This is a genomic window from Sphingomonas sp. PL-96 (assembly GCF_020707215.1).
Taxonomy (GTDB): Bacteria; Pseudomonadota; Alphaproteobacteria; order Sphingomonadales; family Sphingomonadaceae; genus Sphingomonas.
This window is the reverse complement of the sequence record NZ_JAJFET010000008.1, coordinates 115,344-168,369: the sequence shown is the minus strand read 5'-3', so window position 1 is coordinate 168,369 and position 53,026 is coordinate 115,344. Positions and strand designations below refer to the sequence as shown.

The 53,026-nt window shown below is 67.8% G+C and carries 41 protein-coding genes (1 of these 41 running past the window's edge); 21 read left to right on the top strand and 20 right to left on the bottom strand.

Annotated features, from left to right (window positions below; genetic code table 11):
* Positions 1-574 precede the first annotated feature (574 nt).
* From LK533_RS14575 to LK533_RS14540, 8 genes are read right to left on the bottom strand one after another with little or no spacing between them, the layout of a single operon-like run.
* Positions 575-2,428, bottom strand: coding sequence for a glycoside hydrolase family 9 protein (locus LK533_RS14575; RefSeq protein WP_229363801.1), 1,854 nt, complete (start codon positions 2,426-2,428; stop codon positions 575-577).
* Positions 2,425-3,906, bottom strand: coding sequence for a carboxylesterase/lipase family protein (locus LK533_RS14570; protein ID WP_229363800.1), 1,482 nt, complete (start codon positions 3,904-3,906; stop codon positions 2,425-2,427). The genes LK533_RS14575 and LK533_RS14570 overlap by 4 nt, the downstream gene beginning before the upstream one ends.
* Positions 3,903-4,670 (bottom strand): SGNH/GDSL hydrolase family protein, encoded by a 768-nt coding sequence (locus LK533_RS14565; RefSeq protein WP_229363799.1) that lies wholly within the window; start codon positions 4,668-4,670, stop codon positions 3,903-3,905. The genes LK533_RS14570 and LK533_RS14565 overlap by 4 nt, the downstream gene beginning before the upstream one ends.
* A complete protein-coding gene (locus tag LK533_RS14560) occupies positions 4,667-6,673 on the bottom strand; it encodes a glycoside hydrolase family 97 protein (protein WP_229363798.1) in 2,007 nt (668 codons plus the stop codon). Before LK533_RS14560 ends, LK533_RS14565 begins: the two co-directional genes overlap by 4 nt.
* Entirely contained in the window at positions 6,673-8,031 is a 1,359-nt protein-coding gene (locus tag LK533_RS14555; RefSeq protein ID WP_229363797.1) for a glycoside hydrolase 5 family protein, read from the bottom strand. The genes LK533_RS14560 and LK533_RS14555 overlap by 1 nt, the downstream gene beginning before the upstream one ends.
* 46 nt (positions 8,032-8,077) lie before the next feature.
* Positions 8,078-9,553, bottom strand: coding sequence for a tryptophan halogenase family protein (locus LK533_RS14550; protein WP_229363796.1), 1,476 nt, complete (start codon positions 9,551-9,553; stop codon positions 8,078-8,080).
* A complete protein-coding gene (locus LK533_RS14545) occupies positions 9,550-11,022 on the bottom strand; it encodes a tryptophan 7-halogenase (protein WP_229363795.1) in 1,473 nt (490 codons plus the stop codon). Before LK533_RS14545 ends, LK533_RS14550 begins: the two co-directional genes overlap by 4 nt.
* A complete protein-coding gene (locus LK533_RS14540; protein ID WP_229363809.1) occupies positions 11,019-12,467 on the bottom strand; it encodes a tryptophan halogenase family protein in 1,449 nt (482 codons plus the stop codon). Before LK533_RS14540 ends, LK533_RS14545 begins: the two co-directional genes overlap by 4 nt.
* 268 nt (positions 12,468-12,735) lie before the next feature.
* Between LK533_RS14540 and LK533_RS14535 the strand changes: the two genes are divergently transcribed.
* Entirely contained in the window at positions 12,736-16,068 is a 3,333-nt protein-coding gene (locus LK533_RS14535; RefSeq protein WP_229363794.1) for a TonB-dependent receptor, read from the top strand.
* Positions 16,069-16,299: 231 nt separating this feature from the next.
* Here LK533_RS14535 and LK533_RS14530 read toward each other — a convergent pair whose 3' ends face one another.
* From LK533_RS14530 to LK533_RS14520, 3 genes are read right to left on the bottom strand one after another with little or no spacing between them, the layout of a single operon-like run.
* Complete coding sequence (locus LK533_RS14530; protein WP_229363793.1) at positions 16,300-16,746, bottom strand: hypothetical protein; 447 nt, start codon at positions 16,744-16,746, stop codon at positions 16,300-16,302.
* A 30-nt stretch (positions 16,747-16,776) separates the two neighbouring features.
* Positions 16,777-17,187: a hypothetical protein gene (locus tag LK533_RS14525; RefSeq protein WP_229363792.1), complete on the bottom strand. Its 411-nt coding sequence runs from the start codon at positions 17,185-17,187 to the stop codon at positions 16,777-16,779.
* Positions 17,180-17,371 (bottom strand): hypothetical protein, encoded by a 192-nt coding sequence (locus LK533_RS14520; protein WP_229363791.1) that lies wholly within the window; start codon positions 17,369-17,371, stop codon positions 17,180-17,182. Before LK533_RS14520 ends, LK533_RS14525 begins: the two co-directional genes overlap by 8 nt.
* 251 nt (positions 17,372-17,622) lie before the next feature.
* On the opposite strand from LK533_RS14520, the gene LK533_RS14515 reads away from it, so the two are divergent.
* From LK533_RS14515 to LK533_RS14495, 5 genes are all read left to right on the top strand, one after another.
* Positions 17,623-18,117, top strand: a complete 495-nt coding sequence (locus tag LK533_RS14515) for a hypothetical protein (protein ID WP_229363790.1) — start codon at positions 17,623-17,625, stop codon at positions 18,115-18,117.
* Positions 18,062-18,934: a SirB1 family protein gene (locus LK533_RS14510; RefSeq protein ID WP_229363789.1), complete on the top strand. Its 873-nt coding sequence runs from the start codon at positions 18,062-18,064 to the stop codon at positions 18,932-18,934. The genes LK533_RS14515 and LK533_RS14510 overlap by 56 nt, the downstream gene beginning before the upstream one ends.
* 75 nt (positions 18,935-19,009) lie before the next feature.
* Positions 19,010-19,624: an undecaprenyl diphosphate synthase family protein gene (locus LK533_RS14505; protein ID WP_229363788.1), complete on the top strand. Its 615-nt coding sequence runs from the start codon at positions 19,010-19,012 to the stop codon at positions 19,622-19,624.
* A gap of 267 nt (positions 19,625-19,891) precedes the next feature.
* A complete protein-coding gene (locus LK533_RS14500) occupies positions 19,892-20,365 on the top strand; it encodes a MaoC/PaaZ C-terminal domain-containing protein (protein WP_229363787.1) in 474 nt (157 codons plus the stop codon).
* 155 nt (positions 20,366-20,520) lie between these two features.
* On the top strand, positions 20,521-21,396 hold the full coding sequence (locus LK533_RS14495) for a manganese catalase family protein (protein ID WP_229363786.1): 876 nt from the start codon (positions 20,521-20,523) through the stop codon (positions 21,394-21,396).
* A 40-nt stretch (positions 21,397-21,436) separates the two neighbouring features.
* Here LK533_RS14495 and LK533_RS14490 read toward each other — a convergent pair whose 3' ends face one another.
* Complete coding sequence (locus tag LK533_RS14490) at positions 21,437-24,178, bottom strand: DUF5695 domain-containing protein (protein WP_229363785.1); 2,742 nt, start codon at positions 24,176-24,178, stop codon at positions 21,437-21,439.
* 165 nt (positions 24,179-24,343) lie between these two features.
* On the opposite strand from LK533_RS14490, the gene LK533_RS14485 reads away from it, so the two are divergent.
* The 9 genes from LK533_RS14485 to LK533_RS14445 all read left to right on the top strand — a co-directional run bounded on the left by LK533_RS14485 (position 24,344) and on the right by LK533_RS14445 (position 38,826).
* Complete coding sequence (locus tag LK533_RS14485; RefSeq protein ID WP_324255308.1) at positions 24,344-26,728, top strand: glycoside hydrolase family 127 protein; 2,385 nt, start codon at positions 24,344-24,346, stop codon at positions 26,726-26,728.
* A 23-nt stretch (positions 26,729-26,751) separates the two neighbouring features.
* Complete coding sequence (locus LK533_RS14480; RefSeq protein ID WP_229363807.1) at positions 26,752-27,759, top strand: Ldh family oxidoreductase; 1,008 nt, start codon at positions 26,752-26,754, stop codon at positions 27,757-27,759.
* Positions 27,760-27,797: 38 nt separating this feature from the next.
* Positions 27,798-29,552 carry a DUF885 domain-containing protein gene (locus LK533_RS14475; RefSeq protein WP_229363784.1) on the top strand — a complete coding sequence of 585 codons (1,755 nt, stop codon included), beginning with the start codon at positions 27,798-27,800 and terminating at the stop codon, positions 29,550-29,552.
* 199 nt (positions 29,553-29,751) lie between these two features.
* Positions 29,752-30,882 (top strand): sensor domain-containing diguanylate cyclase, encoded by a 1,131-nt coding sequence (locus LK533_RS14470; RefSeq protein WP_229363783.1) that lies wholly within the window; start codon positions 29,752-29,754, stop codon positions 30,880-30,882.
* Between the two features lie 100 nt (positions 30,883-30,982).
* Positions 30,983-31,408, top strand: coding sequence for an organic hydroperoxide resistance protein (locus tag LK533_RS14465; RefSeq protein ID WP_229363782.1), 426 nt, complete (start codon positions 30,983-30,985; stop codon positions 31,406-31,408).
* 197 nt (positions 31,409-31,605) lie between these two features.
* Positions 31,606-33,198 (top strand): alpha-N-arabinofuranosidase, encoded by a 1,593-nt coding sequence (locus tag LK533_RS14460; RefSeq protein WP_229363781.1) that lies wholly within the window; start codon positions 31,606-31,608, stop codon positions 33,196-33,198.
* Between the two features lie 109 nt (positions 33,199-33,307).
* Positions 33,308-34,321, top strand: a complete 1,014-nt coding sequence (locus LK533_RS14455; protein ID WP_420705868.1) for an arabinan endo-1,5-alpha-L-arabinosidase — start codon at positions 33,308-33,310, stop codon at positions 34,319-34,321.
* A 26-nt stretch (positions 34,322-34,347) separates the two neighbouring features.
* Positions 34,348-35,781, top strand: a complete 1,434-nt coding sequence (locus LK533_RS14450; protein ID WP_229363779.1) for a glycoside hydrolase family 43 protein — start codon at positions 34,348-34,350, stop codon at positions 35,779-35,781.
* 213 nt (positions 35,782-35,994) lie between these two features.
* Positions 35,995-38,826, top strand: a complete 2,832-nt coding sequence (locus LK533_RS14445; RefSeq protein WP_229363778.1) for a TonB-dependent receptor — start codon at positions 35,995-35,997, stop codon at positions 38,824-38,826.
* Between the two features lie 182 nt (positions 38,827-39,008).
* On the opposite strand, the gene LK533_RS14440 is transcribed toward LK533_RS14445, so the two are convergent.
* Positions 39,009-39,350: a DNA primase gene (locus LK533_RS14440; RefSeq protein ID WP_229363777.1), complete on the bottom strand. Its 342-nt coding sequence runs from the start codon at positions 39,348-39,350 to the stop codon at positions 39,009-39,011.
* Positions 39,351-39,560: 210 nt separating this feature from the next.
* On the opposite strand from LK533_RS14440, the gene LK533_RS14435 reads away from it, so the two are divergent.
* Together LK533_RS14435 and LK533_RS14430 are read left to right on the top strand one after the other, a co-directional pair.
* Positions 39,561-40,508: an isopenicillin N synthase family dioxygenase gene (locus LK533_RS14435; RefSeq protein WP_229363776.1), complete on the top strand. Its 948-nt coding sequence runs from the start codon at positions 39,561-39,563 to the stop codon at positions 40,506-40,508.
* Between the two features lie 155 nt (positions 40,509-40,663).
* Positions 40,664-41,956, top strand: a complete 1,293-nt coding sequence (locus LK533_RS14430; RefSeq protein WP_229363775.1) for a homoserine dehydrogenase — start codon at positions 40,664-40,666, stop codon at positions 41,954-41,956.
* 158 nt (positions 41,957-42,114) lie between these two features.
* Here LK533_RS14430 and LK533_RS14425 read toward each other — a convergent pair whose 3' ends face one another.
* A complete protein-coding gene (locus LK533_RS14425) occupies positions 42,115-43,311 on the bottom strand; it encodes a M24 family metallopeptidase (RefSeq protein WP_229363774.1) in 1,197 nt (398 codons plus the stop codon).
* Positions 43,312-43,324: 13 nt separating this feature from the next.
* Positions 43,325-44,542, bottom strand: coding sequence for an NAD(P)/FAD-dependent oxidoreductase (locus tag LK533_RS14420; protein WP_229363773.1), 1,218 nt, complete (start codon positions 44,540-44,542; stop codon positions 43,325-43,327).
* A 75-nt stretch (positions 44,543-44,617) separates the two neighbouring features.
* Here LK533_RS14420 and LK533_RS14415 point away from each other — a divergent pair, with 75 nt between their 5' ends.
* The 4 genes from LK533_RS14415 to LK533_RS14400 all read left to right on the top strand — a co-directional run bounded on the left by LK533_RS14415 (position 44,618) and on the right by LK533_RS14400 (position 48,705).
* Positions 44,618-45,532: a dihydrodipicolinate synthase family protein gene (locus LK533_RS14415; protein ID WP_229363806.1), complete on the top strand. Its 915-nt coding sequence runs from the start codon at positions 44,618-44,620 to the stop codon at positions 45,530-45,532.
* A gap of 12 nt (positions 45,533-45,544) precedes the next feature.
* Positions 45,545-46,543, top strand: a complete 999-nt coding sequence (locus LK533_RS14410; protein WP_229363772.1) for a 4-hydroxyproline epimerase — start codon at positions 45,545-45,547, stop codon at positions 46,541-46,543.
* 61 nt (positions 46,544-46,604) lie between these two features.
* Complete coding sequence (locus LK533_RS14405; RefSeq protein WP_229363771.1) at positions 46,605-47,261, top strand: GntR family transcriptional regulator; 657 nt, start codon at positions 46,605-46,607, stop codon at positions 47,259-47,261.
* A gap of 22 nt (positions 47,262-47,283) precedes the next feature.
* Positions 47,284-48,705, top strand: a complete 1,422-nt coding sequence (locus LK533_RS14400; RefSeq protein WP_420705867.1) for an amino acid permease — start codon at positions 47,284-47,286, stop codon at positions 48,703-48,705.
* A 70-nt stretch (positions 48,706-48,775) separates the two neighbouring features.
* Here LK533_RS14400 and tal read toward each other — a convergent pair whose 3' ends face one another.
* From tal to LK533_RS14375, 5 genes are all read right to left on the bottom strand, one after another.
* A complete protein-coding gene (gene tal / locus LK533_RS14395) occupies positions 48,776-49,897 on the bottom strand; it encodes a transaldolase (RefSeq protein ID WP_229363769.1) in 1,122 nt (373 codons plus the stop codon).
* Positions 49,898-49,988: 91 nt separating this feature from the next.
* On the bottom strand, positions 49,989-51,068 hold the full coding sequence (gene dinB, locus LK533_RS14390; RefSeq protein ID WP_229363768.1) for a DNA polymerase IV: 1,080 nt from the start codon (positions 51,066-51,068) through the stop codon (positions 49,989-49,991).
* A gap of 50 nt (positions 51,069-51,118) precedes the next feature.
* Positions 51,119-51,622: a GNAT family N-acetyltransferase gene (locus LK533_RS14385; protein ID WP_229363767.1), complete on the bottom strand. Its 504-nt coding sequence runs from the start codon at positions 51,620-51,622 to the stop codon at positions 51,119-51,121.
* 40 nt (positions 51,623-51,662) lie between these two features.
* Positions 51,663-52,541 carry an RDD family protein gene (locus LK533_RS14380; RefSeq protein WP_229363766.1) on the bottom strand — a complete coding sequence of 293 codons (879 nt, stop codon included), beginning with the start codon at positions 52,539-52,541 and terminating at the stop codon, positions 51,663-51,665.
* Positions 52,534-53,026: the final stretch of a stage II sporulation protein M gene (locus tag LK533_RS14375; protein ID WP_229363765.1), read on the bottom strand. It continues 503 nt past the right edge of the window; only the last 493 of its 996 coding nucleotides appear in the window; the start codon falls outside the window, past its right edge; it ends in the stop codon at positions 52,534-52,536. Before LK533_RS14375 ends, LK533_RS14380 begins: the two co-directional genes overlap by 8 nt.

Below are 53,026 nucleotides of genomic sequence, written 5' to 3'. Positions count from 1 at the left end.
AGCCCGGTAGCTCGTCAGGCTCATAACCTGAAGGTCACAGGTTCAAATCCTGTCCCCGCAACCACACACAAAACAGCCCCGTCTCACCAGAGACGGGGCTGTTTGCGTTTGAGCCGTCAGCAGCAGGTGTCACATGGCTGCTTACGGCCGGCCGATACCTGACGAGCCCTAATGCGGTTTTCGGCCACGCTGCATCCCGGACGGCGTTGGCAAAAAGTAGGTGGCGCACTCGGCGCCGCGCACCCTCTTTTCGTCGATCGCACCCGATCCGCTTCAGCTGTTCGAGTTCGTCGGCGGGATCGGGCAAGACCGTTGGCGCTTCGGTTCAGATCCTCGCTGGGTGCAGCCGGCCCGGACCGGGCGCGGCCGCCTGCGGCATGGCCGCGACCCGTGTGATCAGGAACTCCCCTGGAGGCGCAGCGCGGTGGCCGGACCTTCGAGGGGAGGATGCGTAAACGCGCAGCCTTGCAGGAAAGGAGGTCGCGTCGCCGCCCCCAGGTGGCGGACGGCGGGATCGGGGGGGGCGGGCAGGCCAAGCGCACATCGGCGCCATCGCGCACCCGGTTGCGCCGCTCTAGGATGGGCGGGTCGCATCCAGAAAGGCGGCGACCCAGACGAGCGGCGCGTTCCAGTTGATCGCCACCTCGTTCATCGAAAAGGCACGCCAGTCGTCGGTCCAGCAGGTCTGCCCTACGCATCGCCCCCGCATCGTGGCCGCCACATCGTCGGCGAGCGCGGTGCTGTTGGGACCGCCGGATACCACCCCGGCGGGTGGCGCCGGGTAGCGCGGATCGACCGGATGCCAGAAGCGATGGTGGGGAAAGCGCATCGGCCGCGCGCCGAAGCCGGTGATATAGGACTGATCGAGCGCGTTGCGTCCGAGCAAATACTCCATCACGTCGACGACAGCAGTGCGGTAGCGCGCCTCGTGCGTGACTTGCCAGGCGACCCCCAGCAGCAGCGCGCGATTGAGCAGAACGCTGTTCGATCCCCAGTCATAATCTGGGCTTGCATAGGGCAGGCGGTAGCCGCTGCGTGTCCGCTCGGCGAGGAAGCCGTCGGCCAGCCGCAGCACCGCCGCGCGGGCCGCGTTCCGGGCAGCACCTGCCGCGGGCATGGTCGCCAGGGTGGCGAGTCCCGCCTGGTCCACCGAGTTCCACGTAAGGTCCGATTGGGGACGGGCGAGAAAGCGGGCGCGCGTCACCGCCTGTTCGAACGGCCGTTCGCCGGTAGTCGCGTAGAGCTCGGCCGCTGCCCAGAACCGCTCGTCGTCCAACGCTTCGTCGCCGTAGCCGCCGCTGCCGGCAAAGTCGCTGCTCGCGAACAGCGCCGGGTACCGCTCGGCTGCCGCCCAGGCGCGGCGTGCGGCGAGCAGGGCGCGAGCGGCGAAGGCGGGGTCGCTCTTGCGCCAGATCCGCGCGGCCTGCGCCGCCACCGCAGCAAGGTTGAGCGTTGCGGCAGTGGTCGGCGGATACAGCGCGCGGGGCATCCGGTCGTCTGCCGGCCGGGTGGGGAGGCCCGTCCATCGCGTGTCGGCGACCTTGCTGTGTACCAGTCCTCCGGCGGCGATGGTGCGGAAGTCTCCCGCCGCCTTGCCGCCGCCCGCGGTCGTCGCAACCGCAAGTTGCGCATCTTGCGGTACCTGCATCGAGAGCAGGAACTCGACTTCGACGCGAGCCTCGTCGAGCAGGTCGTCGCGACCGTTTCCTGCTTCCGGCAGCGCGAGACGCCCATCGGCGAACGCGTCGCCATTGCCCCAGGCTGCGAGCCGCTGGTGGAGGTCGAGCAGCGTCCAGGTCGCGATGCCGCCGTTGACGACATATTTGCCGTGATCGCCGGCATCATACCAGCCGCCGGTGACGTCGAGCGAATAGGAGCAGCCGGGCCACCGAACCCCTCGTTGATCGGTGCCCGAAAAGCAGGTGACCCGTTCCATCGGATGGCCCGCAGCACGCGCGAGATCCGGGCGCTCCACGAACGCCGGCAGGATCGGCACCGCGCTACGCTGCTGGTAGAAGAACGCCATCGCGGCGGTGGCGAGCGGGGCATAAGGCCGGGCGGCGATCGCGAACGTGCGGCTCTTGGCATTCCCCGCCTGCAGCCGATAGCCGTTGCCGATCGGGAGGCGGGCCGCGCTGAAATCGATACGCTGGAGCCGCTCGCCGGAAGCCGCATCGGCCCCTAACGGGATCGTCTGACCCTCGGCCACCAATGCGCCCGCCGCATCGCGGAGGGTCCAGTGCTGGGCAGTCTCCTGCGCCGTGACCAAGATGGCGGTTTTCGGTCCGGAGCGCTCCAGTGCGATCTGGCTCATGCGGATTTCCGCATGCGGTGGTTCGGGTGCCGCGGCACCCAGAAGCAGAGCCATCGCGGCCGCGGCGGTTCCCGCGGTCCAGATGCGCGCCGGCTGGCCTTGGTCCTTCTTCATGGCGTTGTCCTCGGCGCGCATACCGTCCCCCGCAGGTCTGTTCGGGCAACCGGCCCATTTTGTGCGAACTCGAGATACGGGCGGGACGCGAGGTCATAGGCCGGCCAGCGCGGCAACCCTGGGCCGTTCGGATCGCCCCGGCGGACGAAATTCAGCCAATAGGCCTGCAGCGGCGGCTCGCCCGGTTTGAGCCGGTCGAACACATAGCGGGTCTCGCTTGCGTGATTGACCGTTCCTCCGGGCGGCGCATAGTCGAACTGATATTGCCACACCGGATTGCCGCGTGCGCGCAGCGCCTTCGACACCGCGATGGTCGGACAGCGGAAGACGAGATCGGTGCCGAGTTGCATCGCGACGTCGCCCAGCCGCGGATCGGGCGTCGGGGCGGCCGAGCGGTCGAGGCCATAGGCGGCGCGGACCGCGGCGGTGTTGCGTGGAAATTCTCGCGCAATGACCGGCTCCGGATCGCGGCCCGAATAGCCGGTGAACTCCTGAGCGTTGACCCCGATCAGGAACGGCGCGCGTGCGAAGCGACCGGCAGCCAGCGTCTCGGCGGGCGTCTCCCGCAGCACGCGACCGTCGACCACGGCGTGCAGCCAGATGAAGCTGTTGTCTTCGACGCCCGGCGCCTCGACGGTCTCCTGCGCCTGCAGGATGGCAGCGACGGGAAGGGCGCGAAGCTGCGCTGCACTGGCGTCGGCGGGAAGCGCCGCCTTGCGGGCGATCGCGGCGCCGACGCGCTCATTCTGGGCGAGGGTGCGCGGGGAGACCCCGAAGCCTGGCGTCCCGCTCTCGGCGATGGCGCGTGCGAACAGCGTGCGGGATCCGGGAGCGAGCATATGCAGGCCGACATCTTGCGCGCCGGCGCTCTCTCCGGCGATCGTCACCTGGGCGGGATCGCCGCCGAAGCTGGCGATGTTGGCCTGGACCCAGCGTAGCGCCGCCTGCTGATCCATCAGCCCGTAATTGCCGGATGCGCCACCCTGTTCCGCCGTCAGCGCGGGATGCGACAGAAACCCGAGCGCGCCCAGGCGATACTGGATCGAGACCAGCACGATGCCGGCGTCGGTGATGTGCGATTCAACCGTACCGGCGCCCGCACCCCCGCGATTGCCGCCGCCGTGGATCCACACCAGCACCGGCAGCTTCGCCGTGGAGTCGATCCGGGGCGTCCGCACGTCGAGGAACAGGCAGTCCTCCGCCGAACTGTCCGCCGCCGCCTGGTTCCAGCTGCCGTAGGAAGGTTGCGGGCAGGCGGCACGCGGTCTGGTCGCATCTGCGACCCCTTGCCAGCGCTTGGCCGGGAGCGGCGGGCGCCAGCGCAGCGGACCCGTCGGCGGCGCAGCGAAGCGGATTCCGCGGAACACGCCACCGCCACCCGGCAGCGCCTCGCCGCGGACCTGTCCCGCCTCCGTCGATACGACCGGTGCGGGCGTGGCGATTGCCGCGAGCGCGAGCGCGAGCGCAATCGCGATCATCGCGCCAGCCCCTTTGGCGCCGGCTTTGCAAGCGCCGCCCGGATCACCGCTTCGGCGACCGGCCCCATCGCGCGATAGCCCGCGTCATTGGGGTGCACCCCGTCATAGGTCAGCGCCGGCTTCAACGCGTCGCCCTCGTGCAGCGCCCCCCAATAATCGGCGTAGAGTGCGCCGGTTTCCGCGGCATAGCGTCGCAGCCAGGCATTCAGGCGCGCGATCTTCCCGGCGGTTTCCAGTCCCGGGCGCCAGGGGAAATGATCGGCGGGCGGGATCGAGGCGAGGATCACGCGGATGCCGTGGGCGCGCGCCAGTTCCGCCATCGACATGATGTTCGCCTGCGTGTCTTCGGCGGTCATCGGTCCGGTGTTGCCGGCGATGTCGTTGGTCCCGCCCATGATCTGCACCGCGGCGGGCTTCAATGCGATCACGTCCTGGCGAAAGCGCAGCAGCATCTGCGAGGTCGTCTGGCCGCCGATGCCGCGATTGACGCGATCCGGGGTGAAGAACCCGGGAAGCTTGTCGATCCAGCCTTGCGTGATGGAGTCGCCGATGAAGACGATCCGCGGTGCCGCGCTCGGCACCAATGCGGCGTTCGCCTCCCGATAGCGACCGAGCCACGCCCAGTCGGTGTGGAGCCGCTGTTCCGCCTCATCCTCGGCCGTGCTCTTGATGGGAGCGGCCGGAACCTGTGCTGCCACGGGCGCGGCGGCGATGCCGGCGCTCGCCGCGGCGAGGAGGAGCGGCATGAAAGGGGACCTTGTCATCGAGTAGGCTCCAGGATGGCAACTGCGCCGCCCGAGGCGGCGAGGGTGAGCGTCAGCGCGTTGTCGGCAGTGACGGTGCCGCGCTGCTCGGCCAGTTCGGTGGGGACGGCGCCGTCCTGCCAGCTGCGAAGTCCGAACCGTCCCTTGCCGAGGAAGGCAAGCGGCAGCGTCACCGTCCGTGCGGCGTCGGTCATCGCCCCGACGTACCAGGTGCGGCCCTTGCGCCGCGCCACCGCGACATAGTCGCCGAGGGTCCCGGCCAGGAAGCGCGTTTCGTCCCAACTCGCCGGCACCGCCGACAAGAAGTCGAGCCCCGGCTGATCGCGATAGGCATCGGGCGAGTCCGCGACCGACTGCAGCGGGCTTTCGTACACCACGTACATCGCCAGCGCCTGTCCACGCGTCGTCTGCACCTCGGGCGCGGTGGCCTGGATGCGGAAGGTTTCGGGCGTGCGGTTGCGATAGCCGCCCGGCGTGTAGTCGAGTGGCCCGGCCAGCATCCGCGTATAGGCGAGGGTGATGTTGTGTCGCGCCGTGATCCGGCGTGTCCACTTGTTGTATTCGGCCCCCAGCACGCCTTCCTGGGTCAGGAAATTGGGCCAGGTCCGCGTCATTCCCCATGGGTGGGTCGCGCCATGCAGGTCGAGCAGCAGGTGATGCCGCGCGGTCGCTTCCGCCAGACGATGGTAGAAGCCGATCATCTCCTGATCGTCGCGGTTCATGAAGTCGACCTTGATCCCCTTGATCCCCCAGCGCTCGATCTGGCCGAGGATGCGATCCATGTCGCGGTCGAGCAACTGCCAATGGATCCAGACGATCAACCCGACGCCCCGCTCGCGGCCATAGGCGACGAGATCGGGGATGTTGATCGCCGGAATCGGCCGTGTCGGGTCGGCGCCCGGGTTGAGGAACGCGCCGTTGCCGCTCGCCACATACCAGTTGTCGTCCACCATCATGTACGGCAGCTTCAGGCTGGCGGCGAAATCGATATAGGCTTTCTCGGTCTCGTCGTTGGTGCCGGGCGAACGGACGCTGGAAAGCACCGGACCCGACCACCAGTCCCAGGCGGTCTTGCCGGGCCGCACCCATGAGAAGTCCCCCTGAGAAGGGGGATTGAGGCTGGTGAGCAGCGTGTTCTCGATCAGCTTGCCGGGTTCGTCGGCGATCATCACCACGCGCCAGGGCGAGACGAGGCCGCTGCCGACATCGGCCTTCACCGCGATGTCGGGGTCGTCGGGCCGGCGCGTGAGCTTGGCTGCCACGCCCAGCGCGCCGGTCTCGGTGCCGGTCAGGTACATCGCAGGCCAGTTCTCGACCGCGGCCTCGGCAATCGCGAAGCTCGGGCCGCCATCACCGGCGCGGCAGACGAACGGCAGTTCGTAGAGGTTGTGCGGCCGGATCATGCCGGCCTGCACCGGATCATACTCGCCCTCATGGCTGGTCCCGAAGCTGCCGAGGTTGAGGCCGGTGCAGCCATAGTCTTCGGGAAAGGCGAACTGCGTCAGCTCGTTGACGAGCCGCAGCGAGGGCAGGGGCGCCTGCTGTGGAATAGCGTATCGCATCGCCACGCCGGTGTCATAGGCACGTACCACCAGGTCCAGCCGCCGTTGCTGTCCGGCAGGCTCGGCGAAGTGGACGACGACCTGATTGTACCGCTCCGCGACCGACGACACCTTGCCCGCCGGCAGGGAGTAGCGATCGGTGCCGGTGCTGCGGTCGACGGCGGTGATGCGCAGCCCGTCCGACAGCTTGGCGTAGCGTTCAAATTCGAGTCCCAGCGCCGACGGCGCGAGGATCGTGCGGCCGCGGCGTGCGACCCGATAGGTCGGCTGCCCCTGCGCACTGGTCCCCAGCGTCAGGACGATGCCGCCATCCGGCGAGGCGACCGCCGGGGGTGCCGGCTCGCGCGCCCCCGCCGGCGAAAGGGGCATGGCGGCGAGCAGGAGCGCCGCGGCGGGGCCGACCGGCGGGAGCAGGACTCGGAAAGGGTGCGGCATCGCCATCAGATCTGCGCCAGCGCAGCGGCGTGTGCGCGGATCACCGCCTGGGTCGACGCGTCGCTGTCGAACACCCCGTACCAGCCCTGCGGCTCGTGCGGGGGATCGCCCATGTAGCCGAGATCGCCGCGCTGGAAGCGGTAGTCGCGATGCGGCGTCCGCGCCTCGCCGTTCCAGGCCCAGAAGTTGGAACCGGCAAGCGGTCCGCCCGACCGCGCGCTGGCTTCGACCGCGGCATAGATCTGATGGTAGAAGCGATCCTTGAAGCGGGTGGAAATCGCCGGATCATAGGCGTCGGCGCCGTCGCGGGGGTAGCCGAACTCCTCAACCACCAGCGGCTTGCCGAGCGTGGTTGCCAGGCGGACGTGCGTGTCGAGATAGTCGGCGACCTTGGCGGCACCCGCATCATAGGATCCGGCGAGATCGGCCGCGTTCATCCAGCCCCAGTTGTTCGGCCAGATGTGGGCGGTGAGATAATCGATCGCCGGCGACCGATGCGCGTCGAGCACCGCCGCCTCGCGCTCGATCGAGCCCTTCAACCCCTCCGAGCCGGTGCAGACGAGTTGATCGGGCGCAAGCGTCTTGATGTAGCGGGCGGTCTGATCGATCCAGCGGAAGAAATGCGGCAGGTTCGGTACGGCCACCGCGTCCGAGCCGCCGGGGCGCGGCTCATTGGCGAGCTGCCACGCCATGATCGTCGGATCCTCGGCATAGGGACGTCCGGTGACGCTGTTGGTGCGGCCGACGACGGCACGCACATAGTCGCGGTACATCGCCTGCGCCTGGCCGTTGGTGTAGAAGGCCGCGTTGAAGTTTGCGAACTCCGGCCACGGATGCGCCGGGTCGTTCATGTTGATGTAGCGACCGCCGTTGACCCAGTAGAGATAGGTCATCATCCCGCCCGACCATTCCCAGAAGTTGGTCAGGTAGATGACGGCCGTCATGTCCCGCTTGGCCATCTCCGCGAGCGTCCAGTCGAGCCCGGCGAGCAGATCCTGATTGTAGTTGGCGTCGCGGTCGCGAAAGCCAGGGGTGATGGAGTTCTTGAGCGGCGAAAGCTCGGCCGAGCCGAGAATGCGAAGGTTGCGAATCCCAAGCGCCTGGAGCCGGTCGAGCTCTCGGCCCAGCCGGGCGCGATCGCCGTATCCGGTGTTCGCGCCGAGCCAGGCCGCATACCAGATGTTCGCTCCGGCATAGCGATAGGACTCGCCGCCACGGCGGAAACCCGTTCCCTCGACGCGGACGAACGCCGACGCGGATCGGGTCGCCGGGCGCAGCTTCGGGTTTACCGCGCATGCGCCGACGAGCGCGGCGCCCGCGACGATCATCGATCGCCGGTCGATCGGACAGCGGTGGTCGGTCAAGGGGCGATACTCCTCAAAAGGGGTGGGCGTGGGGAACCACGCGTGTTCATTCGACCATCGCCAGCTGTCGGGCGGCGCTGGCATAGCCGGCGCGCATCTGGCGAAGCGCGTCGAGGAGCTTCGCTTCGTCGAGCGCGTCGACGACCGGATCATAGCCTTCGGGCAAGATGCCCTGGCCGAGCATCACGGCGACCCAGCTGGGCACGGCGAAAAGATCGTCGTCGTAGCGGAAGATGCGCCCCTTCTCCCGGAACAGCGCGATCTTGCGTTGCAGCGTGTCGGGAATGGGCATGGCGCGCACGTGCCGCCAGAACGGCGAATCCGCACGCTGCGTCGCGTGATAGTGGAGGATGATGAAGTCGCGGATCGCCTCATACTGGCTGCGCATCAGCCGGTTGTATTCGTCGCGTTCGACCGGCGTGAAACGCATGTCGGGGAAGAGGGCGAACAGCTTGGAAATGCCGGCCTGAACCAGGTGGATGCTGGTGGATTCCAGGGGTTCGAGAAAGCCGCTGGCGAGGCCGAGCGCGACCACATTGCCTTCCCACATCCGAGCCCGCCGGCCGGCGGTGAACGAAAGACGGCGGGTCGGTGCGGTGGTCGGTGCGTCCAGGTTGGCGAGCAGCACGCGCTCCGCCTCGTCGTGATCCTGGAAGCGGCTGGCATAGACGTGGCCGTTGCCGGTGCGATGCTGGAGCGGGATCCGCCATTGCCACCCCGCGGTCCGTGCACTTGCCCGCGTATACGGCAGGAGCGGCCGGACCCGTTCGGTCGGCACGGCGACCGCGCTGTCGCATGGCAGCCAGTGCGACCAGTCTTCGTAGCCGACACCCATCGCCTCGCCGAGCAGCAGGCTGCGGAAACCCGAGCAGTCCAGGAACAGGTCGCCTTCGACGACCCGATCTCCTTCCAGCCGCAGCGCCCGGACGTGGCCGGTGAGAACATCCTGGTCGACCTGCGTGATCCTGCCTTCGACCCTGCGCACGCCCTGCGCCTCGGCACGATCGCGCAGAAAGGCCGCGTAGAGGCTGGCGTCGAAATGATAGGCATATTCCATGCCCGACAGCGGCGAGCGGGGATCGGGCGAGGGCGGTGCGAAGCGGCCGTGCCGCGCCGCGACGGCAGCCATCGAATAGTCCTCGAGCGGCCCGACGCCGTCGCGACCCCGCAGCTTCAGCCACAGCTGGTGGAAGTTCAGTCCCTCGATGTCCCGGCCGGGAGTGCCAAAGGGGTGGAGATAGCGGTCGGTGCCGTCGGTCCAGCCGACGAACTCGATGCCCAGCTTCACCGTGCCGCCGGTGGCGCGCAGGAACGCCGCCTCGTCGATGCCCAGCCGGGCGTTGAAGCCGCGGATCGGCGGGATCGTCGCTTCGCCGACGCCCACCGTCCCGATCGCGTCCGATTCGATCAGGGTGATGGTTCGCTGGCCGTCGTCCAGGAACCGCGCAGCCGCGGCCGCCGCCATCCAGCCGGCCGTGCCCCCGCCGACGATCACCACGCGCCCGATCGGTGCGCCGCTCATCGCGCGCCCCGCTTCGCTGCATTCAGATACTCGGGGTAGGGCGGCAACGCTGCCGGCAGGGTTCGAACGGCGCCGCGAAGCCGCTCGATCGCCGCCGCAGCCGCTGCCGGCGGGACCGAAAGCGCAATCGGATCGGTCCGCGCCGGCCGCACCCCCAGGCCAAGCAGCGCCTGCGTCCATTGGCCCGGGGCCATCATTTCTTCCTCGACCGGTGGAAGCGTGCCGCGCTGGCGGAACTGGGTGAGCGCTGCAGCAAGCCCCTCCGGCACCGGGCATGCGCGCAGCGGGTGCCAGAACTCGCCGCGCTGGGGGCAGCCGGCGAGATAGAAGCTGGCGGCATAGTCGCGCATCCGGTCCGCGCGCTGCGTCGCGCGGCGATTATACTCGGCCGCCAGCGACGGCTCGGCCCCGCGCCCCGGCATCAGGCTAAGGGCGAGCTCCAGCTGCGCGCAGGCCAGCGTGAAGCCGAGACAGCCGAGCGGCCCCACCGCCGCGGCGGCATCGCCCAGCACCAGCAGATTGCCTGCCATCGGCGTTGCGAGACGGCCCGGGCGCAGCGCGATCCGCTCCACCGCTGCCGCCGGTCTGCCGAACTGGCGGAGTGCGCTCGCATCGCTGGTGGCGGCACTCGCATAGCCGAGCGCATCGATGGTCCGGTGGGCAAGCGGCCACGTCGCGGACCACCCCGTTGGATTGGCGGTGTAGCGGTCAGTGGGAGAAGGGTCGCCGGAGCCATCCGCCAGCAGCAGACGATCGACCGGCAGCGCTGCCGACCAGTCGATCCGGACCGCGGCATCGGGCACCAGGCAGGCGGTCGTGCCGCTGGCATCGACGAACAGATCGGCCGTGATCCGTCTGCCGTCCTCCAGCAGGAGAGCGTCGATGCCCGCGTCGCAGCGTACGGCGGAGACGGTTGCGCTTTGAACGATGCCGATCCGCATCGCATGGGCACGCTCGCTCAGCAGCGACCGCATGCGGTCCGGATCGAGCCGCAGCGCGAAATCCATCTGCGACAAGAGCGGATGCCGGGCAGTGTCGTCCGGGTGGACGAAGCGCTCCGCCGCGGCGAGGGTTGCGCCCGGGAGCAGCGCATCGAAGCGGCCGGCAGCGCCCTGGGCAAGCCAAAGCTGGTGGAGCGCAGCGCCGTAGACGGGCGGCGCCCGTTCGCCGACCCCAAGGGTGAAGTGCGTCTCGCCCCAGTCGAACCGCTCGCCGATGCGATGGCTGGCACCGCAGGCCAGCAGCGCCGCTTCGTCGAGTCCCAGCGTGGCGAGGAACGCGAGCGCTGGCGGGAACGCGACCGGCAGCCGATCCGCGAGCGCGGCCGGATCGTCCTGGGTTGCAATCACGACCACGGCCGCGTGCGGCAATGCGCGGGCGAAGGCGATCGCGCTCACCAGCGCGACCGGGCCGGCTCCGACGATGGCAATCACGCGTGGCGCCGCGCGGCGGTTTGCAGCCGCTGTCACGCGGCGAGCGCCTGCTGAGAAAGATACGCCGCATGGTCGGGAAGGCGGGCGGCCGCTGCCGCGACGCCGCGTTGCAACGCGGCAAGCGCACGATCGAGCGCCGCTGCGTCGGGCAGATCGGCACGGGGATCCCACCCGTCCGGAACGATGCCCTGGCCAAGGTAGACGGCAATCCAGCTCGGCTCGAGGAACAAGCCGTGGGTGTAGCGCGAGACTTGGGCGGTGCTGCGCCACAGCGCCATCTTTTCCGCCAGGCTGTCCGGGATCGGCATCGTCCGCACATGATCCCAGAAGGTCGAATCGCGTCGCGTCGTGGCGTGATAGTGGAGGATCAGGAAGTCGCGGATGCGGTCGTATTCCGCATCCACCTGGGCGTTGAAGCCGTCCCGATCCGCGTCGGCGACGATCGCACCGGGGAAATGCTCGATCAACTGGGTGATCGCCATCTGCGTGAGATAGATGCTGGTCGATTCAAGCGGCTCAAGGAAGCCGGAGGCCAGCCCGATCGCCAGGACGTTGCCGACCCAACTGCGCTGCCGCCGACCGGCACGAAAGCGAAGCACCCGCGGATCGGCGAGCAAAGGCCCCTCCAGCGCGGCAACCAAAGCGTCGGCCGCCGCTGCGTCCGAGACATGGGCGCTGGAATAGACATAGCCGTTGCCGACGCGATGGCGCAGCGGGATCCGCCATCGCCACCCGGCCGGCATCGCCGTCGCGCGCGTGAACGGCTCGATCGGTCCCGGCGGCGCGGCGCAGGGCGCCGCCACCGCCCGGTCGCATGGCAGCCAGTGGGACCAGTCCTCCCAGCGCTCGTCCATCGCCTCGCCGATCAGCAGCGCGCGAAATCCCGAGCAGTCGATGAACAGATCCCCCTCGATCCGCTGACCATCGGCGAGAAGGATCGCGCGGACGTCGCCACTTGCCGGATCGCGCTCCACCGCCGTCACCCGTCCCTCGGTCCGCATCGCGCCGCGCGCCTCGGCATGGGCGCGAAGGAACGGGGCGAAGCGGGTGGCGTCGAACTGATAGGCATAGCCGAAGCTCGACGCCAGATCGGCGGGATCGGGCCCGGGCCGCGCGAAGCGACACGCGCGGGCTGCGGTCACCGCGGCGGAGAAGGCCTCGATCGGCGGAACGGCGCCGGCGTGGTGCCGCCGCAGCCAATAGTGGTGGAACCCGACCTGGCCGAGCGGCTGCCCGTAGCTGCCGAACGGATGAATGTACGAGTCGCCGATCCGCCCGAAGTCGCGAAACTCGATCCCGAGCTTGAAGGTCGCGTGCGTGGCAGCCATGAACGCCGCCTCGTCCATCCCGATCCGGGTGATAAAGGCGCGGAGGTGGGGCAAGGTCGCCTCACCGACGCCGATGATACCGATATCGTCCGCTTCGACGAGGTGGACGTGAGCCGCCGCAGGCACCAGGCTCGCCAGCGCCGCGGCCGTCATCCAGCCTGCCGTTCCGCCCCCGACGACCACGACCCTGATACGACCCGGAACGGTCAAGACTTGCCCCCTCCCGGCGGCGTCGTTGCGCCACCTGTTACCCGGGAACCTACTTGCCAAGGCAAGTATGGCAAGAGCCAATACTTCGCTTGACCGGATGCTTGCCATGTATACGCTAACATCCGCTTCGAGACAGCTGTCCGAACTCGGGGCGACCAGACTTTCCGGCGTTGAACCGGAGGGCGGTCCAGGGATGAGGGGAGACGAGGGCATGACGACGAATCGTGGACTGCGCGCCGTGAGCTGCCGCAGCGCACGTCGCCTGCGGCTGGGGGTGTCGGGACTGGCGCTGATCTGTGCGGCGACGCCGGCATGGGCGCAGACCGCGCCGGGCACGCAGAGCGGCGACGAGGCGACGCCGACCAAGCCGGTCGCGAGCGGTTCGCAGGGAACAACCTCCGGCACGCCGGGCGTGGACGACGGAACCGGCGCCACCGCTCAGGATCAGGCGGGCAACACCACGGGAACGTCGGGCAGCTCGCAGGATGCCGCGGTGGAGGCGCCGGAAACCCGCCGGGACGAGATCGTCGTCACGGGCGTTCGCCAGAGCCTGGCGACCGCGCAGAACATCAAGAAGAACTCTGATACCGTCGTGGACGCGATCACCGCGCAGGACATCGGCGCGCTGCCCGATCGCTCGGTCAACGAAGCGCTGCAGCGCGTGCCCGGCGTTGCGATCAGCCGCTTCGCCGCGCCGACGGATTCCGCCCACTTCTCGGTCGAGGGATCGGGCGTGGTCATCCGCGGCCTGAGCTATGTCCGCGGCGAGTTCAACGGCCGCGACACCTTCGCCGCGTCGGGCGGGCGCGAGATCGGGTTCAACGACGTGCCCAGCGAACTGATCGGGTCGGTCGAGGTGTTCAAGAACCTCACCGCAGACCTGATCGAGGGCGGCATCTCGGGCACCGTCAACATCAACACCCGCAAGCCGTTCGACCAGGACCAGCGGCTGATCTATCTCTCCGGCAGCATGAACTACGGCGACATGGCGCAGCGCGGCGCGCCTTCGGTCGTGGGACTGTATAGCCAGCAATTCGAACTGGGTGGCGGCGGCCGCATCGGCGTGCTCGCAAGCGGCAGCTATTCGCAGCAGTTCAGCCGCGCGGACGCGGTCTTCCTGTCGGCCTATCTGCCGCGGTACAATGACGACACGAACGGAAACGGCACCCAGGATGCGGGCGAAGGGCGCGTCGTCAACGCGGGCACCCCGTATGAGGCGACGCTGTTCGACACCTATCCGGTGCCGGAGGGCCGTGAGTCGGTCTATGTGCCGATGGGCGGCGGCAACCGGACCCAGACGTTCAACCGCAAGCGCATCGGCGTGTCGGCGGCGGCGCAATATGAGAACGCCTCCCGCACCGTCCTGCTGACCGGCCAGTATCTGCGTACCGATTCGCGGCAGAACTGGATCGAGCACACGATCGAGCCGAGCTTGAGCTTGACGGACTCGGTGCTGATCAAGCCCGTACCCGGGACGACGCCCACCTATGACGACAACGGGGTGCTGACGAGCGGATCGCTGTATCGGCCGACGGGGCCCGTTTCGGGCAATCTTCCCGGCGGCGGCTTTGGCGAGCTGACGCAGTTCGCGCCCAACGGCGGTCCGATCGTGTTCGCAAACCGCTACACCGAGGGCAAGGCGGTCACCCAGGACTTCTCGTTCAACGCCAAGATCGAGCCCGTCGAGCGGCTGCACCTCAATTTCGATGCGCAATATGTGAAGTCGAACTCGGACAGCATCGACGACAATGTCGGCACGACCAGCTATGGCGGCTTCGGCATTGATGTGACGGGCAAGAACCCGCAGGTGACATTCGAGCCGCAGGGCCGAGACCCGGCCGAGTATTTCAGCAACCTGTCGTCGATCTACTTCCACGACGCGATGAACAATCGCACCGACAACGACGGCGAGGAATGGGCATTCCGCGGCGACGCACAGTTTGACTTCAGCGAGGACAGCTTCCTGCGCAAGGTGCGGGTCGGCGGTCGCTATGCCAAGCGCGACCAAACCGTGCGTACCAACGACTACAACAACTGGGGTGCACTGTCCGAGACGTGGACGAGCGGTGGACCGATCGCCCTGGGAACGGAGGCGAGCAACGTCACGCTGTTCCCCTATTCGGACTTCTACCGCAACAACTCGACCCAGCCGCCGGCCACGAACTATATCTCCGACGCGGTGCTTCGCGATCATGATGCGCTGACGGAAATGCTGCGTCGTGTGGCGGCCGCCGGCGGGGGCACCTATGTGGCGCTCGAGGATCGCACCGATCTGGTCGACGACTATTTCCGCTCCAGCGAATATTACCGGAACAAGGAAACGACCTGGAGCGCCTATGCCCGGGCCGACTTCGGCATCGACGACTTTGGTAATGGCATGTCGCTGTCCGGCAACATCGGCGTGCGGTTCGTGCATACCAAGGATCAATCCTATGGCGCGCTGACCTTCCCCTCGCAAAGCCAGATCCTGGGTAGCTACACCAACGCTGCCGACTTCTGCGGCGCCGTCCTTCCCGGAAACACGATCCCCGCCTTCTGCTTGCTGACCGCGGAGCAGCAGACTGCGGTGCTCGGTTTTGCCAACGGAGATTCCTTCCCGGAGGTCGCGACTCAGAGCTTCAATCACTGGCTGCCGAGCTTCAACCTGAAGCTGCAGGCCACGCCGAAGCTGCTGTTCCGTTTCGCCGCCTCGAAGGCGATCTCGCGTCCTAACTTCGGGGACCTGCGGAACTACACTGGGGTGACGCCGGGCACGACAAGCGCGGCCAACTCGGCAAGCTCGTTCGGCTTCCAGTCGACCGCGCGCAACCCGTTCCTTCGCCCGGTCGAGGCCAAGCAGTTCGACCTCACTGCGGAATGGTATTTCGCCCGGGTCGGCTCGCTGACCGGCGCGGTGTTCTACAAGCAGCTGTCGAACATCATTCTCGACAACTATGGCTACACCCGCACGTTGACCAACAACGGCCAGACCTTTGACGTGCTGATCAACGGCCCGGCCAACGCCCCGGGCAAGGGCGACGTCAAGGGCGTCGAACTCAGCTACCAGCAGACGTACGACTTCCTGCCGGGGCTGCTGTCCGGGCTCGGCGCGCAGGCGACCTTCACGTACGTCAAGCCGGGCGACATCCCGAACGGCGTGCCGTCGAACGCGGACCTCAACAACGCGCCTCCGGTCGACACGGGTTCGCTCTACGAGAACCTGCCGCTCACCGGACTGTCGAAGTACAACTTCAACGTCGCCGGGTTCTACGACAAGGCCAACATCTATGCGCGCTTCGCCTATAGCTGGAGGTCCAAGTTCCTGCTGACCAACCGGGATTGCTGTTTCCCGTTCCTGCCGGTCTACGCGCTGGCCGGCGGACAGCTGGACGGATCGATCTTCTTCACGGTCGACAAGAACTTCAAGATCGGCGTGGAAGCGCAGAACCTGCTCAACAACGTCACCAAGACGTCATATCTGCTCAACGGGGATGGTCAGATGGCGCCGCGGTCGTACTTCGTCAACGATCGGCAGTTTTCGATCACAACACGCTTGACCTTCTGACCGGAGGGGCAGGCAGAGGGGAGTTCTGCAGGGGTAATATCCTGTTCCCGGAGCGACCTTGATCTGCGACGCCTCGGAAGCAACCGCTTCCGGGGCGTTTTGCATCCATGCTTCGCCACCTGAAGCGGAAGGCCGATTAGCTGAAAGCTGGCCTACTGGAATGAAATCCCTGGCAGCGGGGCCGAAGGTCCAGGGGGTCACGGTAGGTGACCGCCCTACTTGCCGCCGATGCTAGCGCATCCCATCGGGAATGATCTTGCGCAGTACCGAAATCGTTTTCTCGGCATTCTCGTGATGAACGAAGGTGCCGCCGGCGCTGGTCCATAGGTCCCGGTACTTCAGCGTGTCGTCGACCAGGATATCGCCTTCGCGCGCATGCTTGCGCTTGTCGGCGGCCAGGCAGGTGATGATCCGGGTACCCGGAAAATGCTCGGCGGCCCACCGCACCTTTTGCGGGGCTGCCCAGTTGCCTCGCGGCAACCCGGTAAGGATGATCGGGTCGAGGTCCCGCACTGCCTCAAACAGCTTCATCGCGTCCGGCATCAGCGGCAAGCTCCCATAGAAGTCGCCGTGGGCAGCAATGCGCTTCCAGAACATCGGCAACCCATGGCGCTTCTCGAACTGGCGCGGCGGCATGCCCAGCAGGTCGATCGCACCGCGTTCGAAATCGGCCAGCACGCCGTCGCAATCGAGATAAAGCTGCATGCGCTAGAACCGCGCAGGAAGTAGCGTGAGGGGAACCGGTCGGTCGAGCGGCGACCAGCCGAGTTGCGCGATCACCCGGTTGCTTTCGACGGGCCGCCTGCCTCTGGCGCGGTCGAGCGACCAGGTGATGTGATAGGTACTGCCGTCCGGTCGGGCAGTGCGGCCTGCGATGGAGACGATCAGCGCCTGCACGCCTTCCAGATCGTCAGCCTCCCCGACGATCTCGCCGTGCGTGTCCCAGGGAAGCGACGCATCGCCCAGGCTGAGCGTAACATGGTCCGCGACGACATCCGCATACCGGGGAATGAACCGCTCGAGCAGTTGCCCGCGTTCACCCCGGTCGAGCTTCCAGCCCGTGACCAGCGGCTTGCGCCCAGTGGCAGGGGCACGTGCTTTCCCGCCCTGATTACCCATGACCATGTTCCAGAAAGCGCAGCGTGTCCGCGGCGAGGTTTCTGAACGCCTGCTGCACCTCCGGCGGGACTTGCGGCCAGGGGCTCTCGTCCGCGCCCGCCTGCCGCTCTTCCCAAAGCTCCTGGGCGAGTTCCTCGATGAATCCATCACGATCGTTCGTCATGCAGAAGCGGTGGCGGCTCATTGTCGGTCACCTTGAACAAGGACCATATCAATGATGTGGGCGTCGCTACGTTCCGCCGCCGCCGAGCAAGCAACCTGGGTTAGCGAAGCGCCGCTCTGCCAACGATCTGCTCGACGCAAGCTCCTGCAATCTGCGACCTGACGCTCCACCATCATGGCACCAGCACCGACCGGGCGCGTTAGGTAGAAGATGTCGCCGTGGTGCTTGTGAGAAGCCTGGGCGAACACGCAAAAAGCTAGGACCGGATCAGGATGGACCAGTCGGAACAAGCAGGCGGCGGCGGCCTCAACGAGGCGGCAGGCCCAGGCGCCATCGACGAGGATATGGGCAGCACCGGCGGGTCGAGCGGCGGTGGCACGATCTCCGGAGCCGGCGAGCCGTCCGGAGGAACGCTCGACCATGCCGGCGGGGCAATGGCGGGCACGCCGAAGGACGCAGGTCAGGATGCGGAGGTCGCGGCGGGCGCTGACAGCCTGGGAGCACAGGCGGGGAGCCAGGTCGCTTCGGAAGCCGCTGCGCTGGGATCGGCGGACGGCAGCCTCGCCGATGCGGCTGCAGGCGCTGCCGCAATCCCGGGCGCAGGCGCGGTGGGGGCAGAGGCGGTCGGCGGCGGTGCCGGGCGCGGCGAGGTCGGCTCCGGCACGCCCGCCGATCGTGGCGAATTGGGCGGCGGCGGACCACTCGGCCAACATGGCGGCACCGGCCCGTCGGGCACGGCTTCACCAGGAGGGCAGGGCGCTGGTTGAGATACCCGACAACAGTGCGATCCTTGAACTTGGGCTGCTCGAAGACGAAGCGATCTCGCTCGACTCCGCTGCGCTGCAAATCGCTGCCCTCGACCATGCGGGCCTGGACCTGTCGTCCTATGTGAATGTGCTGGGAGACATCACGGAGCGCCTGGTCGTTCTCGGCGGGGCTGCGGAAAGCGCCGCCGCGCGCGCCCGGCTCCTGGCGCGCGTCATCGGCACCGAATACGGCTTCACGGGCGACCGGCAGACCTATGACGACCCCGACAATGCCGACTTGATCCGAGTCATGGACCGGCGGCGCGGTTTGCCGGTGAGCCTGGCCATCCTGTACGTGGCCGCGGCCCGCCGCCTGGGCTGGCAAGCGGACGCGCTCAACACGCCGGGGCATGTGGTGGCCCGCATCGGCTCGGAAACAGAGCCGGTGCTCATCGATCCGTTCGACGGCGGCGCCATTCTGGACGCCGAGCGCTTTGCCGCGTTGCTCGGTGCGGTGTTGGGCCGTGGCGCCGCGCCCAGGCCGGAGCATCTGACACCAATGTCCAACCGGTCCGTGCTGGTGCGGCTGTTGATGAACCAGGCAAGCCGCGCCGAGGGGCGCGGTGATCCCGAACGGGCGTTGACGCTGTTCGAGCGGATGACCGTCATCGCGCCTTCCAACGCCCATGCATGGTGGGAGCAAGCGCGGCTACAGGTGCACAAGGGCGATGTCGAAGCCGCCCGCGCAAGTCTGAGTGCCATGCTGGAGGTCACCCGGGAGCCCGAGCTGCGGATGCACGCCTGCGCTGCCCTGGATGCCTTGTCTCGCGAACGCTGACAGGCCGGTAGTCGCTGCCTAGCGCGCGACGGTGCGGTAGAGTGGCCGCCACAGTCGGGGTCGGGAGAGCATCAGATGTCCAAAAACAGAGTTCCACGGCATGTCGGGTTCATCCCTGATGGCAATCGGCGTTGGGCGACCAACGGCGGCCTTCCCAAGCAGGATGGCTATGCGCACGGGATCGAGCCTGGATTGCTCCTGTTCGAACAGTGCAAGCACCTCGCGATCGAAGAGGCGTCGATCTACTGCTACACCAAGGACAATATGAAGCGACCTGCAGCCCAGCAGCAGGGCTTCATCGAGGCTTCGGTTGCGTTCGCTCGCGAGATCGCGGCGCGCGGTGCGGCGGTGCTTGTCGTGGGCGACGAAACCTCCGCCAAATTCCCGCGCGAGTTGCTCGAATTCCGACAACGCCGGGGTGCCGGGATGAAGGTGAACCTCCTGATGAACTATGGTTGGGAGTGGGACCTTGCCGGGATCAAGAACGGCGGCTTGCGCTCGCAGGAGGTCTCGCGGCTGGATCTGATCGTTCGCTGGGGTGGCGGGCGGCGCCTGAGCGGCTTTCTGCCCGTGCAGTCCGTCTACGCTGATTTCTACATCCGGGACGAATTCTGGCCCGACTTCGAGCCCGACCATTTCGAGCAGGCGCTCGCGTGGTACAGGCAACAAGATCAGACGCTGGGGGGATAGGAATAGTCCGAAACCCGGTACGACTTTGACAGCGGGTGTACGGTACCGAGGGACGTCGGTCCCTTCTTGCCCCAGACTGCACCACCCGTGCCGACTTCAGCCAACACTGGTTGCGCAGCTCTCCCAGGGTGCCGCTGATGCTCCCCGACGCGACATCCTGCCGGACCGGGCAGGTCTCCTGGCCTCGCACATTCGGAACACTCCGCCGGTTTGCGTCGTGCGCCGGAGCAGCGCTACTCTGCCGCGACGGATACCCCGGAGGGACATATGGCGGCACGCTATCTGGAGGACCTTCGGGTCGGCGAAACCTGGGAAGGGAACGCGATCCCGATCCTCGAAGACGCCGTGATCGCCTTTGCCGAGTCCTATGATCCGCAGCCCATGCACGTGGATCGGGACGCGGCCGCCGCCGGGCGGTTCGGGGGCATCATCGCCAGTGGATGGCACGTGGCGGCGCTGGTGATGCGCGACTATGTGGAAACAAGCCCGTTTGGCGACACGCCGTTGCTGGGGCTCCAGATCGACGCGTTGCGCTGGGAAGAGGCCGTGCGGCCGGGCGATGTGCTGCGCGCACGGCGCGAAATCCTGGAAGTCACGCCATCGCGCAGCCGTCCGGATCGCGGGCTCGTGCGGATCGGCGTTGCGGTCACCAATCAGCATGGCCGCACGGTTATGCGCTACAACAGCCTCCTGCAGATCTTTTCCCGCTCGGGAGGACGTCCTGACGCAACGGCAGAGTGACCATTGCGTTAACCTAATTTAATTCACCTTCGTAATGTCCGTCCGCAGCGTCGGTTCGTCGCAGAGTTACGAACCTTCGGCGGACGCGGTGCGCTTCGGGAATGCCAGGAGCCGGCAGGTTTCTTCAGGCGCTACCCGAAACCGGAGGAGTAAGCATGTTCATCCACATCAAGGAGGCTGCCTACAATTGCACGCCAGAGCGTCCCGATCCAGTTTTTGCCAAGAAGCTCCAGGAGCTGATCGGCGGCCAGTGGGGCGAAATCAGCGTGATGTTGGGGTATATGTTCCAGGCCTGGAACAGCCGCGGCCCGATCAAGTATCGGGACATGACCTATGACATCGGTACCGAGGAAATCGGCCACGTCGAGATGCTGGCGACCATGGTCGCGCGCCTGCTCGAACAGTCGCCGGTCGAGGCGCAGGAACATGCCGCCAAGGATTCGATCGTCGGTGCGGTTATGGGTGGCGCGCGCGTCGAAGACGTCGTGTTCGCGAGCATGAGCCCGCAGCATGCGATCGTCAGCGGCGGCGGTGCGATGCCGGTGGACTCCGAAGGCAATCGCTGGACGGCGGACTATATCACGTCGAGCGGCAACCTGCTGGCCGACTTCCGTTTCAACGTGACGGCCGAGAGCCAGGGTCGCGTCCAGGCCGCGCGCATGTACAACATGACGGACGATCCCGGCGTGAAGGACATGCTGAGCTATCTGATCGCGCGCGACACGATGCACCAGAACCAGTGGCTGGCCGCGATCGCCGAGCTGGAAGCCGAGGGATTCGACGAGACGCCGAACCCGCTCTCCTTCCCGCAGGAGCTGCAGCGCGAAGAGTTCGCGTACAAGTACCTCCAGCATTCGCGCGGCGGCGAAAGCGCCACCGGCCGCTGGGCATCGGGCCCGTCGATGGACGGCAAGGGTCAGTTCGAGTTCATCGCCGAGCCGCCGGCCCTGGGGCCCAAGCTCGAGCTCGGGCCGACCGACCCGCGCCTTTACGGCACGCAGAAGACTCCGATGCCGCCGTCGGCATCCTGAGTTCGCAGGGAGCGGCGGGCAACCGCCGCTCCCGCTTGGATCAGCGGCGGGTGAGCGTCACACGCGTGCCGCTGGTCGCAAGCGGAATGGAATAGGCTCCCCGCTCCAGCGTCGCGCCATCGAGCGCATAGGGGCGGGCGCCGGCCACCGTGGTTTCCGCCACCAGCCGCGCCACCGGCGTGAAGCGGTCCTTCCCCGACAGCGTCAGCGTCACCTGGCCGCTCGTCGGGTCATAGTCCGCAGCCTCGATCTTGCCCGCCTCCAGCGTCAGCCACAGCCCGGCCGGTGCCACGAACAGCCGGGTCCGGGCGCTGTCCTTCGGCTCGACATGCAGCTTGCCAGCCTGCTGGGTGAGATTGCCGCCATAGGCGAGCCAGCCGAACGTCGGGTCGTTCACCAGATAGGTGCCGGTCGCATAGGCATGGCCGAAGAAGCCCATGCCATAGTCGCCGGTATAGGCGTCCCACTGCATCTTGTCCGGATAGGCGTGGAAGGCGGCGCTCGAGAATCCCTGCTGGTCGATATTGGTGATACCCCCCATCAACCCGCCATAGGCGACGCGCAGGAGGTGGCTGTCGCTGGGGTCGGCGCGGAACGCGTCGAACAGCGGCACCGCGTTCAACGTCGAGCCATAATGATGGATCTGCCGCTCGATCCGCGGCAGCTTGCCGCCGTAGAGGAAGTCCCAATAGCGGCGCGCATTGCCGTTATAGCCCCAATGCGGGATGGTCGGGTCATAGGCGAGGATCACCTCGCGCGTCGCGTCCGCCTGCGGCTGGTAGCCGAAATAGCGCATCCATGCGTAGACCTCGGGCTGGCCGGTCGAGTCCCACGCCATTTCGCTGCCGAAGGGGTAGGGCAGGGTCTTCCAGTGATCGGCGCGGCCTTTCATCAGCCGCTCCATCTCGGTCGCCTCGGACGTCAGCCCCTCGCGCTTCAGGTCCTTGAGGATGTCGACGAATACGTCGCCCTCCATTTGGCCGAACTGCGCATAATAGGGCGCATCGCGCATCATCGCGACGGTCGTCTGATACGCATGCTCCAGATACCAGCGCCAGTTCCGGGCCTTCACCAGCCCGGTGTGGTTGCGCGCCAGGCGGTAGAGCACCCAGTGCCCGATCGCGACATGGGGGTAGTTGTACGAGCGGCCGAGGTCGCCGGACTGCTCCTTGTTCCACGCCGTCCAGTTCTTCCAGTTCCTGGCCGCATCATAATAGCCCGGATGCTCGGCGGGCTCATAGTAGAACAGGCTCTTGCGGACCGCTCCGGCCTGAGGCCCGCTTGCCACCTGGAGCTTGCCGACCACCGTTTCGTTCACCAGCCGCTCCAGCCTGGCGACTTCCTGCGCGTCGGGATTGTCGAGCTGCTTCATCATCGCTGCGACCCAGGCGCCGCCGCCGCCTTCGTCGCTCATCCCGGCGATCCACACGCGCGGCTCCTGCGTGACGATGCGGTCGGCCTCGCGGTCATAGGTCAGGATCGCGGGCGCGCGGTGGAACGGGTCCGCCTTGTCGTCGAACCACTGCTTGGTCGTGGAAAAACGGCCGAGGTCGGCCATCGCCTGTTCCAGCGGCTTGGTGATGAAATACTGCACCGTCTGGACGCTGTTGTCGGCATAGGTGATCGACAGCCGCGCCCGGCCCCAGCCGTGGCTGCGCACGCGGTACCGCGCCCAGCCGTTGACCGGGGCCGCCGGGGTCGCGGTCAGCGCGCCGGCGGGTTCGCTTTCCACTTTGAGGACGGGCTGGCTGCTCTTCAGGAACAGCGAGGCATCGAGGTCGGTCGGCACGACATAGCCGGGCACGCCGACCGCAACCGGCCGCGCCTGCTGCACGAGCGTCGTCTCGATACCGCGGATCGAGGGCGCCTGCACCAGGCGCACGCCGAACGTCCGCGTCTCGCCGGGTGCAAGGGTGATGCTGGTGGGGGTGTTCCACTGCTCTCCCGCGTCCTTCCACTCCTTCTCCGCGAACCCCTTGCTGGCGACGGTCCAGTCGTAAAAGCCTTCCGAGGTCTGGCCGCGCGGGCTGCGGTCGGTGAAGACGTCGCCCGCCTCCGCATGCCGCGCCTCGGCGATTGGGCGATACGCCTCCAGCGGGGTGCCACGCTCAGGGATCACCAGCAGCGCCGGCCCCCTTCCGTTCAGCCGCGTGACCTGAAGATAGCCGGCGTCGCGGCCGATATAGGGATCGACGAAGCTCGCCTGGGCATGCGCCGTCTCCAGCTCGCGATCGGTGATGATGTTGTCGAACACCATCGGCATGCCCAGGCCGCCGATTTCCACGGGAGTGCTGCCGGGGTTGGAAAGGGTGAAGCGCAGCGCCAGCGCCTTGCCCTCGCTCGCCCAGCGGCGCTCGACCTTCAGCGGAAAGCCCGCGCCCATGCTGGCGGTGATATCGGCAGCGGCAAGTATCCTTTCGCGGGCGGGCAGCCGGCGAATGGGTGCGCGCTTGTGCGACGAGGCATAATCCTGCCACGTGCCACCCGGAGTCCGCAGCCGCAGGTTGAGGTCGCCCAGATGGACATATCCGTCGCCGGCCCGCTCCGCCTCGCGCCCGCCGGGTACGAAGTCGAATGCCGGCTCGCCCTGCGGCGACAGGCGCGCCAGCGTGCCGGTGTCGGTGCGCAGTTCCAGTTGAAAGTCGCTGGTGCGATACGCCGTCCGGGCGATCGGCTTGTAGACCTTCTTGGCGGGCTTCTCCTGACCCCAGGCGGGCAGCATGGTTGCCATCGGCACGGCGACAAGCAGCGCGAGCAGGGGCAGGGAGCGCAAGGGGGACATGGGGAACTCCTGGTCTGCGGCGGGAGCATCGCTTTGCCGCTGCGGTCCCGTATGAAACCAGCAGCGGCGAAGACGGTCAAATACTTTATACGATTGTCCGCGACTTGGCCGGTTGACGGTCTCGCCACTGCCTCTTAATCGTATACCGTATTAGAGGAGAGGCCAGTGATCGAGAGCAGCCGTCGCGAACTGCTGGTAGGGGCAGCCACGCTGGTGTTCGCCAGCCAGACCGCGGGCGCCATCGCCCGCGTTGCCAGTCCGGGCGCGTCGCTGCTGCCGGCAAAGCCCAAGCCGTTGCCGCTCAGCGCCGTTCGACTGAAGCCCAGCGACTATGCCACCGCCGTCGAGGTCAACCGCGGCACCCTGCACCGCCTCGACCCGGATCGCTTCCTCCACAATTTCCGGAAATATGCCGGGCTGGAGCCCAAGGCGCCGATCTATGGCGGCTGGGAAAGCGACACGATCGCGGGCCATACGCTGGGCCACTACATGACTGCGCTGGTGCTCACCTGGCAGCAGACCGGCGATCCTGAATGCCGCCGCCGCGCCGACTATATCGTCGACGAACTTGCAGAGGCGCAGGCCAAGCGCGGCACCGGCTATGTCGGCGCGCTGGGGCGCAAGCGGAAGGACGGCACCATCGTCGACGGGGAGGAGATCTTCCCGGAAGTGATGAAGGGCGACATCCGTTCGGGCGGCTTCGACCTCAACGGCAGCTGGTCGCCGCTCTATACCGTGCACAAGCTGTTCGCGGGCCTGCTCGACATCCACGCCGCCTGGGGCAACCCAAAGGCGCTGCAGGTCGTCACCGGCCTGGGCGGCTATTTCGAGCGGGTGTTCGCGGCCCTCGACGACGCGCAGATGGAGAAGCTGCTGAGCTGCGAGTACGGCGGCCTCAACGAAAGCTATGCCGAGCTCTACGCACGGACCAACGACAAGCGCTGGCTGGCGGTGGCGGAGCGGATCTACGATCACCGCGTGCTCGATCCGCTGGTGGCCGGCGAGGACAAGCTCGCCAACTTCCACGCCAATACCCAGGTGCCCAAGCTCGTCGGCCTCGCACGGCTCCACGACCTCACCGGCAAGCCCGAGCAGCGCAACGCCGCCACCTTCTTCTGGAAGACGGTCACCCTGCACCACAGCTACGTCATCGGCGGCAACGCGGACCGCGAGTATTTCTCCGAGCCGGACAGCATCGCCAACCACATCACCGAGCAGACGTGCGAGCATTGCAACACGTACAACATGCTCAAGCTGACCCAGCAGCTCTATCACTGGCAGCCCGACGGCGCGCTGTTCGACTATTACGAGCGCGCGCACCTCAACCATGTGATGTCCGCGCAGAACCCCAGGACCGGCGGCTTCACCTATATGACCCCGCTGATGACGGGCACGAAGCGCGGCTATTCGGACCCGAACGAGGATAGCTTCTGGTGCTGCGTCGGCTCCGGGCTGGAAAGCCACGCCAAGCATGGCGAGGCGATCTTCTGGGAGGGCGAGGGCGGCCTGATCGTCAACCTCTACATCCCCGCCGAGGCGCAGTGGCAGACCCGCGGGGCGACGCTGACGCTCGACACCGCCTATCCGTTCGAGCCCGGCGCGCGGCTGACGCTGGGCGCGCTGAAGAAGCGCGCCCGCTTCCCGATCGCGCTGCGCGTGCCCGGCTGGGCGGGCAATGCGGTGCAGGTGTCCGTCAACGATCAGCCGGTCACGCCTGTGATCGGCAACGGCTATGCCGTCGTCGATCGCCGCTGGAAGGCGGGCGACGTGGTCGCGATCCGCTTCCCGCTCGACCTGCGGCTGGAGTCCGCACCCGGCGATCCCAACACGGTTGCGGTCGTGCGCGGGCCGATGGTGCTGGCCGCCGATCTGGGTGCGGGAGAGGCCGAATGGCAGGGCGCGGATCCTGCGATGGTCGGCGAGGATCCGCTCGCCGCCTTCACCCCGGCGCAGGGCCGGGCGACCTATGCCACCAAGGGGCTGCTGCGCCCGGCCGACCTGACGTTCGTGCCGTTTTACTCGCAATATGATCGACGCAGCGCCGTCTACTTCAAGCGCTTCAGCGAGGCCGGCTGGAAGAACGAGCAGGTCGCATTCCTGGCCGAGCAGGCGCGCGTGAAGGACATCGCCGCGCGCTCCGTAGACGTCATGCACCTGGGCGAGATGCAGCCGGAGCGGGATCATAACCTCACCTCGGAAATCTCCTACCCCGTCTCGTACCGCGGCAGGAACGGTCGCGACGCGCGCTCGGGCGGCTATTTCGAATTCTCGATGAAGGTGAAGCCCGGCCCGCTCGTCCTGCAGGCCAGCTATTGGGGCAGCGAGCGTGCGCGCGACTTCGACATCCTCGTCGACAATGTGAAACTGACGACACAGCACCTCGACAACGACCAGCCGGGCAAGTTCTTCGACGTGGAATATCCGCTCCCGCCAGCGCTGACCAAGGGCAAGGGGAGCGTGAAGGTGAAGTTCGTGCCGCATGACCGCAGCAGCGCGGGGCCGGTGTTCGGCGTGCGCCTGTTCACCGCCAAGCCCGGCGCGACGACGTGAGCGATGCCCCCGACACGGTGGCGATGACGCTGGACGAGGTGCGCCAGCTTTCGCGCGGCGTGCTGTCCGGCGCCGGCCTGACGCCGGAGCATGCCGCGGCGGTTGCCGAGACTTTGGTGTCCGGCGAGCGCGATGGCTGCGGCTCGCACGGCGTGTACCGGCTGCTGGTCGCCACCCGCAGCATCGCCACCGGCCGGGTGTCCAAGGACGCGGTGCCGGTGGTGAGCGAGCCGGCGCAGGCGCTGGTGCGCGTCGATGGCGGCGGCGGCTTCGCCCAGCTCGCCTTTGAACGCGGCAAGCCGCTGCTGGTGGAAAAGGCTCGGGCGTTCGGCATCGCCGCGCTGGCGCTGAACAACGTCGTGCACTTCGCCGCACTCTGGCCGGAGGTCGAGGCGCTGGCCGAGCAGGGCCTGGTCGCGCTCGCCTTCACCCCGAGCCACAGCTGGGTGGCCCCGGCAGGGGGTACCGAGCCCGTGTTCGGCACCAACCCGATCGCCTTTGCCTGGCCGCGTCCGGAGCGCGAGCCGTTCGTGTTCGACTTCGCCACCAGCGCGGTCGCGCGCGGCGAGATCGAGCTTCACCGCCGCGCCGGCAAGCCGGTGCCGGATGACTGGGGCTATGACGCCGATGGCCAGCCGACGACGGACGCCGCCGCAGTGCTGGCGGGGGCGATGCGGACCTTTGGCGGGCACAAGGGCTCGGCGCTCGCCGCGATGGTCGAGCTGATCGCTGGGCCGTTGATCGGCGACATGACCAGCCGGGAGTCGATGGCGGCCGATGGCGGCGCCGGCGCCTCGCCGCTGGGCGGCGAACTCATTCTCGCGATCGATCCCGCCGGTTTCCTGGGGGCGGGGGTCGCCGAACACCTCGCCCGCGCAGAGGCGATGTTCGCGGCGATCGAGGAACAGGGTGCGCGGCTGCCCGGAGCACGGCGCTATGCCGCGCGCCGGCGCAGCCTGGTGGAAGGCGTGCGGGTGCCCGCGCCTCTCCATGCCGACTTGATGGCGCTGGCGACGGGAGGCGAGGCATAGGCATGCGGGGGACACGGTTTCTGCTTGGGGCGGCGTTGATGATACTGGGTCCGGTCGCGGCGCTGGATGCTGCGTTCGCGGCAACGCTGGGGCAGTCGGGTCAGGCCGCCCAGGCCGCCGACCAGCGGTTCGAGGCCATCTACACCGCCGAATGGGAATGGCGGCAGCACCAGTCCGCGCCCAACGAGGACAGCCCGGCAGGCGCACCCAAGCGGCTGCCCGACGTCGGCCCCGAATGGCAGGCGGTGAAGCTCAAGCGCTGGACCGACACCGAACGCGCGCTCGCCGCCATCGACCAGGCGGCGCTCTCGCCCGCAAACCGCGTCAACTATGCGGTGTACAAGGGGCAGATCGACGCGCTGCTCGCCGAACAGCGCTACCGCGAATATGAAAAGCCGCTCAACGCCGACACCAGCTTCTGGGGCGACATCGCCGGTTGGGCGCGCGAGCCGCTGAAGACCGAGCAGGACTATCGCAACTACATCGCGATGCTGCGCGAAGTGCCGCGCTATTACGACCAGCAGGTCGCAAACATGCGCGCCGGGCTGAAGCGCGGCTTCACGCCGCCGGCAATCACGCTTGTCGGCCGCGAGATCGGCGTCGCCCAGGTGGCAGAGGCCAAGTCGCTCGACGGCCAGGCCTTCTACGCGCCTTTCGCCAAGATGCCGCCGACCATCCCCGCCGCCACTCAGGCCGCGTTGCGCAAGGAAGGCGAGGCGGCGATCCGCGAGGCGGTGGTGCCCGCGCACGCCAAGCTGCTGACCTTCCTGCGCAGCGAGTACATACCGGGCGCCCGCAAGCCGCTCGACGCCTACAGCCTTCCCGACGGCAAGGCATATTACCAGTCCAAGATCCGCGAGTTCACCACGCTCGACAAGACGCCGGACCAGATCCACGCGATCGGGCTTTCGGAAGTGGCGAAGATCCGCGCGCGCATGCTGGAGGTGATGCAGCAGGTGGGGTTCAAGGGCGACCTGCCGGCGTTCCTGACCTTCCTGCGGACCGACCCGCAATTCTATGCCAAGACGCCGCAGGACCTGCTCGATCGTGCCGCCTGGATCGCCAAGACCTTTGACGGCAAGGCCAGCCAGTATTTCGGCCGGCTGCCGCGCGGCCGTTTCGCGATCAAGCCGGTGCCGGACGAGGTCGCGCCCTTCTACACCGGCGGCCGCGGCGGTCCCGGCATCTACCTGGTCAACACCTACAATTTGCCGGCACGACCGCTCTATTCGCTGCCGGCGTTGACCCTGCACGAAAGCGCGCCGGGCCACGCCTTCCAGATGCCGCTGGCAGCCGAGAATACCGACCTGCCGGCATTCCGCCGCGACAGCTACATCTCGGCCTATGGTGAGGGCTGGGCGCTCTATTGCGAGGCGCTGGGCGAAGAGATGGGCATGTACGAGACGCCCTATGAGGTGTTCGGCATGCTGAGCTATCAGATGTGGCGCGCGGCCCGGCTGGTGGTCGACACCGGCATCCACACCAAGGGCTGGAGCCGCGAGCAGGCGCAGAAATACCTCCACGACAACACCGCGCTCGCCGACCACGAGATCACGACCGAGGTCGATCGCTACATCGCCTGGCCGGGGCAGGCGCTGTCCTATTATCTGGGCGAGCTTGCGATCCAGGACGCGCGCGCCAAGGCCGAAAAGGCGCTCGGCCCCAAGTTCGACATCCGCGCCTTCCACGATGCCGTGCTTGAGCTCGGGTCGGTGCCGCTGCCCGTGGTGGACGCGCGCGTCGACCAGCTGATCGCCGACGGTGGCAAGGGGCCGTACTCGGACACCAAATAATCGGTTCGCTTCATCGCGAGCCAGGACGCAGCGGGCGGCGGGGCAGATGTCCCGCCGCCCGTCCCGTTCCGGGACAGAGACTCCCTGCAGATCGCCGCTTCACGATTGACCGCTGCCGGGCCGACGGCAAGCTTCCGCGCCGCTCGAATGCGGACCTGCCGGGGGGCAGGCTACCACGTCGGGCAAGCGGGGGATGCGGATGATATTCACGCCCGACATGGCGACGCTGGGGCTGTGCGACATGCTGATGAGCGCGGGGTTCGCGCTGGTGTTCTTCATCATCTGGACGACCCGGCGGACGCAGGGGTTCCTCGTCGACTGGGGCATGAGCCAGGTCTGCTATGTCGCATCGCTGCTCGGGTTGGCGATACTGGGCGTCGGGTCGGCGCCGATCGCAACGGCGCTGCTCTTGTCGCTGATTCCCCTGTCGGACCTGCTGATCCTGGTCGGCGTGCGCCGCTTCCACAGCCGGCGGCTGCTGTCCGGCTGGATGATCCTGCCGCTCGTCGGCACGGCTCTGGGGGCGCTGCTTCCCAGCCTCACCGTGGGCCGCGAACTCGGCTTCCACGCGAATGTCCTGGTGCGCGAAGCGCCCATGATCGGCATTGCGCTCACCAAGCTGGCGGTGGGCAGCATGCTGTGCTTTCGCCGTGGCAAGGTCATGCGCGGCGGCCGCCTCGCCGGGGCGGCGTTGCTCGCCTATGTGCCGACCTATCTCCTGACCTTTGCGCTCTGGCATGGCGATGTTCCGTTCGGGGTGGAGGCCGGCATGCTGCCGATGCTCGCCGACCAGGTGCTGCTGCCGATCCTCAGCCTGGGCCTGTTGTGGAAGCCGGCCGAACTTGCCAGTGACGCGCTTCGCGAAAGTGCGCTGCGCGATCCGCTGACGGGGGCGTGGAACCGGCGCTGGCTGGACACGCATCGCGCGCAGCTTTCCAAATGCGGCAGCGCGGTGATCCTGATCGACGTCGATCATTTCAAGGCGATCAACGACCGCCACGGCCACGCCCATGGCGATGCGGTGCTGGTCGCGTTTGCAGAGCGCGCGCATGCGGTTCTGGAGCAGCGGGACGGATGTCTGGTGCGGCTGGGCGGCGATGAGTTCCTGGTGGTCACGCCGGTCGACGGCCCGGTCGAGGTGCAGCACATCACCGAGGCGCTGCGCTTCAGCTTTGCGACCGGAACTGCCGAGGCACCCGCTGCAACCGCAAGCCTGGGCGTGGCGCTCATCGAAGACGATGCCGATTTGTCGCGTGCGATGGCCCGCGCCGATGCCTCGCTGTACCGCGCCAAGGCGGCGGGCCGTGATCGCGCCATGCTGGCGAGCTGACGCAGCAGGGCGACCGCGTACCGCAGAGGGCACTGGACAGCTGGCGCCGGCGCGCCCATATTGCTTATCGCAATAACCAATCATGTTCAAAGGAGCCGCTATGTCTGTCGACGTGAAGTACCGCACCTCCGCCACCGCCACCGGAGGCCGCGACGGTCGCGCCCGCACTGCCGACGGCAACTTCGAGGTCCAGCTGTCGACGCCCAAGGAATTGGGCGGCGCAGGCGGTGAGGGTACCAATCCGGAGCAGCTGTTCGCGGCCGGCTATGCCGCCTGCTTCATCGGCGCGCTCAAGGCAGTGGGCCATCAGCTCAAGATCCCCGTGCCAGCCGACACCAGCGTCACCGCAACCGTCGGCATCGGCCCACGTGCCGAGGGTGGCTTCGGCATCACCGCCGACCTGCAGGTGTCGCTGCCCGGCGTCGAGCGCGCCGAGGCCGAGAAGCTGGTCGAGGCGGCGCACCAAGTCTGCCCCTATTCCAACGCCACCCGCAACAATGTCGACGTCGGCCTGACCGTCGCCTGACACGGCGCATTCCCGGTTCTCCCAGGGCGGGCGGGGTGGCGACACCTCGCCCGTTTTACGTTGCGTTGCTGGTCCGAACGCGATTGCCTTCGTGGCGACGCTGCAATATGTCCGAGTAATGCGATGCGCACACCCCAAAGAGGGTGGGAATCCGCTGCGGCCCCTGGTCGCGGCAGCAACGGGAGAGAGACGAACCCATGATCCGCACCCTTCGCCGCGCAGCGCTTGCGCTGATGCTCTCGGCAGCACCGATCGCCGCCAGCGCCCAGACCGCGCCGACGCCCGCTGCGCCCAGCCAGGCCCCCGCCGCCGGCACCGCCACCGTCTCGATCGCGGGCAACCAGCCGGGTCCGGTCTACGACCGCCGCATCTTCACCCAGTTCGCCGAGCATCTGGGCAACGGCATCTATGAAGGGCTGTGGGTCGGCAAGAACTCCAAGATCCCGAACACCAATGGCTTCCGCAACGACGTGGTCGCTGCGCTGAAGAATCTCGCGGTGCCGGTGATCCGCTGGCCCGGCGGCTGCTTTGCCGACGAATATCACTGGCGGGAGGGCGTCGGCCCGCAGAACAAGCGCCCGGTCAAGATCAACACCCACTGGGGCGGCGTGACCGAGCCGAACACCGTCGGCACCCACGAATTCTTCGAGCTGCTGCGCCAGGTCGGGGCAGAGGCCTATGTCGCCGGCAACGTCGGCAACGGCACCCCGCGCGAAATGGCGGAGTGGGTCGAGTACATGACCTCGCCCGCCGGCAGCCTGGCCGACGAGCGCGCCAAGAACGGCCACAAGGCGCCGTGGGCGGTACCGTATTTCGGCGTCGGCAACGAGCTGTGGGGCTGCGGCGGCAACATGCGGCCGGAGTTTGCCGCCGACGAGACGCGCCGCTACGCGACCTTCATCAAGGCGCCTGCCGGCACCCGGATCCTGAAGATCGCCGCCGGAGCGAACGTCGACGACTATAACTGGACCGAAACGATGATGCGCGTGGCAGCGCCGCAGCTCGATGCGCTGTCGCTTCATTACTACACGCTGCCGCAGGGCGGCTGGCCGCCCAAGGCGGACCCGGTCAACTTCGACGAGAATGGCTGGGCCGATGCGCTTGCCGGCGCATGGCGCATGGACGAGCTGGTGACCAAGCACAGCGCGATCATGGACAAGTACGACCCGCAGAAGCGCGTCTTCCTGGCCGTGGACGAATGGGGCACCTGGTATGCCCAGGATCCGGGCACGCACCCCGGCTTCCTTCGCCAGCAGAATACGCTGCGCGACGCGCTGGTCGCCTCGATCCACCTCGACATCTTTGCCAAGCATGCCGATCGCGTCCGCATGACCGCCATCGCGCAGATGGTGAACGTGCTGCAGGCGATGATCCTGACGGATGGCAGCAAGATGGTGCTGACGCCGACCTATCATGTGTTCGAGATGTACAAGCCTTGGCAGGACGCCAAGGTGTTGCCGATCACGATCAACTCGCCCTGGTACAACAAGGACGAGTTCACCATGCGTGCGGTCAGCGGCTCGGCCGTGCGCGGCAAGGATGGCAAGGTCCACATCGGCCTGTCCAACCTCGACCCGAACCAGGCGAACACCGTGACCGTGAAGCTGGACGGCATCACCGCCGGCTCGGTGAGCGGCCGGGTGCTGACCGCGCCCGCGATCAACGCGCACAACACGTTCGACGCGCCCGAAGCCGTGAAGCCCGCCGCCTTCAACGGCGCGCAGGTGAACGGCGGCACGCTGACGGTGACGCTGCCGGCCAAGTCGGTGGTCGTGCTCGAACTGCAGTAACCCGCAACCTTGTGCCCCCGCGCAGGCGGGGGCCCAGGGCCACAGGCGGTACGCATAGAAACCCCGGGCTCCTGCTTGCGCAGGAGCACCGGCGGAGGAGAGGATGAGGATGGTTCGGTCGTTTCTACTGGGAGCCGCACTCGCGCTCGGTGCCGCCGCTGCACCGGCACAGCAGGCGCCCAGTCTCAACGAGCGCCTTGCCGGCGACCTCATCCCCACCCATGATCCCGTGATCGCACGCGACGGCGACACCTACTATGTATTCGGCACCGGCCATGGCGACCGGCTGGTCGAGACCAAGAGCTCGCCGGACCTCGTTCACTGGACCGCAGGCGCGCCGGTGTTCACCAGGCTGCCGGACTGGGCCACCAAGGCGGTGCCCGGCACCAACGGCATGTGGGCGCCCGACATCAGCTTCGTGAACGGCCGCTGGCGGCTCTATTATTCGGTTTCCACCTTCGGTTCGAACCGTTCGGCGATCGGCATGGCGACCAACGCCACGCTGGACCCGAAGTCGCCCAAGTTCGCCTGGCGCGACGAAGGGCTGGTGGTGCAGTCGATGCCCAGCGACGACTTCAATGCCATCGATCCCAACTTCGTCGTGGACCGCCAGGGTCGCCACTGGCTGTCGCTCGGCAGCTTCTGGAGCGGCATCAAGCTGTTCGAGCTCGACAGGAAGACCGGCAAGCTCCTTCAATCGAAGGAAAAGCGCTACTCGCTCGCTCGCCGCATGGCGCCCGCCGGTGCCGCAGCGCCGGTCGAAGCGCCGTTCATCGTGCCGCATGGCGACTATTATTATCTGCTCGTGTCCTATGACTATTGCTGCAAGGGCGTGAACAGCACCTATTACACCGTGGTCGGCCGTTCGAAGGACATCACCGGGCCGTATCTGGGCAAGGATGGCAGCGCGCTGATGGAGGGCAGGGGCACGATCTTCCTGCGCGCCGACCTTGAGGAAAAGCAGCGCTACCGCGGCCCCGGCCATGCCGGCTGGCTGCACGACAAGGACGGCCGCGATTACGTCGCCTACCACGCCTATGATCGGGAGAAGCAGGGCGCGCCGACGCTGCGCATCGCACCCGTGACATGGGGGCCGGACGGCTGGCCCGTCGCCGCCCAATGACCTCTCGCCGAACCCAGGGAACCGCCATGCACCTCGACCGCCGCTTCTTCCTCGCCGGTGCCGCCGGCAGCGTCGCCATCGCCCAGGCCGCGAGCGCCGGCCTGCGCGCCTCCGCGCCCGCCGCTGCCCCCGTGCCGGTAAACCCGCTCGTCAAGCAGCGCGCCGACGCGCAGGTGTTCCGCCACACCGACGGCTATTACTACCTGACGGGTTCGGTGCCCGAGTACGACCGGCTGGTGCTGCGCCGCTCGCGCACGCTCGCCGGCCTCGCGACGGCCGAGGAGCGGGTGCTGTGGCGCCACCAGGCGAGCGGGCCGATGTCGGGCTTCCTCTGGGCGCCCGAACTCCACCTCTTGCAGGGCAAGTGGGTGATGTATTTCGCCGCCGGCCCCAGCGGCGGCGGCGAGGACGTGTTCCGCATCCGCACCTATGCGATCGTGTGCGACGGCCCCGATCCGATGACCGGCAACTGGACGGTGCTCGGCAAGTTCGAGTCGCCGTTCGACGGCTTCAACCTCGACTCGACCATCTTCGAGCATCGCGGCGTCTCCTACTTCTGCTGGGCGGAGCGCGAGCCGGGGATCGAAACCAACTCCAACCTCTATCTCGCACCGCTCAAGACGCCGCTGACGCTTGGCGCCAAGGCCGTGCGCCTGACCGTGCCGACGCTCGACTGGGAGATCCGGGGCTTCAAGGTCGCCGAGGCGCCGGCCGTGCTCGCGCGCAACGGGCGGCTGTTCCTGACCTATTCGGCGAGCGCAACCGACGACCGCTATTGCCTGGGCATGCTGACCGCGCGGGACGACGCGAACATCATGGATCCGAAAAGCTGGACCAAGTCGCCCCAGCCGGTGTTCGTGAGCTCCGAGGTGACCAAGGTCTATGGCCCCGGCCACAACAGCTTCACCGTCGACGAGCAGGGCCGCGACGTGCTGGTCTACCACGGCCGCGACTACAAGGCGATCAAGGGCGACCCGCTGTTCGACCCGAACCGTCATACCCGCGTCCAGCGCATCTATTATCGCGCGGACGGCACCCCGGACTTCGGCATCCCGGTCGGCAACGGCCCGGTTCCGGACCGTTTCTCCCCCGCCGATGCGCCTGCGCAGTTCGTGCGCCACGACGGCGATCGGGTGCTGGTGGGGCAGGGGAGCATCCCGTCCAGCCAGTTCCGCAGCGTGGAGAGCATGGCCGGCGCAGGCGCGATCGCGCTTGCGCCGATCGACGCGCCGGACCGCGTCCTGTTCGCCGCCCCCGACGGCAGCGTGCGGCTTGCCCAGCCGCTTCGCGATCGCCAGTTCGTGCTCCGCAGCAGCTTCGTGCGCGAGACGGTGGACCGGGACACGGTGCGCTTCGCGTTGGCGGGGCGCCCGAACATGGTACTCGCCCATGCCGGCGACGGGCTGAAGCTGGTCGCGCGGACGGAGCGTGGCCAGAAGACGCTGTTCAAGGTCAGCTAGACGCCGGTCCGGCGACTCACCCCTCCCGTTTCCGGGTTCGGCGCGGCTCCGTCGGCGCCGAACCCGGCCGTGCACGCCCTTGCCGCAACCCTGCTCAATTGCCGGCCATCTGCCTTTCGAAAGCCGCTTGCGAACTCCCGCGCGCTGACGTATTTTGTCAGAGTTAATTTCGAACAATAAGCTCGGGTTCCAAGCCCGGCGAGGGAGAGGCACATGGCTTTCAAGCCCGTATTCCTGCGCACCGCATCTGTTGTCGCCCTGGTTCTGGCGTCGCCTGCGCTTGCCCAGACCACTGCCGAAGACGCGGCGCAGACGACCGGCACAGCCCCGGACGCTGCCAACGCCACGCCGGAGCCCGACGCAGGGGAGGGCGACATCATCGTCACCGGCGTGCGGGGCAGCATCGTCGGTGCGCTCAACGTCCGCCGCGAGGCTACCCAGATCGTCGACTCGATCGTCGCCGAAGATGTCGGTAAGTTGCCGGACAATAACGTGGTGGAAGCGCTCCAGCGCGTCACTGGTATCCAGGTCACCGACCGCACCGGCGGCGAGGCTGCGACCATCACCATCCGTGGTCTCGCCGACCCGCTGACCACCCTCAACGGTCGCAACATCTTCACGGCCGCCGGCCAGTCCTTTTCGCTGCAGGACGTCTCGGCCAACCTCGTCAAGCAGGTCGACGTGTACAAGACGCGCTCGGCCGACCAGATCGAGACCGGCCTTGCCGGCCAGATCGACGTCAAGACGCGTCGCCCGCTCGACTTCGACGGCTTCACCATTTCCGGCCTCGCCCGCGGCATCTACAACGAGCAGGCGGACAGCTTTAACCCCAATGTGGCGCTGCTGGTCTCCGACCGCTGGGAAACCGGCATTGGCGACATCGGCCTGCTGGTGAACGGCAGCTACAGCCGTACCAAATACCGCAACATGAGCGTGACCGCGGGCGCGCTGGTCCCGTTCGCGACCGAGACCCCGCCGGCCGGCTCCGGCCTTGCGGCGCTTGAGCGCATCTTCCCGGGCGACGGCAACGTCAACTGGCAGCCGGGCCTGAACGCCGGCCTGCCGACGACGCCGGGCTCCACGCTCAACATCAACGGCGTCGATACGCCCTATTATCTGTCACGCGACGCCGTGTTCAGCTCGGATCTGTACGGCAAGCGGGAACGCCCGGCGTTCAACGCCGCGCTGCAATGGGCGCCGAACAGCAGCTCGGTCTACACGGCCGAAGTCTTCTACGCGGGCTTCCGCGGCGAGACGTTCAACAGCATGCAGTTCAGCTTCGTCGACTATTGGGCCAATCCGCAGCCGGTCGAGCTGTACGAGGGCACCAACATCGTGAAGTCGCGCGTCGCCAACGACGTCTACGGCTTCAACAGCGCCGACTTCACCCGCAGCAAGACCGACAGCTTCGTCTATGCGCTGAACGGGCAATGGGACCTGGGCACGCGCGGCAAGATCACCGCCGATCTCGCGTATCAGACCAGCACCTACAAGACGTCGTTCATCGCGATGCGGACGGAGCGGGTGGCGGACCAGATCACCGTCGACTTCAACGCCGGCGGCGGGATCCCGTCCTACCACTTCAGCGACGACTCGCTCCTGACCGATGCCTCGAGCTGGAACATCGCGCAGCTCTACGACAATGGCGGCAAGGACAAGGGCAGCGCGCTGACCGGCACGCTGGACGCCTATTACACCTGGGACGAAGGGTTCTTCCGCCAGATCAAGGGCGGCATCCGCGTCGATAACCGCAAGGCGGCGAGCTATGTGCGCACGCAGGACGCCGGCGTGCTCGGCCAGAGCCTGACGACGCTGGGCGAGGATGCGCTGTTCACCAACTCCGACTTCTTCGACGGCCGTGCCGATGTGCCGACCAGCTGGGTGCTGCCGAGCGGGTCCTGGCTCTACAACAATGCCGACACCGTCCGCGGCCTCTACGGCCTGGCGACGTCCGACGAGCTGAGCCTGGCAAAGACGTTCAACATCGACGAAACCACCATGTCGGCATACCTGCTGGCCGACGGCGAGGTGTCGATCTTCGGGCGCCCGCTCAAGATCCAGGGCGGCATCCGCTATGTCGACGTCGACACCGACTATGACTTCTTCGACCGCTACAACAATGGCGCGCAGACCTCGGTCTCCAGCGGCTCGCATCGCTGGCTGCCGAGCTTCACCGCGCGCTATGAAGTCACGCCCAACCTGCGGGTGCGCTTCAACTATGGCGAAACGCTGCGCCGCCCCAACTTCGCCGACATCAACCCGAATTACGCGCTGACGGGCGACCTTACCAACGTCGGCTATGGCAGCGGCACCGCGGGCACGGCCAACCTGCAGCCGACCCATTCGAAGAACTACGACCTTGCCGTCGAGTGGTACTTCGATCGCGACAGCGCGATCTATGTGACGGGCTTCCGCCGCGAGATCGAAGGGCTGGTGGTGCCGCTCACCGTGCTCGAAAATATCCCCAACAACGGGATCGTCGCGGGCGCGACCGATTACTTCGCGATCACCCGCCCGGTGAACGCCTCGGACGGCGTGCTCAAGGGCGTGGAACTCGGCCTGACCTGGTTCCCCAAGTTCCTGCCGAGCTTCCTCGACGGCCTGGGCTTCGTCGGCAGCGCGACCATCCTCGATTCCAAGCAGAACATCCCGCAGACCGACTCGGCGGGCAACATCACGGGCGAGGAGACCTCGTCCTTCTTCAACGTCTCGGACTTCTCGTACAATGCAACGCTGGCCTACGACCGCGGTCCGGTCGGCGCGCGCCTGTCCTATGTCTGGCGCAAGGAGTTCCTGCACCACAACGAGGCGCGGCTGTTCGCCAACCCGATCGGCGTCTGGTACCGTCCGGAAAGCAGCCTGGACTTCCAGCTGAGCCTGAAGGTCAACGACCAGGTCGGCCTGACCTTCGATGCGGTGAACCTCACCAATCAGAAGCAGCAGAGCTACTACCGCTTCGGCGATGCCGGCGGTCAGGACACCAACAATCTCGGCACCACCTTGCTGAGCCGCACCTTCGCGGTCGGCTTGCGCTTCTCGATGTAAGCCGGCGGCGGGGGCACCCGCCGCTCGCATCCGGGCAACCAGGGGGTCGGCAATGCCGGCCCCTTTTTTGCGTCGCTATCCCTCAGCCCGGCATTCGCGGCCCGGCAGGGGGGGCGCGCGTTCAGCCGCGCAGCCGCAACCGCCCGGCACCAGCGCCGGCGCGGTTGCGGCCGGCCCGTGGCTCAGGGCTCGAGCGCGGTGCGGTCCCGGTCTTCCAGGTCGTCGTCCTCGGCGAGCTCGTCCTCGTCGAAGTCTTCCTGCAGCTCGTCCTCGTCCTGGTCGTCCTGGTCGATGACGTCGTCGTCGTCGTCCTCGCCGGCCAGTTCGTCATCCTCCATCAGCAGCTCGTCTTCGTCCTCGTCGTCGCTTTCGGCGATGTCGGGCTCGATGTCGGTGAGCAGCGTGCCGTCGGAGGGGCCGTCGCGCGTCACCTCGAGGATTTCCGCGCGCTGGCTCTCGTCATAGCCTTCCTCGTCATAGCCGTCGTCGCCGGGGACCTGCCCCGTCACCTGGTGACCGCCCATGGTTCGCTCCTTCTCCCGGCCCGCGGATCGCTGGGCCTTCAAAGCGCGAACGGCGGGCGGGCCGGCGTGTTCCCGCGGGCGCTGCCGATGGGCGCGGCGGGCGGGCGGGCCGGCGCGCGCGGCGCCTGCCCGGGCACGCCGCACAAGGGCTGTTCGCGGGCGGTTTCCGGGCGTATTCAGCTCCGTATTCATACGCTTGCAGGAAACCCCATGTCCGACGTTCCCATGACTCAGGTGCCGCTCGTCTCGCTTGCCGACCAGCAGAGCGATCCGGACGGCTTTGCCCAGGCGTTCGGCGGCTCGTTCGAGCGCTTCGGCTTCGCGATGGTCGCCGACCACGGCATCGACCCCGCGCTGATCGAGCGTGCCTGGGCATTGACCGAGCAGTTCTTCAAGCTGCCCGAGGAAGAGAAGCGTGGCTATCACCAGCCGGGCGGCGGCGGCGCGCGTGGCTACACGCCCTTCGGGCTGGAGATCGCCAAGGACGCGACCGAGAACGACCTCAAGGAATTCTGGCACATCGGTCGCGAGCTGCCGGCCGACCACCGCTTCCGCGCGGTGATGGCCGACAATGTCTGGCCGTCGGCACCGGAGGGTTTTCGCGAGACCTTCACCGAGCTGTTCGCAGCCTTCGACACCGCAGGTCTCAAACTGCTGTCGGCGATCGCCCGCTATCTGAAGCTGGAGCCCAACTGGTTCGAGCATGCCGTCGACAACGGCAATTCGGTCTTGCGCCTGCTGCACTATCCGCCGGTCTCGGCCGATGCGCCGGGCGTGCGTGCGGGCGCGCATGAGGACATCAACCTCATCACCCTGCTGCTGGGTGCGGAGGAAGCCGGGCTGGAGCTGCTCGACAAGGACGGGCAGTGGCTTGCCGTGAAGCCGCCCAAGGGCGCGATGGTCGTCAACGTCGGCGACATGCTGCAGCGGCTGACCAACCATGTGCTGCCGTCGACCACCCACCGCGTCGTCAATCCGGCGCCCGAGCGGCGCGGCAATTCGCGCTATTCGATGCCCTTCTTCCTCCACCCCGCGCCCGATTTCCTGATCGAGACGCTGCCCGCTTGCGTGGGGGAGGGCAACCGCTACCCGCAGCCGATCACCGCGCACGATTATCTGCACCAGCGGCTGGTCGAGATCGGCCTGCTGAAGAAGTAACCGCGCTTTCGCCGCCCGTCGCATCCGCAGAATTCGCGTATTCGCAATTTCTGCAAAGCCGGGCGACATTGTCGGGGTTGTTTGTACCACAGTCCCTCCGCTAACGCCGCTCCGCCGCCGGCATGTCTCCGGCGGCGCAACGGAAAGAGGCAGAGATGACGGAACCGCTACGCGTCGCGATCGCAGGACTTGGCACGGTCGGCGCGGGCGTCATTCGTCTGATCGACACCAATCGCGCGCTGATTACGCGCCGGGCGGGTCGCCCGATCGAAATCGTCGCGGTCTCGGCGCGCGATCGCACCAAGGACCGCGGCGTCGACCTGTCGCGCTTCGACTGGGTCGACGACACCGCCTCGCTCGCCGCCGATCCCCGCGCGGACGTGGTGGTGGAGCTGGTGGGCGGCTCCGACGGCCCGGCGCTGACGCTGGTCCGCTCGGCCCTGGCTGCCGGCAAGAACGTCGTCACCGCCAACAAGGCGATGATCGCCCATCACGGCCTGGAACTCGCCCATGCCGCCGAAGCACGCGGCGTGGCGCTGAAGTTCGAGGCGGCGGTCGCCGGCGGCGTACCGGTCATCAAGGGCCTGCGCGAGGGTGCCGCCGCCAACGCAATCGGCCAGGTCTATGGCATCCTCAACGGCACCTGCAATTTCATCCTCTCGAAGATGGAAGCGGAAGGCCGCGACTTCGCCGAGGTGCTGGACGAAGCCCAGCGGCTGGGCTTTGCCGAGGCCGACCCCAGCTTCGACATCGACGGCATCGATGCCGCGCACAAGCTGTCGATCCTCGCCAGCCTGGCCTTCGGCACACGTCCGGCGTTCGACGATGTGGCGGTAACGGGCGTGCGCCATGTCCTTGCCGCCGACATCGCCGAGGCGGCGACGCTCGGCTATCGCGTGCGGCTGGTGGGCGTCGCGCAGGCAGGGGCGAACGGGCTGTTCCAGCGGGTGCATCCGCATCTGGTGCCGCTCGACCATCCGCTCGCCCACGTTACCGGGTCCTTGAACGCCGTGGTAGCGGAGGGCAATTTCGTCGGGCGGCTGTTCTTCCAGGGTCGCGGCGCCGGCGACGGCCCGACCGCAAGCGCGGTGGTCGCCGACCTGATCGACATTGCCCGCGGCGAGTTCGGCCCTCCCTATGCCGAGCCGGCCGAGGCGCTGGCGGAGCAGCCGGCGGCCCCGACCGGCGAACGCCGCGGGCGGGCCTATCTGCGGCTGATGGTCGCCGACAAGGTCGGCGTGCTGGCGGAGATCGCGGCCGCAATGCGCGACGCCGGCGTCTCGATCGAGCGGTTGATGCAGCGCGGCGCCAATGCCGACGGCAGCGTGCTGGTGGCGATCGTCACCCACGAAGTGCCGGAGCGTTGCGTCGCCGCCTCGCTCGAACGCCTGCGCGGCTCGCCCAGCCTGGTCGGTGAGCCGATGTGGATGCACATCCTGGAGAGCTGAGCGCGCCTGCGACGCCCCTTATCTGGGCTCCTGCGAAGGCAGGAGCCCAGGGTCCCAAGCACCCCCAGTCGGGCACCGCCAGTCGGTGCGCTGCTTGGCCCTGGACCCCGGCCTCCGCCGGGGTACGGCCGCGACGTGCGGGAACGGGTGCGCGCGCCTCAGTCCCCGAACGGCCGGTCGATCGCGTGCTGCGGCTGGGTGAACCAAGCCGCACCCGTCTCGGTCACGTACATGTGATCCTCAAGCCGCACGCCGAAGCGGTCCGGCACCACGATCATCGGCTCGTTGGAAAAGCACATGCCGGGCGCAAGCGGCGTCCTGTCGCCGCGCACCAGATACGCCGGCTCGTGGATCGACAGGCCGATGCCATGCCCCGTGCGATGCGGAAGCCCCGGCAGGCGATAGTCGGGGCCGAGGCCGGCTGCCTCCAGCACGCGCCGTGCCGCCGCATCGACGCTCTCGCACGGCCCGCCCGGCACCACCGCGTCGAACGCCGCCTGCTGCGCCTCCTTTTCCAGCGCCCAGATGCTCCGCACCTCGTCCGACACCGCCCCGAACGCATAGGTGCGGGTGATGTCGGAGTGATAGCCCTCGACCAGGCAGCCGGTGTCGACCAGCACCAGCTCGCCTTCCTGCAAAAGCTGCTCGCCCGGCAGCCCGTGCGGGAACGCGGTCGCGCGCCCGAACTGGACGATGCAGAAGCTCGATCCTGCCGCCCCGATCGCGCGGTGCGCGGCGTCGATGAAGCGTACCACTTCGCTCGCCGCAATCCCGGGGTGCAGGATGCGGGCGGTGCGGCGGTGTACCTCCAGCGTCATCGCCTTCGCCTGGGCGAGCAGCGCCAGTTCGGCCGGCGATTTCACCATCCGGCAGCCGTCGATCGCGGGCGCGCCGTCGAGCAGCGTAACGCCTCCCGCCTTCGCCCGCAGCCGCTCGGCCCATTGGAACGGAAATAGCGGGTCCACTGCGAGCCGGCTGACGCCCGTCGCCACCAGCGTGTCGGCGAGCAGCGCGATCGGGTCTTCATCCTCCTCCCACAGGCGGATGTCGGCATCGATCGCGAGATCCGCCTCGAGGGTGCCGAGTTCAAAGGCGGGGCACAGCAGCACCGGCCGGCCGGATGCGGGCAGCAGCATCGCCACCAGCCGCTCGCTCGGCCCCCAGGGTACGCCCGCGAAATAGCGCAGCGTCGCGCCGACGTTGAGCAGCAGCCCGTCCGCACCGCTCGCCTCGGCCAGCGTGCGGGCGCGTTCCAGCCGCGCGTGGCGCTCCGACGCGGCGATGGGAGCAGCGCGATCCGCCCAGGGGGTGATTGCCGCCAGTTCGGCCGCTGCATTCGATCCGCCGATAGTCATGCTGTGTCCTTGTTCAAAAACGTGCGAGGTCGAAGGGCGCCAGATCCACCGCCAGGCGCTCGCCCGCGGCCAGCGCCGCAACGAGCTCGGCCGTGATCGGCGCCAGCGTCAGCCCCAGATGCTGGTGGCCGAACGCATAGAGCAGGTTGCCCGCACGACGCGAGCGGCCGATCGCCGGCAGATAGTCGGGAAGGGTGGGCCGCGCGCCCATCCAGCGGCGGAAGGGGCCGGTGATCGGCAGCCCGAGCGTGCGGACATGCGCCTCCAGCCGCTCCCACTTGCGTGGATCGGGCGGCGCGTCCGGCGTTCCCAGCTCGACGAAACTCGCCGCCTGCACGCAATCGCCATAGCGGGTGACGATCATCGACCGGTCCTCGAACACCACCGGGGGAAGGTCGGCCGGCCAGCGGTCGGCGGCGGCGCGGAGGTGATAGCCGCGTTCGGCGATCATCGGCGCGGCATGGCCGGTCGCCTCCATCAGCGCGCGCGAGCCGATCCCGGCGGCGACCAGCACGAGGTCGGCCGGGTGGCCGGGCACCACTGCCATGCCATCGACGATGCGCAGCGCCGCCCGCTCGCGCACGATCCGCCCGCCCGCGCGGGTGAAGGCGGCCTCCAGCGCCGCCGCCAAGGCCGACAGGTCGCGGATCTGGCCGCTGCCGGAAAAGCGGATCGCCCCTGCGACCGGTGCCGTGGTGACGCCCGTGATCGCGGCCAGCTCCGCCGCGTCGGCGTCGCGGAAGCGCGCAGTGCCAGTGTCGGCCGCGGTCCAAGCCGCGCGACCTGCCTGGGCAGTTTCCGGCGTTTCCCACAGCACGAAGTGCCCCTCCTGCGCCAGCAACTCGGGCGCATCGATTGCCGCCACCAACCGCTCCCAAGCAGGCATCGCCTCGTGCAGCAGCCCGCCCAGCGCAGCACTGCCGGCAGCAAAGTGCCGCGGCGTCGACCGCCCGACCAGCCGCAGCGCAAACGGCAGCCAGCTCGCGATCCGCCCCAGCGGCAGGTCGAGCGCACCGCCGCGCACGAACAGCCGCCGATGTGCCGATCGCACTGCCGCGGGGGAAGCGAGCGGCGCCACCTGCTCGGTCGCGATATGGCCGGCGTTGCCCCAGGATGCGGCGCCGCGGGCGGTGTCCGCCTCCAGCAATGTCACCTTGTGGCCCGCCCGCGCGAGCGCCAGGCCGCACGCCAGGCCGACGACCCCGCCCCCCACCACATTAATCGCACGCACGCCCGTTCTCCTGTTGCGGTGCAACGATCCCTATCGTATACGGTATATGTCCGCAACGAGAAGAGAATGGTTCCGATGATGGTCGATTGGAAGGGTGTGTTCCCCGCCGTGACGACGCAGCTCCGCGAGGATCTGTCGATCGACTTGGGCGAAACCCAGCGGGTGGTGGACGACCTGATCCGTGACGGGGTGACCGGCGTGATCGCGCTTGGCACTGTTGGCGAGAACAACTCGCTGATGTTCGAGGAAAAGCAGCAGGTCCTGTCCGCGATCGTGGAAGTGGTCGCAGGTCGCGTGCCGGTGCTTACCGGCGTCTCGGAATATGATCAGCGCCGCGCCGCCCGCTATGCGCAGGCAGCCGAAAAGATCGGCGCCGATGGCCTGATGCTGCTCCCCCCGATGGTCTATGTGCCCAAGGCCGAGGAACTGGTCGCGCACTTCCGCGGCGTGGCAGAGGCGGTCGGCCTGCCGATCATGCTCTACAACAACCCGCCCGCCTATCGCACCGTGATCGACCGCGGCGTGCTGGCGGCGCTCCACGACGTGAAGAACATCGTCGCGGTCAAGGAATCGGCGCCCGACACCCGTCGCTTCACCGATTTTCGCAACGAGTTCGGCGACCGCTTCGTGCTGTTCGCAGGGCTCGACGACGTCGCGCTGGAAGGGCTGTTCCTGGGCGCCAAGGGCTGGGTCTCGGGCCTCACCAATGCCTTCCCGCGCGAATCGGTCGAACTGGTGCGCGCGTTCGAGCGCGGCGACCATGCCAAGGCGCTGGAAATCTATCGCTGGTTCATGCCGCTCCTTCACCTCGATGCCGAGCATGACCTGGTGCAGGCCATCAAGCTTGCCGAGCAGGTCATGGGTCGCGGGTCGGAGCGCGTGCTCCCGCCGCGCCAGGTGCTGACCGGCGAGCGTCGTGCAGAGGTGATCGCGATGGTCGAAAAGGCCGCGGCGACCCGCCCGACGCTCGACATCGCCAAGGCGGCCTGACACGAGGCACCCATGCGGCACACCTTCTTCTGTATCGACGGCCACACCGCCGGCAATCCGGTCCGCCTGGTGGCGGGCGGCGCGCCGCTGTTGAAGGGGGCTTCCATGTCGGAGCGGCGCCAGGACTTCCTGGCGCGCTTCGACTGGATCCGCACGGGCCTGTGCTTTGAACCGCGCGGGCACGACATGATGTCGGGTGGGTTCCTCTACCCGCCGACGCAGGCCGACACCGACATCGGCATCCTGTTCATCGAAACCTCCGGCTGCCTGCCGATGTGCGGCCACGGCACCATCGGCATGGTCACCTTTGGCCTGGAGCACGGGCTGATCCAGCCCGCCACGCCCGGCAAGCTGCGCGTCGAGGTGCCCGCAGGCGTCATCGACATCGCCTATGAGAGCGAGGGCGACAAGGTCACGTCGGTGCGCATCACCAACGTCCCCGCCTATGTGGCTGCGACCGGCATCCAGGTCGAGCTGGAGGGGCTGGGGCCGCTCAGCGTCGATGTCTCCTACGGCGGCAACTATTATGCGATCGTCGAGCCGCAGGGCGCCTATACCGGGCTGGACGATCTCGGCGCCTCGCGGCTGGTCGAGTTGAGCGCGCGCCTGCGCGAAGCGATCCGCGAGAAGTTCGAGCCGGTCCATCCGCTCGACCCGACGATCCGCGGCGTCAGCCACATCCTGTGGGCGGACAAGCCGCGCGGCGACGGCGCCGATGGCCGCAACGCCGTCTTCTACGGCGACCGCGCGATTGACCGCAGTCCGTGCGGCACCGGCACCTCCGCCCGCCTCGCGCACCTTGCCGCCAAGGGGCAGCTGAAGACCGGTGAGCGCTTCGTCCACGAAAGCTATATCGGCAGCCGCTTCATCGGCCGGGTCGAGGCAGAGACCGCGATCGGCGACCAGCCCGCGATCGTGCCCTCGATCGAGGGGTCGGCGGTCGCCACCGGCTTTAACACGATCTGGATTGATCGCGCCGATCCTTTCTGGAAGGGTTTCCAGGTCAAATGACCCTGGCGGCCGAAGTCGATTGTCGGCGGGGCCGTCGCGGCCCTCCGGAGGTTTTTCGCAGATGAGCATCGTTGTTCGCACGCTCTCTGAACAGGTTTTCGAAATCATCCGCGAGCGGATCATCACCGGCGTCCTTCCGCGAGAGGTGGCGATCCGCCAGGATGCACTCGCCAACGAACTGGGCGTGAGCAAGATTCCGCTCCGCGAGGCGCTTGCCCGGCTGGAGCAGGAGGGTTTGCTCACCAGCCAGGCAAACCGCGGCTATTTCGTGCGCCCGATGTCGGCGGTGGAAGCGGAGGAGATCTTCGAGCTGCGGCTGGTGCTGGAGCCGCCGGCCGCCGCCCGCGCGGCCGAACGCGCCGAGGATGCGGACCGCGCCGCCACCATTGCCGCGTTCGAGGCGCTGGACAGCGCCGCCAGCAACAATCTCGCCAGCGTCGCCAGCTGCAACCGCAGCTTCCACACCGCCCTGGTGCGGCCGAGCGGGCGGTTACTCACCACCCAGCTGGTCGAACGGCTGACGGTGCTGTCCGAACGCTATGTAATCGCGCACCTCCAGCCCGCCGGGCGGGAGGATCGCGCGCATCTGGAGCATCGCGACCTGCTCGACGCCTGGGTCTCGGGCGACGGCGCGACCGTGCAGACGCTGCTGAGCGCACATATCCAGGCCACGCTGGACGATCTTCGGAGCCAGTTCGGCGCGGAGTTGCCCGGCTAGGATCAAACAGGGGGGAGTGAAGATGTTCGGGCCGCGTAAATCGATCCACACGATGAGCAGCCATCAGGAGGCGCATCAGCTCGCCAAGACGCTGAGCTGGCCGCACCTGATCGCGCTCGGCGTCGGCGCCATCGTCGGCACCGGCATCTACACACTGACCGGCGTCGGCGCGGAGCGTGCCGGGCCGGCCGTGATCCTCGCCTTTGCCATCGCCGGGGCGGTCTGCGCCTGCGCGGCGCTCGCCTATGCCGAAATGGCGACGCTGATCCCGGCGGCGGGCAGCGCCTATACCTTCAGCTACACGGCCATGGGGGAGGGGATCGCCTGGGTCGTCGGCTGGAGCCTGATCCTCGAATATTCGCTTGCCTGTTCGACCGTTGCGGTCGGCTGGTCGGGCTATCTCGTCGGCTGGATCCAGGCGGCAGGCGTCACGCTGCCGCATGCGCTGCTGGTCGGGCCGCATGACGGCGGCATCATCAACCTGCCCGCGGTCGTGGTCGCGCTGGCGGTGATGGGCATGCTGATCGCCGGCACCCGCGAAAGCGCGACGCTCAACATCATCCTGGTCATCATCAAGCTGGTGGCGCTCAGCGTGTTCGTCGCCTTTGCGCTGCCCGCCTTCCAGGCCGACAACCTCCAGCCGTTCATGCCCTATGGCTTCGGCAGCACCGAGGTGATGGGCGAAAAGCGCGGCGTCATGGCGGCGGCGGCGATCGTGTTCTTTGCCTTCTACGGCTTCGATGCGGTGGCGACCTCGGCAGAAGAGGCCAAGAACCCGGGCCGCGACCTCACCATCGGCATCGTCGGCTCCATGCTGGTGTGCACGATCATCTACATGGCAGTCGCGGTCGCAGCCGTCGGCGCGCTGCCCTACACCGCGCTTGCCAACTCGCCCGAGCCGCTGGCGCTGGTGCTGCGCTCGCTCCAGCAGCCGGTCGCCGCCCACCTGATCGCGCTTGCCGCCGTGGTCGCGCTGCCGTCGGTGATCCTGGTGATGATGTACGGCCAGAGCCGCATCTTCTTCGTGATGGCGCGCGACGGCCTGCTGCCCCGCCGCCTCGCCAAGGTCAGCCCGCGTACCGGCGCCCCGACGCTGATCACGCTGGTGACGGGGATCTCGGTCGCCGCAGTCGCCGGCTTCTTCCGCCTCGACGAGATCGCGGAGCTCGCCAACGCCGGCACGCTGGTCGCCTTCATTGCGGTCGGCGCGTGCCTGATGATCCTGCGCCGCCGCTTTCCGGAACTGCCGCGGCTGTTCCGCTGCCCGGCACCCTATGTGGTCGGCACGCTCGCGATCCTGGGCTGCATCTACCTGTTCATCAGCCTGCCGAGCTCCACCATTACCCGCTTCTTCCTGTGGAACGTCATCGGCCTGGTGATCTACTTCGCCTACGGCCGCCGCCACAGCGACGCGCGCGAGGCGGCACCGGTCGCGACCGCCTGAACCTCGCGCGGCGGCCGACGCCGCGCCGGGGGGCGGGAGGTGCTGCACGCAGCACCTCCCGCCTGGTGTATCAGGCGTGCGGATGCTTCTTGGCGATCGCACCCAGCAGGTCGTCGAACGCCTTCACGAACTGGGCGACGCCGTCTTCCACCAGCCGCTCCGTTACGCCGTTCAGGTCCAGGCCCAGGCGCTCGGCCTCGGCGAGCACATGGTGCGCCCCCGCGACGTCGGCAGTCAGCGTGTCGGAAACGGTGCCGCGCTCGCGGAACGCGTCCATGGTCTTGGGCGGCATGGTGTTGACCGTGTCAGCGCCGATCAGCGTGTCGACGTACAGCGTGTCGGGATAGGCCGGGTCCTTCGTCCCGGTCGACGCCCACAACAGCCGCTGCGGCTGCGCGCCCTTGGCGGCGAGTGCCTGCCAGCGGTCGCTCGCGACGAAGTCCTGGTACCAGGCATAGGCTGCCTTGGCGTTGGCGATGGCGACCTTGCCGCGCAGTGCCTTCAGCGCCTCCGCCTCGGGATCGCCCTCGGCAACGCGGGTGTCGATCGCCTTGTCCATCACCGCGTCGATGCGGCTGACGAAGAAGCTCGCGACGCCGGCGATACGGTCGATCGGCAGGCCCTGCGCCGCGCGCTGCTCGAGACCTGCGACATGCGCCTCGGCCACGCGCTGGTACGCCTCCAGCGAGAACAGCAGCGTGACGTTCACGTTGATGCCGGCCGCAACCGTTGCCGCGATCGCCGGCGCACCTGCGGGCGTGCCGGGGATCTTGATCATCAGGTTTGGCCGGTCGACCGCCGCCCACAGCTTCTGCGCCTCGGCAATGGTCGCGTCGGTGTCGTCGGCGATGTACGGCGACACTTCCAGGCTGACATAGCCGTCTTTCGCATCCGTACGGTCATAGACGGGGCGCAGCGTGTCGGCCGCGGCCTTGATGTCCTGGATGGCGAGATGCTCGTAGCGATCGATGGTCGCCGCACCCGGATGGGCCGCGTCATAGGCGGCAAGCGTCGCATCATAGGCGTCGCCATAGCCCATCGCCTTTTCGAAGATCGCCGGGTTGGAGGTGACGCCGGTCAGCCCGTCCTCGGCCACCAGCTTTTCCAGCCCGCCCGCCTCCAGGAACTTGCGGTCGACGAAGTCGAGCCACGGTGCGGTGCCCTTGGCGCCGAGATCGTTGAGGAGCCCCATAGCCTGTCCTTCCAGCTTGTCAGCCGCCGCGCCCGCCCGGACTCGGCTCGCGGGTGCCTATGGCCGCAGCCGCGGAAAAAATCGACCCGCCTCACCGCAGGAGATCGAGCGCCATCTGCATGCCCGGCGCTGCCGGGTCGGGCAGTGGGCCGAGGTTGGAGAGGGTGACGCCCAGCAACCGCACTCCCATCGGCAGCGGATAGAGCCCGCGCACCAGCTCGACCGCGACACCGTGCAGCGTCGCGCGATCCCCGACCGGCTCGGCCAGGCTGCGGCTGCGCGTCAACGTCCGGAAATCGGCGAAGCGGATCTTGGCGGTGACCGTCCGGCCCGAACTGCGCGTGCGCTCGCACCATTCCCAAACGTCGTCGGCCATCGCGCGGATGCCGTCCTCCACCGCCTCGGGCGTGGTGAGGTTGGTGCCATAGGTCGTCTCCGATCCCGACGACTTGCGCACGCGATCCGGCGTCACCGCGCGATGGTCCTCGCCGCGGGCGATGCGGTGATACCAGTCGCCCGACTTGCCGAAGTGCGCGCGCAGCCACGGTAGCTCCTTGTCCCGCAGGTCGGCACCGGTGTGGATGCCGAGCCCCGCCATCTTCTCGGCCGTGCGCGGGCCGACGCCGTGGAAGCGCGCCACGTCGAGCCCGGCGACGAACGCCGCCCCGGCGCCGGGCGGGATCACGAACTGGCCGTCTGGCTTGTTGGCGTCCGACGCGAGCTTCGCCAGGAACTTGTTGTAGGAAATGCCGGCCGAGGCGGTGAGGCCGGTCTCCTCGCGGATGCGGGCGCGGATCGCGAGCGCGGTCTCGGTCGCCGACGGCAGCCCGGCCAGGTTCTCGGTCACGTCCAGATAGGCCTCGTCCAGCGACAGCGGCTCGACCAGCGGCGTATAGGCGTGGAAGATCGCGCGGATCTGCTGCGACACCTGCTTGTAGACGTCGAAGCGCGGCCGCACGAACACCAGTTCCGGGCACTGACGGATCGCACGCGCCGACGGCATCGCCGAACGCACCCCGAACTTGCGCGCCTCATAGCTCGCGGCCGCCACCACCCCGCGCCCGCTCGAGCCGCCGACCGCCACCGGCCGCCCGCGCAGCTCCGGCGCATCGCGCTGCTCCACCGACGCGAAAAAGGCGTCCATGTCGACATGGATGATCTTGCGGGTCATGGCACGGGAACAGGATAGGAACAAAGGCGGCGTTTGTCACCTACGCTTCGTCACCCGCGCGCGAACAGGATGCCCGGTGCGTCGCGATGGCGTACCTCACCAAAAGGCTGATAGCCGAGCTTCGCTGCGACACCTCGCGACGGCTGGTTGTCCGGGTGGATGAGGCACACCGTGCGCCCAGGATCTCGCTGCACTGCCAACCAGCCATGAACCGCCTGCACGGCTTCCGTCGCATAGCCCTTTCCTTGCGCATCAGCGGCGATGACCCAGGCTGCCTCGGGATAGGGATCGAACGCATCGCCGAAGCCGCGTTGAAAATGGGCGAGGCCGGCCTGACCGACCAAGCGCCTGCCTTGCTTCTCGTGCAATGCGAAGATGCCGTAGCCGAAAGCCGCCCAGTGGCCGATGTTACGCAGCAGGTTTTTCCACGAATCCTCCCGCCCCATCGGCCCGCCGAGGTAGGTGGTGACCCGCTCATCGCCGAACATCGTATAGTTCGCCTCAAAGTCCGCCAGCGTAGGACGGGAAAGGATCAGCCGTTCGGTCTCGATCATCGCGCTTTCCTGTTCTGCTCAGGGGCGACTCGGCCCCCCCTCACACCCGGTCGTGCTTGTCCTTCTTGCGCGTGCCGAACAGCAGCTTGCGTTCCAGCTCCAGCCGCAACGCGGCGTAATAGGCCTCCAGGAACTCCCGATCATGCCCTGCGTCCGGGTCACGGCCGAGCTTCGTGCGGATGGTGCGTGCGACCATGAACTGGTCGTGGCGGTCCTCGCGGCGCAGCACCTCTTCCAGCTTGTGCAGCTCGAACGTGCCATAGGCGGCGAGCTCCTCGGGCGTGAAGCGGTGGCGATCGCCCTCCAGCGCTGTGGGATCGAGCAGCTCGACGCCGATCTGCTTGCGCTCATTCTCCACCACCCAGGTGCCTGCCACCAGATCGCCCGCGCGCATCCGGTCGCGATTGAACAGCAGGAAGAACAGGAACAGGCACGCCCAGCCGAGCGCCAGAAACCCGACCCAGCCGTCGATCGTCCCCTCGGCAAAGGCGAAGGGCAGGAAGCTGATCGGCAGGAACAGCTCGACCTCGCGCATGAGGTTGCGCGCCAGCACGGCCGCCGGGGTCAGCCGTCCGCCATCGCGCGCGATCACGCGCAGCTTCTGCAGCCGCTTGCCGGGCGTCGCGGCACGCCCGCCCGCCTCGAACGCGACGAAGTAGAAATTGCGCAGGAGGAAGAAGCCGAGCAGCCACACGACCAGCAACAGCGGCCGGGTCGTGGTGCCCGCGACCTGGCCCAGCAGCACCACCAGCAGGGTGAATCCGACCAGGATCGCGAGCATGATGAGGAGATCGAGGACCAGCGCTCCGGCGCGCGCGCCGGCGCTGCCCAGGCGGAGGTTGAGCGTCACCCCCTCCGGCGTCACCAGCGCGCGATCGAGCGACAGCGGCGGGCGCGATGTGCGCGGGCGCCTAGCCACGGCGGGTGCGCCCGGCGAGCGTGTAATAGCCGGCCCACAGCGCAAACATCGACGCGGCGATTGCGTAGCGGGCGCCGTCGCTCGTCACCAGCTGGCGCGCAAAGCCCTCCAGCAGCCCGGCGACCAGCAGCATCAGCACCACGCCCAGCATCACCGTGGCGGCGGTACGGCCAGCCGCCCCCGCGGCGGCAATGCGCCCGCGCTCGCCCGGAAACGCGATCGCCCGCCCGATCCGCAGGCCGGCGGCGGCCGCCAGCACGATCGCGCTCAGCTCGGTCGATCCGTGGATCATCAGCCAGCCGAACAGCCCCGGTGCCAGGCCGTGCGGCGCATAGACCGCGAACATCGCCCCCAGCATCGCCCCGTTCTGCACCAGCAGGATCAGCGTGGGGATGCCGAGCGCGAAGCCCAGCGCAAAGCACAGGAACGACACCTGCGCATTATGGGTGAAGAGATAGGCCGCGAACAGCTCCAGCCCGCCATGC

Excerpts from the sequence above, each read along its gene's own strand:
- tal (WP_229363769.1), bottom strand. The coding sequence starts at position 49,897 with ATGGGGCTCCTCAACGATCTCGGCGCCAAGGGCACCGCACCGTGGCTC.
- LK533_RS14570 (WP_229363800.1), bottom strand. The coding sequence starts at position 3,906 with ATGATCGCGATTGCGCTCGCGCTCGCGCTCGCGGCAATCGCCACGCCC.
- LK533_RS14490 (WP_229363785.1), bottom strand. The coding sequence starts at position 24,178 with ATGTCCCCCTTGCGCTCCCTGCCCCTGCTCGCGCTGCTTGTCGCCGTG.
- LK533_RS14410 (WP_229363772.1), top strand. The coding sequence starts at position 45,545 with ATGCGGCACACCTTCTTCTGTATCGACGGCCACACCGCCGGCAATCCG.
- LK533_RS14450 (WP_229363779.1), top strand. The coding sequence starts at position 34,348 with ATGCACCTCGACCGCCGCTTCTTCCTCGCCGGTGCCGCCGGCAGCGTC.
- LK533_RS14445 (WP_229363778.1), top strand. The coding sequence starts at position 35,995 with ATGGCTTTCAAGCCCGTATTCCTGCGCACCGCATCTGTTGTCGCCCTG.
- LK533_RS14470 (WP_229363783.1), top strand. The coding sequence starts at position 29,752 with ATGATATTCACGCCCGACATGGCGACGCTGGGGCTGTGCGACATGCTG.
- LK533_RS14415 (WP_229363806.1), top strand. The coding sequence starts at position 44,618 with ATGATGGTCGATTGGAAGGGTGTGTTCCCCGCCGTGACGACGCAGCTC.
- LK533_RS14435 (WP_229363776.1), top strand. The coding sequence starts at position 39,561 with ATGTCCGACGTTCCCATGACTCAGGTGCCGCTCGTCTCGCTTGCCGAC.
- LK533_RS14525 (WP_229363792.1), bottom strand. The coding sequence starts at position 17,187 with ATGGGTAATCAGGGCGGGAAAGCACGTGCCCCTGCCACTGGGCGCAAG.
- LK533_RS14385 (WP_229363767.1), bottom strand. The coding sequence starts at position 51,622 with ATGATCGAGACCGAACGGCTGATCCTTTCCCGTCCTACGCTGGCGGAC.
- dinB (WP_229363768.1), bottom strand. The coding sequence starts at position 51,068 with ATGACCCGCAAGATCATCCATGTCGACATGGACGCCTTTTTCGCGTCG.
- LK533_RS14540 (WP_229363809.1), bottom strand. The coding sequence starts at position 12,467 with ATGACGGCCGCGGCGCTGGCGAGCCTGGTGCCTGCGGCGGCTCACGTC.
- LK533_RS14430 (WP_229363775.1), top strand. The coding sequence starts at position 40,664 with ATGACGGAACCGCTACGCGTCGCGATCGCAGGACTTGGCACGGTCGGC.
- LK533_RS14500 (WP_229363787.1), top strand. The coding sequence starts at position 19,892 with ATGGCGGCACGCTATCTGGAGGACCTTCGGGTCGGCGAAACCTGGGAA.
- LK533_RS14465 (WP_229363782.1), top strand. The coding sequence starts at position 30,983 with ATGTCTGTCGACGTGAAGTACCGCACCTCCGCCACCGCCACCGGAGGC.
- LK533_RS14495 (WP_229363786.1), top strand. The coding sequence starts at position 20,521 with ATGTTCATCCACATCAAGGAGGCTGCCTACAATTGCACGCCAGAGCGT.
- LK533_RS14400 (WP_420705867.1), top strand. The coding sequence starts at position 47,284 with ATGTTCGGGCCGCGTAAATCGATCCACACGATGAGCAGCCATCAGGAG.
- LK533_RS14535 (WP_229363794.1), top strand. The coding sequence starts at position 12,736 with ATGACGACGAATCGTGGACTGCGCGCCGTGAGCTGCCGCAGCGCACGT.
- LK533_RS14425 (WP_229363774.1), bottom strand. The coding sequence starts at position 43,311 with ATGACTATCGGCGGATCGAATGCAGCGGCCGAACTGGCGGCAATCACC.
- LK533_RS14565 (WP_229363799.1), bottom strand. The coding sequence starts at position 4,670 with ATGACAAGGTCCCCTTTCATGCCGCTCCTCCTCGCCGCGGCGAGCGCC.
- LK533_RS14520 (WP_229363791.1), bottom strand. The coding sequence starts at position 17,371 with ATGAGCCGCCACCGCTTCTGCATGACGAACGATCGTGATGGATTCATC.
- LK533_RS14575 (WP_229363801.1), bottom strand. The coding sequence starts at position 2,428 with ATGAAGAAGGACCAAGGCCAGCCGGCGCGCATCTGGACCGCGGGAACC.
- LK533_RS14560 (WP_229363798.1), bottom strand. The coding sequence starts at position 6,673 with ATGGCGATGCCGCACCCTTTCCGAGTCCTGCTCCCGCCGGTCGGCCCC.
- LK533_RS14505 (WP_229363788.1), top strand. The coding sequence starts at position 19,010 with ATGTCCAAAAACAGAGTTCCACGGCATGTCGGGTTCATCCCTGATGGC.
- LK533_RS14460 (WP_229363781.1), top strand. The coding sequence starts at position 31,606 with ATGATCCGCACCCTTCGCCGCGCAGCGCTTGCGCTGATGCTCTCGGCA.
- LK533_RS14550 (WP_229363796.1), bottom strand. The coding sequence starts at position 9,553 with ATGAGCGGCGCACCGATCGGGCGCGTGGTGATCGTCGGCGGGGGCACG.
- LK533_RS14475 (WP_229363784.1), top strand. The coding sequence starts at position 27,798 with ATGATACTGGGTCCGGTCGCGGCGCTGGATGCTGCGTTCGCGGCAACG.
- LK533_RS14440 (WP_229363777.1), bottom strand. The coding sequence starts at position 39,350 with ATGGGCGGTCACCAGGTGACGGGGCAGGTCCCCGGCGACGACGGCTAT.
- LK533_RS14455 (WP_420705868.1), top strand. The coding sequence starts at position 33,308 with ATGGTTCGGTCGTTTCTACTGGGAGCCGCACTCGCGCTCGGTGCCGCC.
- LK533_RS14515 (WP_229363790.1), top strand. The coding sequence starts at position 17,623 with ATGGACCAGTCGGAACAAGCAGGCGGCGGCGGCCTCAACGAGGCGGCA.
- LK533_RS14480 (WP_229363807.1), top strand. The coding sequence starts at position 26,752 with ATGACGCTGGACGAGGTGCGCCAGCTTTCGCGCGGCGTGCTGTCCGGC.
- LK533_RS14510 (WP_229363789.1), top strand. The coding sequence starts at position 18,062 with ATGGCGGCACCGGCCCGTCGGGCACGGCTTCACCAGGAGGGCAGGGCG.
- LK533_RS14405 (WP_229363771.1), top strand. The coding sequence starts at position 46,605 with ATGAGCATCGTTGTTCGCACGCTCTCTGAACAGGTTTTCGAAATCATC.